Annotated in this window: 56 protein-coding genes and 1 pseudogene (2 of these 57 running past the window's edge); 40 read left to right on the plus strand and 17 right to left on the minus strand. The window is 71.5% G+C overall.

Going from position 1 to position 55848, the window contains the following annotated elements:
* From QOZ89_RS21250 to QOZ89_RS21260, 3 genes are all read left to right on the plus strand, one after another.
* A protein-coding gene (locus tag QOZ89_RS21250; RefSeq protein ID WP_071052041.1) for an isopenicillin N synthase family dioxygenase crosses the window boundary here: on the plus strand, positions 1 to 924 show its 3' portion. The gene continues 120 nt to the left of window position 1, outside the view; only the last 924 of its 1044 coding nucleotides appear in the window; its start codon lies off the left edge, out of view; its stop codon occupies positions 922 to 924.
* 192 nt (positions 925 to 1116) lie between these two features.
* A complete protein-coding gene (locus QOZ89_RS21255; RefSeq protein WP_312624761.1) occupies positions 1117 to 1815 on the plus strand; it encodes a hypothetical protein in 699 nt (232 codons plus the stop codon).
* Positions 1812 to 2069: a hypothetical protein gene (locus QOZ89_RS21260; protein ID WP_312624763.1), complete on the plus strand. Its 258-nt coding sequence runs from the start codon at positions 1812 to 1814 to the stop codon at positions 2067 to 2069. Before QOZ89_RS21255 ends, QOZ89_RS21260 begins: the two co-directional genes overlap by 4 nt.
* 126 nt (positions 2070 to 2195) lie before the next feature.
* Here the strand turns inward: QOZ89_RS21260 and QOZ89_RS21265 are convergent, their stop codons facing one another.
* From QOZ89_RS21265 to QOZ89_RS21285, 5 genes are all read right to left on the minus strand, one after another.
* On the minus strand, positions 2196 to 3005 hold the full coding sequence (locus QOZ89_RS21265) for an SDR family NAD(P)-dependent oxidoreductase (protein ID WP_071052040.1): 810 nt from the start codon (positions 3003 to 3005) through the stop codon (positions 2196 to 2198).
* A 279-nt stretch (positions 3006 to 3284) separates the two neighbouring features.
* Positions 3285 to 3629 carry a hypothetical protein gene (locus QOZ89_RS21270; RefSeq protein ID WP_312624765.1) on the minus strand — a complete coding sequence of 115 codons (345 nt, stop codon included), beginning with the start codon at positions 3627 to 3629 and terminating at the stop codon, positions 3285 to 3287.
* Positions 3630 to 3683: 54 nt separating this feature from the next.
* Positions 3684 to 5564, minus strand: a complete 1881-nt coding sequence (locus tag QOZ89_RS21275) for a class I SAM-dependent methyltransferase (RefSeq protein ID WP_071052038.1) — start codon at positions 5562 to 5564, stop codon at positions 3684 to 3686.
* 101 nt (positions 5565 to 5665) lie between these two features.
* The gene (locus tag QOZ89_RS21280) at positions 5666 to 7351 is read right to left on the minus strand and encodes a FadD3 family acyl-CoA ligase (protein WP_241842147.1); all 1686 of its coding nucleotides are present in this window, start codon (positions 7349 to 7351) and stop codon (positions 5666 to 5668) included.
* A 525-nt stretch (positions 7352 to 7876) separates the two neighbouring features.
* Positions 7877 to 8824, minus strand: coding sequence for a TetR/AcrR family transcriptional regulator (locus QOZ89_RS21285; RefSeq protein ID WP_071052037.1), 948 nt, complete (start codon positions 8822 to 8824; stop codon positions 7877 to 7879).
* Between the two features lie 954 nt (positions 8825 to 9778).
* Here QOZ89_RS21285 and QOZ89_RS21290 point away from each other — a divergent pair.
* The 16 genes from QOZ89_RS21290 to QOZ89_RS21365 all read left to right on the plus strand — a co-directional run bounded on the left by QOZ89_RS21290 (position 9779) and on the right by QOZ89_RS21365 (position 25437).
* Entirely contained in the window at positions 9779 to 12751 is a 2973-nt protein-coding gene (locus QOZ89_RS21290) for a sensor histidine kinase (RefSeq protein WP_071052036.1), read from the plus strand.
* Positions 12751 to 13170 (plus strand): roadblock/LC7 domain-containing protein, encoded by a 420-nt coding sequence (locus tag QOZ89_RS21295; RefSeq protein ID WP_071052035.1) that lies wholly within the window; start codon positions 12751 to 12753, stop codon positions 13168 to 13170. Before QOZ89_RS21290 ends, QOZ89_RS21295 begins: the two co-directional genes overlap by 1 nt.
* Positions 13171 to 13302: 132 nt before the next feature.
* On the plus strand, positions 13303 to 13674 hold the full coding sequence (locus tag QOZ89_RS21300; protein ID WP_071052034.1) for a DUF742 domain-containing protein: 372 nt from the start codon (positions 13303 to 13305) through the stop codon (positions 13672 to 13674).
* The gene (locus QOZ89_RS21305) at positions 13655 to 14281 is read left to right on the plus strand and encodes a GTP-binding protein (RefSeq protein ID WP_071052033.1); all 627 of its coding nucleotides are present in this window, start codon (positions 13655 to 13657) and stop codon (positions 14279 to 14281) included. Before QOZ89_RS21300 ends, QOZ89_RS21305 begins: the two co-directional genes overlap by 20 nt.
* A 6-nt stretch (positions 14282 to 14287) precedes the next feature.
* The gene (locus tag QOZ89_RS21310; RefSeq protein WP_241842146.1) at positions 14288 to 15733 is read left to right on the plus strand and encodes a LuxR C-terminal-related transcriptional regulator; all 1446 of its coding nucleotides are present in this window, start codon (positions 14288 to 14290) and stop codon (positions 15731 to 15733) included.
* Positions 15734 to 16182: 449 nt separating this feature from the next.
* Positions 16183 to 16518 (plus strand): TcmI family type II polyketide cyclase, encoded by a 336-nt coding sequence (locus QOZ89_RS21315; protein ID WP_198543473.1) that lies wholly within the window; start codon positions 16183 to 16185, stop codon positions 16516 to 16518.
* A 651-nt stretch (positions 16519 to 17169) separates the two neighbouring features.
* Positions 17170 to 17418: an acyl carrier protein gene (locus QOZ89_RS21320; RefSeq protein ID WP_071052030.1), complete on the plus strand. Its 249-nt coding sequence runs from the start codon at positions 17170 to 17172 to the stop codon at positions 17416 to 17418.
* A gap of 134 nt (positions 17419 to 17552) precedes the next feature.
* Positions 17553 to 18038 carry an SRPBCC family protein gene (locus QOZ89_RS21325; RefSeq protein ID WP_071052029.1) on the plus strand — a complete coding sequence of 162 codons (486 nt, stop codon included), beginning with the start codon at positions 17553 to 17555 and terminating at the stop codon, positions 18036 to 18038.
* A complete protein-coding gene (locus tag QOZ89_RS21330) occupies positions 18035 to 18478 on the plus strand; it encodes a cupin domain-containing protein (RefSeq protein WP_071052028.1) in 444 nt (147 codons plus the stop codon). The genes QOZ89_RS21325 and QOZ89_RS21330 overlap by 4 nt, the downstream gene beginning before the upstream one ends.
* Complete coding sequence (locus tag QOZ89_RS21335; protein ID WP_071052027.1) at positions 18475 to 19767, plus strand: beta-ketoacyl-[acyl-carrier-protein] synthase family protein; 1293 nt, start codon at positions 18475 to 18477, stop codon at positions 19765 to 19767. The genes QOZ89_RS21330 and QOZ89_RS21335 overlap by 4 nt, the downstream gene beginning before the upstream one ends.
* Entirely contained in the window at positions 19764 to 21050 is a 1287-nt protein-coding gene (locus tag QOZ89_RS21340) for a beta-ketoacyl synthase N-terminal-like domain-containing protein (protein ID WP_071052026.1), read from the plus strand. Before QOZ89_RS21335 ends, QOZ89_RS21340 begins: the two co-directional genes overlap by 4 nt.
* A gap of 122 nt (positions 21051 to 21172) precedes the next feature.
* Complete coding sequence (locus QOZ89_RS21345; RefSeq protein WP_312624772.1) at positions 21173 to 21910, plus strand: SDR family NAD(P)-dependent oxidoreductase; 738 nt, start codon at positions 21173 to 21175, stop codon at positions 21908 to 21910.
* Positions 21910 to 22365: an antibiotic biosynthesis monooxygenase gene (locus QOZ89_RS21350; RefSeq protein WP_083419489.1), complete on the plus strand. Its 456-nt coding sequence runs from the start codon at positions 21910 to 21912 to the stop codon at positions 22363 to 22365. Before QOZ89_RS21345 ends, QOZ89_RS21350 begins: the two co-directional genes overlap by 1 nt.
* Positions 22362 to 22712, plus strand: coding sequence for an antibiotic biosynthesis monooxygenase family protein (locus QOZ89_RS21355; protein WP_071052024.1), 351 nt, complete (start codon positions 22362 to 22364; stop codon positions 22710 to 22712). Before QOZ89_RS21350 ends, QOZ89_RS21355 begins: the two co-directional genes overlap by 4 nt.
* 220 nt (positions 22713 to 22932) lie before the next feature.
* Positions 22933 to 24081, plus strand: coding sequence for a nucleotide disphospho-sugar-binding domain-containing protein (locus tag QOZ89_RS21360; RefSeq protein WP_071052023.1), 1149 nt, complete (start codon positions 22933 to 22935; stop codon positions 24079 to 24081).
* Between the two features lie 321 nt (positions 24082 to 24402).
* Positions 24403 to 25437, plus strand: a complete 1035-nt coding sequence (locus QOZ89_RS21365) for an SDR family NAD(P)-dependent oxidoreductase (RefSeq protein WP_312624775.1) — start codon at positions 24403 to 24405, stop codon at positions 25435 to 25437.
* A 229-nt stretch (positions 25438 to 25666) separates the two neighbouring features.
* Here QOZ89_RS21365 and QOZ89_RS21370 read toward each other — a convergent pair whose 3' ends face one another.
* A complete protein-coding gene (locus QOZ89_RS21370) occupies positions 25667 to 26050 on the minus strand; it encodes a VOC family protein (protein WP_071052022.1) in 384 nt (127 codons plus the stop codon).
* Entirely contained in the window at positions 26047 to 27663 is a 1617-nt protein-coding gene (locus QOZ89_RS21375) for an MDR family MFS transporter (protein WP_312624780.1), read from the minus strand. The genes QOZ89_RS21370 and QOZ89_RS21375 overlap by 4 nt, the downstream gene beginning before the upstream one ends.
* 86 nt (positions 27664 to 27749) lie before the next feature.
* On the opposite strand from QOZ89_RS21375, the gene QOZ89_RS21380 reads away from it, so the two are divergent.
* Complete coding sequence (locus tag QOZ89_RS21380; protein ID WP_312624782.1) at positions 27750 to 28376, plus strand: TetR/AcrR family transcriptional regulator; 627 nt, start codon at positions 27750 to 27752, stop codon at positions 28374 to 28376.
* A gap of 511 nt (positions 28377 to 28887) precedes the next feature.
* A complete protein-coding gene (locus tag QOZ89_RS21385) occupies positions 28888 to 29583 on the plus strand; it encodes a hypothetical protein (protein WP_312624784.1) in 696 nt (231 codons plus the stop codon).
* Between the two features lie 561 nt (positions 29584 to 30144).
* Here QOZ89_RS21385 and QOZ89_RS21390 read toward each other — a convergent pair.
* Entirely contained in the window at positions 30145 to 31260 is a 1116-nt protein-coding gene (locus QOZ89_RS21390) for an endonuclease/exonuclease/phosphatase family protein (protein ID WP_312624786.1), read from the minus strand.
* Between the two features lie 62 nt (positions 31261 to 31322).
* Here QOZ89_RS21390 and QOZ89_RS21395 point away from each other — a divergent pair, with 62 nt between their 5' ends.
* Both QOZ89_RS21395 and QOZ89_RS21400 read left to right on the plus strand, forming a co-directional pair.
* Positions 31323 to 31700, plus strand: a complete 378-nt coding sequence (locus QOZ89_RS21395; protein ID WP_312624788.1) for a DNA methyltransferase — start codon at positions 31323 to 31325, stop codon at positions 31698 to 31700.
* A gap of 255 nt (positions 31701 to 31955) precedes the next feature.
* Positions 31956 to 33029, plus strand: a complete 1074-nt coding sequence (locus tag QOZ89_RS21400; protein ID WP_071052019.1) for a serine hydrolase domain-containing protein — start codon at positions 31956 to 31958, stop codon at positions 33027 to 33029.
* Positions 33030 to 33280: 251 nt separating this feature from the next.
* Here the strand turns inward: QOZ89_RS21400 and QOZ89_RS47455 are convergent, their stop codons facing one another.
* The 3 genes from QOZ89_RS47455 to QOZ89_RS21410 form a co-directional block, all read right to left on the minus strand.
* On the minus strand, positions 33281 to 33493 hold the full coding sequence (locus QOZ89_RS47455; protein WP_349308062.1) for an alpha/beta fold hydrolase: 213 nt from the start codon (positions 33491 to 33493) through the stop codon (positions 33281 to 33283).
* Positions 33490 to 34095 (minus strand): TetR family transcriptional regulator, encoded by a 606-nt coding sequence (locus QOZ89_RS21405; protein ID WP_071052018.1) that lies wholly within the window; start codon positions 34093 to 34095, stop codon positions 33490 to 33492. Before QOZ89_RS21405 ends, QOZ89_RS47455 begins: the two co-directional genes overlap by 4 nt.
* A gap of 418 nt (positions 34096 to 34513) precedes the next feature.
* On the minus strand, positions 34514 to 35488 hold the full coding sequence (locus QOZ89_RS21410) for an aldo/keto reductase (RefSeq protein ID WP_071052017.1): 975 nt from the start codon (positions 35486 to 35488) through the stop codon (positions 34514 to 34516).
* A gap of 286 nt (positions 35489 to 35774) precedes the next feature.
* Between QOZ89_RS21410 and QOZ89_RS21415 the strand changes: the two genes are divergently transcribed.
* The 4 genes from QOZ89_RS21415 (at position 35775) to QOZ89_RS21430 (ending at position 39351) form a co-directional block, all read left to right on the plus strand.
* The gene (locus tag QOZ89_RS21415) at positions 35775 to 36431 is read left to right on the plus strand and encodes a DedA family protein (protein WP_071052016.1); all 657 of its coding nucleotides are present in this window, start codon (positions 35775 to 35777) and stop codon (positions 36429 to 36431) included.
* 514 nt (positions 36432 to 36945) lie between these two features.
* Positions 36946 to 37419: a nuclear transport factor 2 family protein gene (locus tag QOZ89_RS21420; protein WP_071052015.1), complete on the plus strand. Its 474-nt coding sequence runs from the start codon at positions 36946 to 36948 to the stop codon at positions 37417 to 37419.
* A 90-nt stretch (positions 37420 to 37509) separates the two neighbouring features.
* Entirely contained in the window at positions 37510 to 38730 is a 1221-nt protein-coding gene (locus QOZ89_RS21425; RefSeq protein ID WP_071052014.1) for a cytochrome P450, read from the plus strand.
* A gap of 153 nt (positions 38731 to 38883) precedes the next feature.
* Positions 38884 to 39351 (plus strand): nuclear transport factor 2 family protein, encoded by a 468-nt coding sequence (locus QOZ89_RS21430; protein WP_071052013.1) that lies wholly within the window; start codon positions 38884 to 38886, stop codon positions 39349 to 39351.
* A gap of 195 nt (positions 39352 to 39546) precedes the next feature.
* Here QOZ89_RS21430 and QOZ89_RS21435 read toward each other — a convergent pair whose 3' ends face one another.
* Positions 39547 to 39816, minus strand: a complete 270-nt coding sequence (locus QOZ89_RS21435) for a GlsB/YeaQ/YmgE family stress response membrane protein (RefSeq protein ID WP_071052012.1) — start codon at positions 39814 to 39816, stop codon at positions 39547 to 39549.
* Positions 39817 to 40375: 559 nt separating this feature from the next.
* Between QOZ89_RS21435 and QOZ89_RS21440 the strand changes: the two genes are divergently transcribed.
* The 3 genes from QOZ89_RS21440 to pabB all read left to right on the plus strand — a co-directional run bounded on the left by QOZ89_RS21440 (position 40376) and on the right by pabB (position 42999).
* Complete coding sequence (locus tag QOZ89_RS21440) at positions 40376 to 40750, plus strand: nuclear transport factor 2 family protein (RefSeq protein ID WP_071052011.1); 375 nt, start codon at positions 40376 to 40378, stop codon at positions 40748 to 40750.
* Between the two features lie 143 nt (positions 40751 to 40893).
* Entirely contained in the window at positions 40894 to 41289 is a 396-nt protein-coding gene (locus QOZ89_RS21445; protein ID WP_071052010.1) for a DoxX family protein, read from the plus strand.
* A 552-nt stretch (positions 41290 to 41841) separates the two neighbouring features.
* Positions 41842 to 42999: an aminodeoxychorismate synthase component I gene (gene pabB / locus QOZ89_RS21450; RefSeq protein WP_071052009.1), complete on the plus strand. Its 1158-nt coding sequence runs from the start codon at positions 41842 to 41844 to the stop codon at positions 42997 to 42999.
* Between the two features lie 235 nt (positions 43000 to 43234).
* On the opposite strand, the gene QOZ89_RS21455 is transcribed toward pabB, so the two are convergent.
* Both QOZ89_RS21455 and QOZ89_RS21460 read right to left on the minus strand, forming a co-directional pair.
* Entirely contained in the window at positions 43235 to 43633 is a 399-nt protein-coding gene (locus QOZ89_RS21455; RefSeq protein ID WP_071052008.1) for a type II toxin-antitoxin system VapC family toxin, read from the minus strand.
* The gene (locus tag QOZ89_RS21460) at positions 43618 to 43875 is read right to left on the minus strand and encodes a type II toxin-antitoxin system Phd/YefM family antitoxin (RefSeq protein ID WP_071052100.1); all 258 of its coding nucleotides are present in this window, start codon (positions 43873 to 43875) and stop codon (positions 43618 to 43620) included. Before QOZ89_RS21460 ends, QOZ89_RS21455 begins: the two co-directional genes overlap by 16 nt.
* A gap of 397 nt (positions 43876 to 44272) precedes the next feature.
* On the opposite strand from QOZ89_RS21460, the gene QOZ89_RS21465 reads away from it, so the two are divergent.
* Both QOZ89_RS21465 and QOZ89_RS21470 read left to right on the plus strand, forming a co-directional pair.
* Entirely contained in the window at positions 44273 to 44575 is a 303-nt protein-coding gene (locus tag QOZ89_RS21465) for a 2-oxoglutarate and iron-dependent oxygenase domain-containing protein (RefSeq protein ID WP_312624797.1), read from the plus strand.
* 579 nt (positions 44576 to 45154) lie between these two features.
* The gene (locus QOZ89_RS21470) at positions 45155 to 46339 is read left to right on the plus strand and encodes an acyltransferase family protein (protein WP_241842144.1); all 1185 of its coding nucleotides are present in this window, start codon (positions 45155 to 45157) and stop codon (positions 46337 to 46339) included.
* A 282-nt stretch (positions 46340 to 46621) separates the two neighbouring features.
* Here QOZ89_RS21470 and QOZ89_RS21475 read toward each other — a convergent pair.
* Positions 46622 to 46870 (minus strand): annotated as a pseudogene (locus QOZ89_RS21475) (helix-turn-helix domain-containing protein); the annotation flags it as partial.
* Positions 46871 to 47244: 374 nt separating this feature from the next.
* Here QOZ89_RS21475 and QOZ89_RS21480 point away from each other — a divergent pair.
* From QOZ89_RS21480 to QOZ89_RS21500, 5 genes are all read left to right on the plus strand, one after another.
* Positions 47245 to 47370, plus strand: coding sequence for a hypothetical protein (locus tag QOZ89_RS21480; RefSeq protein ID WP_274536600.1), 126 nt, complete (start codon positions 47245 to 47247; stop codon positions 47368 to 47370).
* 42 nt (positions 47371 to 47412) lie between these two features.
* On the plus strand, positions 47413 to 48384 hold the full coding sequence (locus tag QOZ89_RS21485; protein WP_071052004.1) for an aldo/keto reductase: 972 nt from the start codon (positions 47413 to 47415) through the stop codon (positions 48382 to 48384).
* 162 nt (positions 48385 to 48546) lie between these two features.
* Positions 48547 to 49569 (plus strand): zinc-binding dehydrogenase, encoded by a 1023-nt coding sequence (locus QOZ89_RS21490; RefSeq protein WP_071052003.1) that lies wholly within the window; start codon positions 48547 to 48549, stop codon positions 49567 to 49569.
* Positions 49570 to 49758: 189 nt separating this feature from the next.
* Positions 49759 to 50523, plus strand: a complete 765-nt coding sequence (locus QOZ89_RS21495; protein ID WP_312624800.1) for a carboxymuconolactone decarboxylase family protein — start codon at positions 49759 to 49761, stop codon at positions 50521 to 50523.
* Positions 50524 to 50993: 470 nt separating this feature from the next.
* Positions 50994 to 51875: a bifunctional 5,10-methylenetetrahydrofolate dehydrogenase/5,10-methenyltetrahydrofolate cyclohydrolase gene (locus QOZ89_RS21500; RefSeq protein ID WP_071052001.1), complete on the plus strand. Its 882-nt coding sequence runs from the start codon at positions 50994 to 50996 to the stop codon at positions 51873 to 51875.
* Positions 51876 to 52023: 148 nt separating this feature from the next.
* Here the strand turns inward: QOZ89_RS21500 and QOZ89_RS21505 are convergent, their stop codons facing one another.
* On the minus strand, positions 52024 to 52470 hold the full coding sequence (locus QOZ89_RS21505) for an SDR family oxidoreductase (RefSeq protein WP_312624802.1): 447 nt from the start codon (positions 52468 to 52470) through the stop codon (positions 52024 to 52026).
* A gap of 426 nt (positions 52471 to 52896) precedes the next feature.
* Between QOZ89_RS21505 and QOZ89_RS21510 the strand changes: the two genes are divergently transcribed.
* From QOZ89_RS21510 to QOZ89_RS21520, 3 genes are read left to right on the plus strand one after another with little or no spacing between them, the layout of a single operon-like run.
* A complete protein-coding gene (locus QOZ89_RS21510; protein WP_312624804.1) occupies positions 52897 to 53199 on the plus strand; it encodes a hypothetical protein in 303 nt (100 codons plus the stop codon).
* A 20-nt stretch (positions 53200 to 53219) separates the two neighbouring features.
* Positions 53220 to 53732, plus strand: a complete 513-nt coding sequence (locus QOZ89_RS21515) for a hypothetical protein (RefSeq protein ID WP_312624806.1) — start codon at positions 53220 to 53222, stop codon at positions 53730 to 53732.
* The gene (locus QOZ89_RS21520; RefSeq protein ID WP_312624808.1) at positions 53729 to 54256 is read left to right on the plus strand and encodes a GNAT family N-acetyltransferase; all 528 of its coding nucleotides are present in this window, start codon (positions 53729 to 53731) and stop codon (positions 54254 to 54256) included. The genes QOZ89_RS21515 and QOZ89_RS21520 overlap by 4 nt, the downstream gene beginning before the upstream one ends.
* A 143-nt stretch (positions 54257 to 54399) precedes the next feature.
* Here the strand turns inward: QOZ89_RS21520 and QOZ89_RS21525 are convergent, their stop codons facing one another.
* On the minus strand, positions 54400 to 55848 hold the 3' portion of the coding sequence (locus QOZ89_RS21525; RefSeq protein WP_312624809.1) for a tetratricopeptide repeat protein. It continues 933 nt past the right edge of the window; the window shows 1449 of its 2382 coding nt (coding positions 934–2382); the start codon falls outside the window, past its right edge; the stop codon is at positions 54400 to 54402.

The following is a 55848-nucleotide window of genomic DNA, read 5'->3' on the forward strand; positions in this document are numbered from 1 at the left end:
GGGCATGGCGTCGAGCCGGCCACGATCGGCGCGGCGCTTGCCGCGCTCGACACCCTGTGGTCGTTGCCCGCCAGCGCCAAGCTGCGCCACGTCCCCACCGACCTCATGACCAACCGTGGCTACAGCCCGCCGCGTGCCGAGTCGCTGGCCTACAGCCTCGGCGTCGACGCCGGCCCGGACACGTTCGAGGCGTTCAACATCGGCCCGGAGGGCTGGCCGGCCGGCGACCCGGTGTACGAGCGCGAGCGCGACGGCGTCTTCGCCGCGAACCTGTGGCCGGGCGAGGTCCAGGCGCTGCGGCCGGCGCTGACCGCCTACTTCGGCGCCGTCGCCGGGCTCGCCCGCCGGCTGGCCGAGATCTTCGCCGTCGCGCTCGGGCTGCCGGAGGGCTACTTCGCCCCGTTCACCGACCACTCGACCGAGACGCTGCGCGCGCTGAGCTACGTGACCGCCGCCCGCCCCGACGCCAGCGACTCGGGGGAGCCGGCCCGGATGGGCGCGCACACCGACTACGGCATCCTCACCGTTCTCTACGGCGACCGGGTGCCCGGCCTGGAGATCGTCGGTCCTGACGGCGCCTGGCACTCGGTCGTCCCGGGGCCGGGCGGGCTGCTGGTGAACCTGGGGGACCTGCTCGCCCAGTGGACTAACGACCACTGGCGCTCGACCGTGCACCGGGTGGTGCTGCCCGCGCCAGTGGCCGGCCGCGAGGCCCGGCGCCGCTCGATCGCGTTCTTCCATGACGGCAACTACGACGCCGTCGTCGAATGCCTGCCCACGTGCACCGGGCCGGACGACCCGCCGCGCTACCCGCCGGTCGTCGCGGGCGAACACCTGACCGCGAAGCTCGCCGCGCCACGCCTGCATCGCCCGACCACGGCCACCTCGACGCTGGGTGACCGGGCCGACGCGGTCCATCCGTGACCTGACCAATGCCGCTTGCGACGGCGACATCCCGGGTTTGGCCGGAAGCCGCCTCTTTCCGCTCCCCTGACGATGCGGCGTCGCTGAGACCGCCAACCTGGCTCCTTCGTGGTGAAAGCTCGTTGGGGGCTCTTCTGGCGGTTTTCTGGCCAGGGAAAGAATGCGCGAGTGCAAGTCGGCTTGAAAGGTAGAGTGGGTTTAACCAGCGTCTTCCGGATTTGCTATTTCCTGTCCGTGTTCTTTATGGTTGACGGCATGCCGAGTGGGGAACACGAGTCGCCGCTGGAGCTGGCCGAGCAGAATCCGGAGGTCCTGGTCTGGCTGTTGGATAAACTTTTTGACGTCAAGGTCTCCGACTTTCACCATGCCCGGCCGCAGCCGACGGAGGTCCGGAAGCTGGTGCCCAGCACCTACCGCGCCGACGGGATGACACTGTTGTGCGACGCGACCGACAGGTCGTTGCTGTCTGTGGTGCTGGAGGTTCAGCGTGCCTGGGATCCGGGCAAGCGCTGGACCTGGAAGACCTACGTGGCGCACCTGGAAGCGGAGCTGGAGGTCAATGCCGCGCTGCTGGTCTACTGCCCTGGTGCGGCGGTCGCCCGCAGATACCGGGCCATGTTCGAGTCGGAGGGTGTGAGCCTGCACCTGCGCCCGCTCGTCTTCACGCCGGGCGACGTTCCTCTGGTCGTCGACGTCGAGCGGGCACAGGCCGAACCGGCGTTGGCCCTGTTCTCTGTACTCTGCCATGGCGGGGATGCTGACATCGAGGCCGCTTTTCCCGCACTGTTGGAGGCGCTGCGGGCGCTCGGCCCGAAGAAGAAACCCCTGTATCATGAGATCGTTCTAGCTGGGCTGCCAGAGCGCTCTGGAAGCGTTGGGAGACGTATATGACCAGCACCGTCGGCCGTCGGTACCGCAGTGAACTTCTCAACGAGACCGACGCTCGTGCCCACGCCGAGGGCAAGGCCGAGGGTGAGGCCCTCGGCGCGGGGCGGATGTTGCTGACCGTGCTTGAGGCACGCGGAATCCTCGTTTCCGAGGACGTCCGCGAGCGGATCCATACCTGCACAGACCTGGACCAACTCGACACGTGGTTCCGCCGCGCGATGATTGCCAGCACCATCGACGACGTCATCCGCGAATAGACCAGGCCCTGGCTGGCAAGAATGTGCGTCGCAGCGCAGAACCGCCTCGGTCCGCGCGACGTGTCGAGGTGCACCTGACCGGCGGTGCCGGCGGTGCCGTCTGGCTGGTTCCGTGTCGGTAGGTAGTCAGGCCAGGAGAGTGCCGCCCTCGACAGCGAGGATCTGGCCGGTGACGAAAGCCGCTGCGTCGGAGGCCAGGTAGACGACCGCGGCGGCGATCTCCCGTGGCGTCGCGGTCTGGCGTTCGAGGACTGTGCGGCGCCCGATGCTGGGCGAGTCGCCGCCGTGTGCCCGCTTCGCGATGACGCCGTCGGCATGCCAGCGGCTGCCCGCGCTCACGTCGTTCGCCCAGTCGTCGGGGAGCGTGCCGTAAGGGGCGACGGCGTTGACCGTGATCCCATGCGGCCCGACCTCCTTGGCGAGGATCTTGGTGAACGTGTGCACCGCGCCCTTCATCGCCGAGTACACGGCGAGCGTCGGGTCACCGATCAGTCCCGCCGTCGACCCGATGTTGATGATGCGCCCGGAGGCTCGGTGGATCATGCCGGGCAGCACGGCGTGCGCACAGTTGAGCGTGCTGGTGAAGTTCAGGTCGACGTCGCGGCGCCAGGTGTCCGGGTCGGACTCGGCGAAGTAGGCGAACGCGACGTTGCCGCCGACGTTGTTCACCAGTAGGTCGACCGCGCCGAAACGCTCCTCGACCGTGGCCACCATCCTGCCTACCTGCGCGCGGTCGAGGACGTCGACGGAGTGGAACACAGCGTTCTTCGCGCCCGCGGCGAGCGCCTGCTCACGCACCCTTTCACCCGCGGCCTCGTCCCTCGCGGCGATTACGACGTTCGCGCCCTCGGCCGCCAGCGCCAGCACGATGCCCCGGCCGATGTTGGAGTTCCCGCCGGTGACAACAGCCGTCCGCCCCGTAAGACCCGTGTCCACGCCGAACCTCGTCTCCGTGATGCGCCGTGGCCCTCGCCGCGAGCGTCCTCATACCAGCACGGACCGCGGTCACCCGCACCCGTTGCGACCGCCATCCGATCCCGGGACGTCCGCCGCGCGTCACCGCAACCGTCTCGCGGACCACACGCATCGAGCGTCGGTTGGGTTTCCTTGCCGACCCCCAGGGCCCTGACGCCAGCGCCAGTGTCGGCGCCTGAGCCTGTGGGCCGGTCCGGCGGGCCAGATCACCGGACCGGCACACGGGTCGGGCCGCCGCGGTCAGGCCGCCGTGAGCTCGGTCCGCAGCCGCAGTGCCCGCTGGGTGACCTCGGCGAGGACATGCTTGGCGGCCGCCAGCTCGGCCGCCAGCTCGGCCGCCAGCTCGGCCGCCAGCTCGGCCGGATCGAAGCCGCTGAAGACCTGTCCGCCGACCCGCTGCACCGACGCGAACACGGCCGCGTGCAGCTCCGCCCCCCGCGTGGTCACGCTCACCGGGCCGGCACCGTCGAGCCCGGTGAGCAGACCCGCGTCGTCCAGGCGGCGCAGCATCGCGTCGACCTGCTCCTCGTCGCGGCGCAGCTGGCGCTGGCTCGTCAGGAAGGCCCGCAGCTCCGGGAAGGTCATCGGCGGGCGCAGCGATCTGGGAGGTCAGCGATCTGGGAGGTGAGGCTCAGCGCCTCAGGCGGCCTGGGCCGAGGGGCGTCGCGGGCGGTGGCCGGCGACCTGGTGGATACGCGCGGTGTCGATCGTGGCGGTGAGGGCCGTCCGCGGGAGGGCGAGCAGCGCGGCGCGCAGGTCGTCGAGGTGGGTGGCGGAGGCGAGGCCCGCGGCCAGAGTCGCGTCCCGGGTCGCGTCCAGAGCCTCGGCCAGCAGGAGCGGCGAGTCCAACGGCAGGGGAGCGGCGCTCAGGCCGGCCGAGATGTCGGTCAGGCCGGCGGCCGTGAACAGCGCGGGCAGCCGCGGGCCGATCTGTGGGTCACCGCCCTGGGCGCGGATCGTCATGGTCAGAAGCTCGATGAACTCGGCCAGGGCCCCTGGAAGCGGGTCGTCCGGCGTCGCCGTCGTCGACGGGACGGTGAAGTAGACGTCCTCGACGGCTACCACGCCGCCGGGACGGACCGCGGTGGCCATGGCGCGCAGCGTCTCCATCGGGTCCGCGAGATGCCCAAGCAGCAGCCGGCAGTAGGCCAGGTCGAACCGGCCGCGCGCGGCGGGCAGCCAGCCGGCTTCGGCGTTCAGGAACGCGACCCGCGCGCCCACCCGGGCCGCGTTGTGGCGGGCGACCCGCAGCGACGCCGGGTCGCCGTCGACGCCCACGATCCGCCCGCCGGGCCGGACCTGGCTTGCCAGCAGCACGCTGACCTGGCCGTGCCCGCACCCGACGTCCAGGCAGCGCCAGCCCGGTCCCAGGCCCAGCCCGGTCAGGAACGCCTCCGTGCCCGGTTCCAGCGCCCTGGACTGCCTGGCCAGCCGATGCGCGTCGGCCTCCCCGCCGTGCAGCGCGTAGCCGACCGTCGGCCGCACAGCCCGCGCACCGGCGGGTGTCTCGGCCGGCGGAGCGACGGCCCGCGCCGACGGTGCCGCGGCCGCACGCGTGGATGGCGCCGCTGCGGTCCGGTCCGACGGTGTCCCGGTGGACGGGGACGTCGCCCCGCCCGCCGCCTCGGCCGGTGGGGCGCCAGCCGGCGCCCGCGCGGGTGATGGCTCCGGGCCTGGCGGCCACGCGGCTGAGGACGAGGACGGCGGCTCGGCCGCTGGGACCTCGCCCGGTGGGAGGACCGGCGGCACGGGAGGCGGGAACCGGTGGACGGTGATCTCCTGGGGCTGGTCATGGCTGACGTGCTGGCCCGCGCGGAGGCCCGGGGCCGTGCCTGGCGGGGCGGTGGCGGGCGGGGCGACAGCGCCGGGTGAGGCAGCAGCGTCGGGTGAGGCAGCAGCGCCGGGCGGGGCGGTGGCGGCGGGCGGGACGGTGGTGCCGGGCCGCGCCGTGACCGGCGCCTGGTGCGCGGTACCTGCCGGTACTTCAGGTGCCGGCTCCTGCGTCTCCCGCGGGCCGGCGCTGCCCGGTGGGTGGGCGGGCAGCCGGGCCGCCGCCTGGTCGGCGAGCCTGCCGAACCAGGACCAGGCGCGCTCGGCGGCGCGGTCGGCCCGCTCCGCCCATTCGGCCAGGTGCGGATGCTCCGCGTGCCCCCCGGCCCCGGCGCTCCAGATGTGTCGCTCGACGACGTCGTGACCGTTGCGGCCGTGGTCATGGCCGGCGCCGGCGCCGGCGCCGTGGTCGGGATCGTGGCCGTGGCCAGCGTCGTCGTTGTGGCGGTCGTCGTGGTCATCGACGTCGTGTTCGCCGCGTTCATCAAAGTCTTCGTCGGCGACGCCGCTGTCCAAGGGGGAAGGCCCGTCCCGGCGCCGGGCGCCGAACTGGGCGTAGGGGTCGGGAGCGTACGGGCTGGACAGGCCGGAGCCGTACGGCCCCGGGCCGGCCGCGGGCCAGACGAGCCGGGTGGCGGAATCGGTGCCGTCGCCGTGGTCGTCGCTGTCGGCGTGAGCCTGGTCCGCCATGCGTCACCCCCCGGACCGTTGCCACCCCATCGTGCGCGCGGGAGCCGACCGCCCGCCACCCGGAGGGATGGCGGGGCACGACCGGTGCTCGGCAGGGCCGCTCAGGAGCGGCGGACCAGGGTGGCGGCGCGGTCGCGCAGCTCGTAGCGGACGACCTTCCCGGTGGCGTTGAGTGGGAGCGCGTCGACGATCTCGACGTAGCGCGGCGCCTTGTAGTTCGCCATGCGCTGCCGGGCCCAGGCGATGATCTCCGCCGGTTCGGGCGCCGGCTGGCCGGCCCGCGGGACGACGTACGCCATGCCGACCTCGCCGAGCCGCTCGTCGGGGACGCCGACGACGGCGACCTGGGCGATCACCGGGTGCTCGGCCAGCATGCCCTCGATCTCCGCCGGGTAGGCGTTGAAGCCGCCGACGATGAACATGTCCTTCTTCCGGTCGGTGATGGCGATGTTGCCACCGTCGTCCATCACCCCGATGTCACCGGTCCTGAGCCAGCCGTCGGCGTCGATGGTCTCGGCGGTCGCCTCGGGGCTGTCGAGATAGCCCTTCATGATGTTGAACCCGCGGGCCAGGATCTCGCCGGGCTCGCCGCGCGGCACCTCCTTGCCCGCGTCGTCGACGACGCGGATCTCGATGCCCTCGAGGGCGCGGCCGGAAGTGCGCGCGACCAGCTCCGGGTCGTCGGTGTGCCGGCACATGGCGACCGTTCCCGTGGTCTCGGTCAGGCCGTAGCCAGTGACGACGGTGCGCAGGCCCAGGTCGGCGCGCAGCCGGCGGACCAGCTCGACCGGCACCGCCGCGGCGCCGGTGACGGCGAGCCGCCAGCTCGACAGATCGTAGCCGGTCAGGTCGCTGTTGAGGATCGTCTGGTATACGGCCGGCGGGCCGGGCAGCATGGTGATCTTCTCTTCGCTGACGAGCCGCATCACGGCGGGCACGTCGAAGACCGGGTACGGGACGAGCGTCGTGCCGACCAGGATGGTCGCGAGCAGGCCCGCCTTGAGGCCGGCGGTGTGGAAGAACGGGTAGACGAGCAGGTAGCGGTCGCCGTGGCCGAGCCCGATGACGTCGGCCCAGGCCTTGTAGAGCCGGGTTGACGGGCCGTGGGCGAGCATCGCGCCCTTCGGCTTTCCGGTGGTGCCCGAGGTGAAGATGATGTCGCTGAGGCTGTCGCCGGTGAGCGCGGCCGCGCGGGCGGCGGTCGTCTCGGCGGGAACCGAGGCGGCGCGGGCGGTGAGGTCGTCCCAGGGGATGGTGCCGGGGCTGACCGGTCCGTCGAGCACGACGACCTCGCCGAGGTCCGGCAGGTCCGGCTCGGCGAGGATCGCGGCCGCGTAGTCCGTCTCGAGGAAGTCGGTGACGGTGAACAGGATCCTCGCCCGGGTCGCGCGCAGGAGATCCGCGGCCTCGCCCGCCTTGAACCGGCTGTTCACCGGGACGAGGACCGCGCCGGCCCGGTAGATCCCGAGCGCGGCGACCATCCAGCGGTAGCCGTTCGGCGCCCAGATCGAGACTCTGTCGCCGGCCTCGACACCGCTGCCGACCAGGGCCCGCGCCACCTCGTCGGCGGCGGCCGCGAGCCCGGCGAACGTCAGCCGGACGTCGCCGTCGACGACGGCCTCGTCTTCGGGCCACCGCCGGGCGGCCCGCTCCAGCACGGCCGGGATCGTGGCCGGCGGCACGTCCTCGACGGCTGACGCCCCCGCGCCCGGGCCGCCGTCCGCGCGGGCCCCGCCATGATCGCCCGGCTTTGCGCCTAAGTCGTCGTCGCTGTCTCTGGTGGTCATCCGGCGCTCCGCTCCCTGTGGCTCGATGGTTCGGTGGCCGGCGCGAGGGCCGCCCTGTCCGGGTGCCCTCCCGTGGGCCGCCCGAGGCTGTCTCGGCGGTGGCGAGAAGAAGCTGACGTGGGCCCGCGGCTGGACTCCCGCGCGCGGCTCATGACGATATGCGTTCTTCGAACGTGGGCCAATCGGATCGTGGATCGTCGCGAAGCGACGGCCTACGGCCGACGTGTGGGAATGCGGCGGATGTTTCGCGCCCAGATTCGTCCGCTTTGCGCCATAGCCGGTCCGTGGCCGTCCGGGAACGGCTATGGCGACGGGTGAAGATCACTTCTTGGGTATGCGGGCCGGGACTGCCTGTCCCGGTCGGACGACCTAAAAATGTCCGTCCGGCTAGAGGGTCAAAGGGTGTGCGAAAATGATCTTCCTTCGCACACCCGGCGGCCGTTGTCCCCAGGATCACTAGAGGGTCAAAGGGTGTGCGAAAATGATCTTCCTTCGCACACCCGGCGGCCGTTGTCCCCAGGATCACTAACGGGCCGGCGAGCCGTCCGGAGGCGGCGCGAAGGCGGCGGCGACAGTGGACAGGAAGATGTCGTCAGGAAGTGCCGCGCTGTCCGCGGAGACCTCCGGGTCCATTGCGTGATACGCGGTGACCATCGCCGAGTACAGCCGGGCAAGGCAGCCTGGGTCGCCGGGGCGCAGCGTGCCGTCGCGCTGACCCCTGACGAACAGCTCGGCCTCCAGCTCGATTGCCGCGTCGTAGCCACGGGCGAAGCCCTCGCGGAAGCCGGGTGTGCCGGGTACGCCGGGCGCGGACATGAGCTGGATCGAGAGCCGGCCGAACTCCGGGTAGCGCCGGTGGAAATCGACCTGTGTGCGGGCCAGCCGCGCCAGCAGCTCGGCGCCGGTGCCCTCGGCCGCCAGGCAGGAGGCCATCAGCTCCATCAGCTCGACGGTGCGCCGGTTGAGCACTGCCTGCAGCAGTTCTTCTTTGCTGTCGATGAACAGGTACAGGGCGCCGATCGAGAACTCGCACCGTTTCGCGACCTGCTGCAGGCTGGTGCCGCGGTAGCCCTGCCGGCCGAACAGCTCCTCGGCCGCATCCAGGATCTGCTCCCTGCCGACGCGCAGCCGCTCCTGTCGGCGCAGCTCGCGTGGGCTGAGGACCGCGGGCCCGCCCGCGTCGTCCTTCGCCGTGCCCGTGCCGTGCCTGGCCGTGCCCGTGGCGCTCTTCCCCGTGCCGCCGTCAGTCCCGGCCGCGCCCGTGCCCGCGCCGTCGGCCACGACGGCTTCGCCCCGCGCCGTGCCCGTGGCCCCGTCGCTCGCCGTCGCCGTCGCCGTCGCGTCCGCCGGCCGCGCGGTGCGCGCCTGCGCGCCGCGGGCGCCGGCGGCGGCCGCGTGGGTGGCGGCCGGGCGGGCCTCGGCGGGGGCGGCCGGGGCGGGACGGGAGGTCCTCCCCGGCGACGTGGTGGCCATGTCCCCCAGTGTCGCACCGGACGCGACCAGCGGCGCCGGTCAGGCCGAGGGGCGTCGCACGTCGCCCGCCCGCTGGCCACTGCCCAGGACTCGTCCGGTACTCGGCGGGACTCCCGGCGCCCAGCGGTGCTCTTTCAACCATTACAGGGAAGATTCTGTTCCCCCGCCGGCTCCACAACGAACCGACGGATGGCCCGCAACATCGGATGAGGCAGTGCCCTGGCCGCTCCGCGACGGTGATCCACTCAGGGTCTCCGCCGGACGCCGCGGGCCGTGACGAGAGGTCCGCCGACCTTGCTACCGCGGGCCCGTGCGGCGGCGCCTGTCGCCACGGGTCGGCGGCCCCGCATCCGGCGCGGAGCGGGAAGCCGCGGGCCAGTGGGAGGTGACTGCTGTCACGTTGATAGCCGCCAGTGCGCCCCCAGGCGGGCCACACCCATTACTCCGTGTACGGATCGGAGGGGGTGGGGAACACGGCGGCCGAACCAGGCGCGAACCCGCGGCGCGCGTCATTCCACTCCGTTGTTCGACCTGCGGGTTTGTTTCGTTCTCGCCGTCGGCGGGCGGTCCGGACGGACTCGGCGGCGAGAGGGTTGACCGCGCATGAGAACTACTGTGTGTGACGGGAGGTCACCGCTGCCAAAACGGCGGCCGTGCCCCGTTGTTCTGGCGATGCGATTCCGCTCGCCACGATGCTCGCGGTGGCTGTTCGCCGATGCCCCGTCATCCTGCGGATGCAGGGGGTCAGTACAGTTGCCCATACCTTCCAGGCAATGGGACGCGGCCAGGGGGACCACCCGGGAATCGGTGGTCCGCCAGTGCGCTCGCATCGTCTGGTGGGGGCAGTTGGCAGTTACGCGGACGGCGTGGCCCGCCGTTCACCCTACATAGTCGCCCCACACGTGGCCCGCACCCAAGGCGCCCTGCTGGCCGGGCGTCGGACGAGAGGACCGGATGCTCCAGAACTGGCCCATCCGCTCGAAGCTGGTGGTAATTCTCATCGTCCCCTTGGTGGCCCTCGCCGTGCTCAGCGCTATACAGGTGCGCGGCAACGTCGAGAGCGTGTCGTCCGCGAACCGGACCAAGGCACTCGCCGGCTTCGCCATCAGGGCGAACGCCCTGATCGCGGCCCTGCAGACCGAGCGCAACGGCTCGCACACGGTGATCGGTACGGGCTACGGGGCGCCGGCGGTCATCGTCAAACAGATCCTCACCGATGTCCGGCCGCTCGTGGACCGGGCGGCCGGTGACTACAACACCGCCGCGCGGGACCTGCCGGGGAGCGCGCGTAACAGCCTGGGCGACACCCTGGCCAGCATCGACGACCGGCTGTCCAAGCTGCCGGCCTACCGCCAGACGGTCGACCGCAGGCAGGCCACCCTGCCGCAGGACATCCTCTACTACGACGGCCTGATCACCGACCTCCTGGAGCTGGACGCCCGGGTGGCGTCCGGCAGCCGCAACGCCGACCTGATCTCGGGTGCCGCCACGCTGACGGCGATCTCGCGGGAGAAGGAAGCCGCCGCCCAGGTGCGCGGCAACATCGCCCGGATCTTCTTCCTGCAGCAGTCCGACCCGGACCTGGTCCTGCAGATTCAGGGCCAGGCAGGCGCCGAGGACGGCTGGCAGGCGCAGCTGAGGATCACCGCGACCCCGGAGGAGCGCCAGCTCTACGAGGCGACCGTCACCCCGCTGGCCAGGAACGTCGCGACCATGCGTGACGCGGTGCTCAAGTCGCTGATGATGGGCGGGCGGCAGACGACCGAGCGCGAGACCTGGCTGACCGTCTCGGCGCAGAAGATCTCCAAGATGGAGGACGTCGAGCGCCGGATCGCCACCGACCTCGCCGCCACCGCCGACCGGATCGCGACCCAGGCGACCCGCCAGGCCGCGATCAACTCCCTGGCTGTCGCGCTCGTCCTCGCGCTGTCGGTGCTCATCGCGCTGCTCGTCGCGAGCCCCATGATCCGCCAGCTGCGCCGGCTACGGGAGGGCGCGCTCGAGGTCGCCGACCACAGCCTGCCCGATGTCGTCGAGCGGTTGCACCGCGGCGAGCCCGTCGACCTCGCGGCCGAGACGTTCCCCGTCCCGGCGACCACCCGGGACGAGATCGGGCAGATGGCCGACGCGTTCGGCACCGTGCACGAGGTCGCCGTGCGCACCGCCGTCGAACAGGCCGCGATGCGCAAGAGCATCGGGGACACGTTCCTCAACCTCGCGCGCCGCAGCCAGGCGCTGATCCACCGCCAGCTGAAGATCATCGACGCGCTGGAGCGTAAGGAGACCGACCCGGACGAGCTCGAGGAGCTGTTCCGCCTCGACCATCTCGCGACCCGTATGCGTCGCCACGCCGAGGACCTCATCGTCCTCTCCGGCTCCAAGCCGGCCCGTGGCTGGCGCCGGCCGGTCCCGATCAAGGACGTCATCCGCGGTGCCGTCGCCGAGGTCGAGGACTACACCCGGGTCAAGGTCCTGCCGGTCGGCGGCGGCGCGATCAGCGGCCATGCCGTCGGTGACGTGATCCACATGCTCGCCGAGTTCATCGAGAACGCCACCTCGTTCTCCCCGCCGCACACCCCGGTGCACGTCACCGGCCACGAGGTCTCCAACGGCTTCGCCATCGAGATCGAGGACCGCGGCCTGGGCATGAACCCGGCCGAGTTCAAGTCCCTGAACGACCGGCTGGAGAACCCGCCGCCGTTCGACCTGACGACCTCCGAGCGCCTGGGCCTGTTCGTCGTCGGCCGGCTGGCCGAGCGGCACGGCATCAAGGTCCGCCTGCGCACCTCGCCCTACGGCGGCACGATGGCGATCGTCCTGATCCCCGGCACGCTGCTGCGGCCGAACGAAGGCGTCGTGGACGAGCTCACGCCCGCCGGTGCCGGCGGCGGGCGGGATGACGCTCGTGAGCTCGCGGCCGTCGGCGCGGGCGGCGCCCGGCCCGCGGGCGGTGCTGACGCGGAGCCGCTGGAGCTCGGCGCGCCCAACGGGCGCGGCGCCGGGGTCCCCGGTGGGATGCTCGCCCTGCCGCCGGCCGACGGCGGCCCCGCCGCCGTCGGCCGCGCGGGCGACCGGGGGCTGGCGGCCGACGAGCCGGGGTCGATGACGACGGACCTGGCGGTGCCGCCCGGACCGTTGTCCGGGGCGCTGGCGCTGCCGGCCCCGGCCGGCACGCTCGACCCGGGAGAGCTTCCCGCCCCGCCGCCGCTGACCAGCCCGGTGCCACCGGTGCCGCCGGAGCTGCCGGGCGACGAGTCCGGCCCGCGCGCGATGTTCGGCGGCCTGCCGGCCCGCGGCGACGACGAGCCGCTGCTCGACGACCTCCCTGTGTTCGCCACCGTGCGGTCGAGCTGGTTCATCGCCGACCGGCCGCGCCGCAACGCCGCACCGCCACCGCCCGACGACCCGCTGCTCGGCGTGCCGTCCGGGCCCGTGACGGCACCGTCGGCGCGGCCGGCGTACCCCACTGCCTACTCGGCGCCCGTGACCCCGACGCAGCACCCCGCCGATGACGCGCCTGACCCGCGCTTCGGTGCCCTGCCGAACCGGACCTCGCCGCGGCACTTCCAGCCCGGCGGCGCGCAGCCCGGTGGCCCGTCGTACTCGGCTCCCGAGGATCCGCACGGTCAGGCTACGCCCGGCGGCGGGATCGCCGGGGGCGGCCGGACCCGCGGGCAGCGGGGAAGCCAGGCGACTCCACAGCCGACCACCGAGGTCGGGCTGCCCCGCCGGATGCGACGGGCGAACCTGGCTCCCGAGCTGCGCCGGGACAACCCAGCGCAGAACCGCCCGCCGCAGGTGGTGGCCGGGCCACGCTCGCCGGAGGAGATCCGGTCGATGATGTCGTCCTTCCAGTCCAACTTCGGACGAGGGCTGGCGGACGCGCAGGGTTCCAGTGACGGTGACGATCAGAGGAAGGTGACCTGATGAGCCCGGTTGGGCCGTCCGAGAACATGAGCTGGCTGCTCAACAACCTCGTGAAGAAGGTGCCTGAGGTCACCTACGCGATCGCGCTTTCCTCGGACGGTCTGTTGCTCGCCACGTCGGCGGGAATGGACCGGGCAACGGCGGACCAGCTTGCCGCCGTTGCGTCGGGCTTCAACAGCCTGGCCCGGGGCGCGGGGCGGTTCTTCGGTGGGGGGAGCGTCCGGCAGACCATCGTGGAGATGGAGCAGGGCTTCCTGTTCGTCACCGCCGTCGGCGACGGCGCCTGCCTGGCGATCCTTTCGAGCCCGGGCGCGGATATCGGCCTGATCGCCTACGAGATGGCTCTCCTGGTCGCCCGGGTGGGAGAGTTCCTTACCCCAGAGCTACGCGCCGAGATGCAGGCGGCACTGCCGATCTGAATCGCAAGTGAACCTTTTCCCGCTCAGCTGGGCTTGAGATGGCCACCACGGCGCCCCAGGTGACGACGGAAAATGTTTCAAGTCAGCACGGACATCCTGAGGATCGGCACGGACATCCCGAGGAGAGTCGGAGTGTCGCGAGAAGAGGAGTGGTTCGACGACGAGGCCGGTCCGGTCGTGCGTCCCTATGCGGTCACAGGGGGACGCACCAGGCCGAGCAAGGGCTCGCTCGAACTGGTCGCGCTGGTCACCACCACGTCGCAAGGACGGGCGGCGGCCACGTCGCTCGACCATGAGCAGCGCGCCATCGCGGCGCTCTGCCTGCGGCTGCAGTCCATCGTGGAGATCTCTGCCCGGTTGAACATTCCGGTCGGAGTGGTCCGGGTCCTCGTGGGCGACATGCTCGACGCGGGCCTTGTCACGGTGCACCGGCCCGCACGTCCCACGAACCGACCTGACCAGGCCCTGATCGAGAAGGTGCTCAGTGGACTACAGGCCCTCTAGTGCGAGGCCGCCCAGAACCGACGCCGCACCAGCCCCGAGTCCAGTTAAGATCATTATCGCGGGCGGGTTCGGCGTCGGCAAGACGACCTTTGTGGGCTCCGTCAGCGAGATCACCCCGCTGACGACCGAGGCGGCGATGACCGCCGCCAGCATCGGCATCGACGACACGTCGGCCGTCAACGGCAAGACGACGACCACCGTGGCGATGGACTTCGGCCGGATCAGCCTGCTGGACAGCGTGATCCTCTACCTGTTCGGCACGCCCGGCCAGGACCGGTTCTGGTTCATGTGGGACGAGCTGGTGCTCGGCGCGATCGGCGCGGTGGTGCTGGTCGACACCCGCCGGCTGGCCGACTCGTTCCCCGCCATCGACTACTTCGAAGAGCGGGACATTCCGTTCCTGATCGCGCTGAACCATTTCGACGGCGCCAAGCGGTACGAGGTCGCGGACGTCCGCAAGGCGCTGGACCTCGAGTCGAACCGGCCGGTCGTGATGTGTGACGCTCGGCGGCGGGAGTCGGTTCGCCAGACCCTGGTGGCCCTCGTCCGGCACGCGCTGGACGTGGTCTCGGCGGAGAACCGCGAGCGCGACCTCGCCGGCACCTGACCGGGCGTGGACGACCCGGCGTCCCGGCCGGGTGGTGGGGCTGCCGACCCGCCAGCCGGCCCGCGGAACCTGGCCGTCCACCCAGTCGCTCCCGGCCGGCACCGGGAGCGCGGGGCGCGCGGCGCGCGGGGACACGTCGAAGGAGCGGCGTACTGGCGGGCGGAGGGGGCATTGTTGGATCTTCTCGGGCTCGATGACATCACGGCGGCGCTCTATCGGCTGTGGCTGCGCGACGAGAACCTCAGCATCGAGGGTGCCGCGGCCGCGCTGCGCCAGCCGATGGCGGTGGTGACCCGGTCGCGCGACCGGCTGGTGGCGCTGTCGCTCCTGGTCGCGTTGCCGGACCGGCCGGGCAGGCTGGTGGCGGCCCATCCCGAGGGGCCGCTGGACCAGCTCATCCAGGCCCAGCACGAGCAGCTGATCCGCCGGCACGAACACCTCGTCCGGGCGCAGTCGCAGGTGGCGGCGCTCGTCTCGGAGTTCCGCGCGAGCCGCCAGGAGGCGCCGGGCGGGGGAGGGCTGGACCGGGTCGCGAGCTCCGCCGCCGTGCGCACCGAGCTCATCGGGATGGTCGGCGCCGCGCAGCGCGAGGTGGTCTCGGTGCGAACCAGGGCGACGCTCGCCGAGCTCGCCGCGGACCTGCTGCCGCTGGAGCTCGACGCCCTGCGCCGCGGCGTGCGGATACGCGCCGTCATCGCCCGGCCGCGGGCCGGGCTGGCGTGGTCGACCGCTGTCGAGCACCTCGCCGAGGTGGTGGCCGCCGGCGCCGAGATCCGGCTGGCCGACGACCCCGCGGTCGACCTGACGATCGTCGACCGCCGGCTCGGTCTCGTGCGGCTCATCGGCGGCTCGGGTGGCGTCGGTCCGGCTGGCGGCGGCGGGCCCGGCGCGGCGGGCGCGGCGCATGGCGCCGACGTCGCCGCCATGGTCGTGCGTGGCACGGATCTCGCGAGCCTGGTGACCGCGCTGTTCGAGCAGCTGTGGGAGAACGCCGACCGGTTCGGCGTCCCGGCCGGCACCAGCGGTCCCGGCGGCGCCGGGACCGGTCCTGGCAGCGCCGGTGGCCTCCGCGTCACCCAGGAGAGCGGTGAGCTGGCACTGGCCGGCGCGCGGCCCGCCGCGGGCGCGGTGTCCGGCCGGCTCGGCGAGCCGCGGGGCGGGCCCGGGCAGGCCGGGCATGGCGGCCAGGACGACGCCGACTGGTCGGACGAGCCGGGCGAGGCGGAACCGGACAGGCGGCCGGGTGACGGCGACGACAACGCGCCCCCGTCGCCGGCGGAGCTGCTCCTGCTGCAGCTGCTCGCCGACGGCGCGAAGGACGAGTCCGCGGCCCGTTCGCTCGGTGTCTCGGTGCGCACGGTCCGCCGGATGGTCGCCGACCTGATGCGTCGCCTGGAGGCCCGCAGCCGCTTCCAGGCTGGCATCCTGGCGAAGCGCCGGGGCTGGCTGTAGCACCGGGGCTGGCTGTAGCACCGGGGCTGGCTGTGACGCCGGGGCTGGACAGGCGCCGCCGCTGGCGCGAGCGGCGTGAGACAGGACCCGGCGGGTGCCGGGCTGGAGAAAGGATGGTTGTAACACCGCTGGGTTAAGTGCACTAGTTGTGGCAACAGTGTGCCAGCGCAACTAGTTGCCATGGGGAGGCGTCCGGGAACGCCGGACGAAGCGGGGTGACTGGGCACAGACTTCCTGCGAGACACCGCATCCGGACCGGACGCGGCGCCAGGCCCAAACAGCACATCGGCCTCGTCAGCGCCGCAACGGCCGCCTCGGCCCCTGCGCCGCCGGCCACCGGAGCGGTTCTCACGGCTCGGCCTGCTCGACCGATAGATAGAGCTGTGAGGAGAGAAAGTGTCGACAACCCAACCGCGTACACCCGCGCAGTGCCCAGCGGGAGGTGCGCGGTGAGCCACCGGACGCTGATCGTCGCTCGGATGAATCCATCGGATGAACAATCCGTGGCGGAGGTCTTTACCGAGTCCGACGGCGGGGAGCTGCCGCACCTTGTCGGGGTGTCGCGCCGGGAGCTGTTCGCCTTCCACGGGCTGTACTTCCACCTCATCGAGGCGGAGGAGAGCATCCAGGCGCCGCTCGCCGACGTGCGGGACCACCCGCTGTTCGTCGACGTCAACACCAAGCTCGCGAAGTACATCACCGCGTACGACCCCGCGACGTGGCGCGGCCCGCGCGACGCGATGGCTAAGAGCTTCTACACCTGGAGGGCGGACTCCGTCCGTTGAGGGTGCCCGGCGGCGGCCATCAGCCGTCGGCCGCCGGCCCACCGCCGCCGCGCGGCGCCTGACCCGCGCCAGACCCGCCGGACGCCAGCCCCGCTGGCGCCGCGCGCGGCGCCAGCGCCGTTCTCCCGCCGCGCCCCGCGGCGACGGCGCGGCCATGTCACACGCCGAGGCCTCGTGACCCCAGGTGCCGCGCGACCTCGCGCCCGTGACAGCCGCCCTCCCACTGCGCCGCCCGCGTGTCGGAACTCACCCGCGTCACCGCCCCAGGCCCTGGCCTGACCATCCGGAGCCCGAGTGCGGGCGGGGCCGTACACGCATGCCCCGCCGCGGCCGGTGCCGACCGCCGCGGGCACCTTCTCGCCAAACGTGAGAAGTGGGCGCGCGGACCGGTCGTGACGGCTTCTCACGGGCTGGTCCCCGTGAATTCGGCATTGGCTCGGTGCTTGGCATCAAGCTGCCCATTTTCGGTCGGTGGCCACGCGGGGTGCTTTTGCGCGCGCGTTATCGTCCCACACCCGCCACGGACTCTCGCCAGGCGGCCGGCCGGTTGGCAGGAAAGTGACGGCGGCGACATTGTCCGCTAGTTCTGGTACTCATGGCCCATCGTCGGTGGTAATCCTTGGATAGTTACGCTCTAGAGGAGGGATAACTGTGCCCCAGCAGTGGGACTCCGCCGCTCTGCTCGATTTCCTGGTGACCCAGGCCGGTCTTCCCGAGTCCGACCTGCCGGCGACGCTCGACGTCACCTTCGAGGACATCGGCCTGGACTCGCTGGCCTACCTGCAGCTGCAGTCGGAGGTGTTCGGCTCCCACGGTGTGGAACTGCCCGCCGACCCCCCGCCTGGCTACACCCTGGCCGACATCCTGGATGCCGTGAACCTCGCGCTCGCGGCCCGCTAGCCCGAAAACCGCACGCTACCAGGCCTTTGCCCGCCCGCGGGCGGGCAAAGGCGCGTCGCCAGCCGACGCTCCCATGCCCCCGCGAAACCAGCCCAACAGTCCTTGAGGCAGTACCTACTCCCGAGGAGACCCCCGTGAACGGGCACACCGACAACTCGATCTGGATCGACGCGGACATCGAAACCGTCTGGGCGCTCACCAACGACCTGGAGAACTGGCCCCGCCTGTTCACCGAGTACGCGTCCGTTGAGATTCTCGAGTCCAGGGACAACACCTTCAAGTTCCGCCTGACGATGCACCCCGACGAGAACGGCCAGGTGTGGAGCTGGGTGTCCGAGCGCACCCTCGACCCGGTCAACCACCGGGTGCGCGCCTATCGCGTCGAGACCGGCCCGTTCGAGTTCATGCACATCGAGTGGACGTACTTCCCGGAGGGAACCGGTACCCGGATGCGCTGGGTCCAGGACTTCCGCATGAAGCCGGCCGCGCCCGTCGACACCGCCGGAATGGTGGTGCGCATCAACACCAACACGCCGCGCGAGCAGGCCGTCATCAAGGAGAAGGTGGAGAACGCCGCGCGCCAGGCGTCCGCCGCCGCCATCGCCGGGAGCGCCCGGTGACCCCCGCCACCGCGGTCGCGGCTCCGAAGATCAGATCGATCCACGACGTCCCGGCCAACCGCCGCCGAGGCGGTGACATCCGCACGATTCTCTCGCCGGCCACCGTCGGCTCGAAGGCCGGCTTCATGGGCACTCTGACGCTCGCGCCCGGCGAGATCGTCACCGAGCACTGGCACCCGTACTCGGAGGAGTTCCTCTTCTGCGTGCGCGGCGAGGTGACGATCCAGCTGGACGGCGAGGAGTACCTGCTGCCCGCCGAGAGCGGCGTCCACCTCCCCGTCGGGACCCGGCACCGGCTGGTCAACCACGGCGCCGAGGAGGCGTTCTTCGTCTTCTGCTCGGGGCCGCTCGCGCCCCGGCCGGACCTCGGGCACGTCGACACCGAGCAGCTGTCCGCCGCGCAGGCGGCGGCGCCCCATCCTCATGTGGGCAACGCATGACACGCAGACGCACGGCCATCACCGGCGTCGGGGTGGTGGCGCCGGGCGGCACCACCCGCAAGGAGTTCTGGGCGATGATCACCGACGGCCGCACGGCGACGCGGCGGCTGTCGCTCTTCGACCCGACGCCGTTTCGCTCCCAGGTCGCGGCCGAGTGCGACTTCGACCCGCTCGTCGCGGGCCTGAGTCCGCGTGAGGTGGCTCGTAACGACCGGTTCGTCCAGTTCGCGCTGGTCGCCGCGGCCGAGGCGGTCGCGGACTCCGGCCTGGAGTTCTCCGGCCAGGACGTGGACGGCGCCGAGCCGGGCGCCGGCCCGGTCGTCGGGGTGAGCCTCGGCAGCGCCGTCGGCGCGACCACCCGGCTGGAGAACGAGTACGTCGCGGTCAGCGACGGCGGCCGGTACTGGGAGGTCGACCCGCGCTACGGCAGCCAGTTCCTCTACCACGCGCTGGTCCCCAGCTGCCTGGCCACCGAGGTGGCGACGAGGTTCGGCGCGCACGGCCCCGCGTTCGTGGTGTCGACCGGCTGCACCTCCGGCATCGACGCGGTCGGCTACGCCCATCAGCTGATCGTCGACGGCGAGGCGGACATCATGATCGCCGGTGCCTCCGACGCCCCGCTGTCGCCGATCTCGATCGCCTGCTTCGACGCGATCCGGGCGACCTCGGCGCGCAACGACGACCCGGAGCACGCCTCCAGGCCGTTCGACGCGAGCCGGGACGGGTTCGTCATGGGCGAGGGCAGCGCCGTCCTGGTGCTGGAGGAGTACGAGCGGGCCGTGGCCCGCGGCGCGCACATCTACGCCGAGGTCGGCGGATACGCGTCCCGCTCGAACGCCTTCCACATGACGGGCCTGCGCCCGGACGGCAGGGAGATGGCCGAGGCGATCCGTCTCGCCCTCGACGAGGCCCGGGTGGACCCGAGCGCCGTCGACTACGTCAACGCGCACGGGTCGGGCACCAAGCAGAACGACCGGCACGAGACGGCCGCCTTCAAACGGTCGCTCGGGGCACACGCCTACCAGGTGCCGGTCAGCTCGCTGAAGTCGATGGTCGGGCACTCGCTCGGCGCGATCGGCTCGATCGAGCTCGCCGCGTGCGCCCTGGCGATCGAGCACGACGTCGTCCCGCCGACCGCGAACTGGGCCACCCGCGACCCGGAGTGCGACCTGGACTACGTGCCCAACATCGCCCGCGACCACCGGGTGGACGTGGCGCTCTCGGTCGGGAGCGGCTTCGGCGGCTTCCAGTCCGCGATCGTGCTCACCGCGCCGGGGCGGGCGGCATGACCGCGGGCACGGTTCTCACGCCGGGCACGGGCCGGGCCGCGGGGGAGGAGACGGCGCCGCTGGCGCGGCCGGTCATCACCGGGCTCGGTGTGATCGCCCCGGGCGGCGTCGGCGTCGAGGAGTTCTGGGCGGCGACCCTGCGCGGCGAGCTGGCGATCACCCAGATCACCCGGTTCGACGCGTCCGCCTATCCTGCCCGGCTCGCCGGCCAGGTGCCGGACTTCGACCCGGTCGACCACCTGGACAACCGGTTCATCGTGCAGACCGACCGGTGGACGTGGTTCGGCATGGCGGCGAGCCGGCTCGCGCTCGCCGACGCCGGCTACGACCCGGCGACGCGGGACCCCTACGAGACGTCGGTGATCTTCGGGGCCGGCTCGGGGGGCAACGACTTCGGCCAGAAGGAGCTGTCCCGCCTGCACACCCGGGGCCGCACCGCGGTGTCGGTCTACCAGTCGATCGCCTGGTTCTACGCGGCGACCACCGGCCAGACCTCGATCCGCCACGGCCTGAAGGGCCCCAGCGGGGTCGTCGTCGCCGACGGCACCGGCGGCATCGACAGCCTGGCGCAGGCCAGGCGCACGATCCGTCGCGGCACGGCGAGCGTGCTCGCCGGCGCCGCCGAGTCGGGCCTGACGCCGTACGCGCTGACCTGCCACCTCTCCAGCGGCCGTGTCAGTGCCGCCCGCGACCCGCGGGCGGCGTACAAGCCGTTCGACGTGCGCGCCAACGGCTACCTGCCCGGCGAGGGCGGGGCGACGCTGCTCGTCGAGCACCCGGCCGCCGCCGCCGAGCGGGGCGCGCCGAAGGTCTACGGCGAGATCGCGGGCTACGCCGCCACGCACGACGCCCACCATCACAGCCGCCCGGCCGACAGCCCGGCGTGGCTCGCGACGGCGATGCGCCGGGCGCTCGCGGACGCGGGCGTCGAGCCGGGCGAGGTCGACGTCGTCTTCGCCGACGGCGCCGGCTCGCGCGACCTCGACGCGCTGGAGGCGGCGGCGCTGCGCGACGTGTTCGGCGCGGGCGCGGTCGCGGTGACCGCCCCGCAGGGGCTGATCGGGCGGCTGTGCGCCGGCGGCTCGGCGCTCGCCGTGGCGACGGCGCTGCTCGCGCTGCGCGACGGGGTGCTGCCCGCCGTCGGCAACCTCGACGAGCCGGACCCGGCCTACGGGCTGGACCTGGTCCGCGAGCCGAGGCCCTGCGCGGCCCGGGTGGCGATGGTCGTCGCCCGCGGCTTCGGCGGCTTCAACAGCGTCCTCGTCCTGCGCCGTCCCACCTGATGACCCTGCGGAAAGGGGCCGCCGGGTGTGCGAGGAGCACATTTTCGCGCACCCTTTGGCCAGCTGGAGATCACGATCCCGGAGCACTCTCCATGACTTCAGACCCCGAGACAAGGAGCCCGATGTTCGCCGACCTGGCTGGCAAGCGCGCGCTGGTGACCGGTGGGACCCGTGGCATAGGCCGCGCGGTCGCCCTCGGCTTGGCCCGCGCCGGCGCCCACGTCGTCGTGAGCCACCAGCAGGAGAGTGAGGCCGCGGAGAGCCTGCGCCGCGAGCTGAAGGAGACCAGCGGCAACCACCTGGTGATGATCGCCGACGCGGCCGACCCGGCCGCGATCACCGCGCTGCTCGACGCCACCGGCGCCCACCTGGGCGGGCTGGACATCGTCGTGAACAACGTCGGCACGATCAGCCATGTCCCCTACGACCAGCTGTCCCTCGAGGACTGGAACGCCGTCCTCACCACCAACCTGACCGCCACCCACCTCGTCACCCAGGGCGCGCTGCCGCTGTTGGGCGGCTCGGGCGCGGTCGTCAACGTCGGCTCGGGCGCCGGCGTCGTGGGGGTGCCGCTGCGTGCGCACTACACCGCCGCCAAGGCGGGACTGATCGGCCTGACCCGGTCGCTGTCCAAGGAACTCGGCGCCAAGGGCATCCGGGTCAACCTCGTCACCCCCGGCCTGACCGAGACCGACCACGCGAACGGCATGCCCGACGCGGTTCGCGCGGCCTACACCAACCGGATCCCGCTCGGCCGCCTCGGCACCTCCGAGGAGGTCGCCGCGGTCGTGCTGTTCCTGGCCAGCGACGTCTCCAGCTACGTCAACGGCGCCAACTACTCAGTCGACGGAGGTATCTGATGGCCCGTAGCGACTACGACGCCGAGATGACCGAAGGCACCGGCGCCGGGACACCGGCCGCCGACCTGCCCTTCCGGGTCATGCTCACCATGCACGTGCACCCGGGGCGCGAGGAGGAGTTCGAGCAGACCTGGCTGCGCATCGGCGACGGGGTCACCGGCCACCCGGCGAACCTCGGGCAGTGGCTCGTCCGCTCGGCCGACGAGCCGAGCACCTACTACATCGTGAGCGACTGGGTGAACGAGCGGCTGTTCCGCGAGTTCGAGGCCACCCCGGGCCACCTGGAGCACCGGAAGATCCTGCACCCGCTGCGGGCCCGCGGCTCCATGGCCACCGGTGCCCTGCTGGCCTTCCTGCCCGGCGCCGCGAGCGCCGGCCCGGCCGCCGCCCCGGCGATGGCCGCCATCATGACTCCCTCGGCTGAGCCGGCGCGCACCCCGGTGGCCGCGGGATGAAGATACGTGTGATGATCTGGGCCGCCGCGCCGGAAGGCAGGCCGGATGCCGTCGAGGAGACCTACCACCAGATCAGCGAGGCGCTGGTCGGCACCCCGGGCCTGCTGGGCAACCACCTGATGCGCTCGATCCACGACCCGAGCCGTTTCGTCGTGGTCAGCGAGTGGACCAACATGGCCGACTTCGTCGCCTGGGAGCAGGACGCGAGTCACAAGCCCACCACGTCGCCGCTGCGCTCCCTGCACGACCCCGAGCGCCGGCCGGTGATCTACGAGGAGGTCGCCGCCTACGGCGAGACCGGCCCCCTCTACGAGAAGACCGGCCCCCTCAAGGAGACCGCCCCCTGACGCCAGCGCTGGCCCTCCGACCGTTCTCTCCGTTCCGTCCTTCCGCTCTTCCGTCCGATCCGTCCTTCTACGCTGACTTGTCCACGGGTCCCCGCCGACTGGCTGCCGCGTGCTCCGGGCGCCGAGCGCGCCGACGGGCGCCGACGGGCGCCGAGCCGTCCACTGGCCAATCGGTGGGGGAGGCCAGCTGACCACCACCGAGATCAACTAGGGGAACCCGATGCGGGTGCTGTTCACCACCGTTCCGATGCACGGCCACTTCTATCCGATGGTCCCGCTCGCGCACGCCTTCCGCTCCGCCGGGCACGAGGTCCTGGTCGCCACGCCGGCGAGCCTCGTCGACGCGGTCACCTCCGCCGGTCTCCCCGTCGCCGTCACCGGGCCACCGCTCGGCCTCACCGAGATCATGATGGTGGACCGCGAGGGCCGCCCCGTGCCGCCGCCCGCGACCCCGGACGAGCTGATGGTCTCCGGCGGCAAGGCGTGGGGCCGGCTCGCGGCCCGCACCCTGCCGGCGACCGAGGCGCTCATCGACGGCTGGCGTCCCGACCTGGTCGTCGCCGAGCCGAGCGAGATCGCCGGCCCGCTGGTCGCCGCCCTGCGCGGCATCCCCTGGGTGCGCCACAACTGGGGTATCACCTCGCTGCCGCGCAGCCTGCCGTTCACCGCGCAGGAGCTGGCCGGCGAGCTCGCCGAGCTCGGCCTCGACGGCCTGCCGGAACCGGACGCGGTGGTGAAGGTCGTCCCGGCGAGCATCGCCGGCGAGGAGGACCCCGACGGCCTGCCCGCCCGCTACGTGCCGTACAACGGACCGGGCGTGCTGCCCGACTGGGCGCTGGCCAAGCGGAGCGGGCCGCGCATCCTGCTCACCTTCGGCAGCCTGGTGCCGCACATGCGGTTCCGCGACTTCGTCGCCGTGCTCGGCGAGCTCGCCGCCGGGCTGCCCGCACTCGGCGCGGAGGTCGTCGTCGGGGTGGAACCCGCGTTCGCCGAACGGCTCGGCACGCTGCCGGACGGAGTGGTCGACGTCGGCTGGCAGCCGCTGTCGCTCGTGCTGCCCGCCTGCGACCTGCTCATCCACCACGGCGGGTCGGGCTCGCTGCTGACCGCGCTGGCCCACGGTGTGCCGCAGCTCGCGCTGCCGCAGAGCTCCGACCAGTTCATCAACTCGTTCACCCTGGCCGGGATCGGCGCCGGCCGGATGCTGATGCCCGACCGGCTGGGCGTCGAGTCCGTGCTCGCCGAGGCTCGCGAGCTGCTTGACGACGCCGGCTACGCCGAGAAGTCGAAGGGCGTGGCCGAGCAGATCGCCGAGATGCCCACCCCGACGCAGGTCGCGGCGACCCTGGCCGAGCTCGCCACCGGTTGACTCTGAGCCAGTTCCCACGCCGACAGGTCCCCTGGACGTGATCTCCTAGGTTCCACGCCGTTCCAGGCCGGGGCGGAAACGCCCCGCCTGGCCGCTTCCGTCGGGCTCCCGCCGGCTCCCGCCGGCTCCGTCGGGCCGCTGGCCTCCGGCCACGAGAGCATCGCTCTCATTAAATGAATAGTGCCTACCAGGCTATGAGAGCGAGTTGCGCCGAGCTGGTGGGCGCGTCTAGGGTCGTCGCCCGGGCGGGGGATCCCGCCGCGGGCCTGTCCCGTGCCGGCCCCGCCCGTCGGAGCGCACACGAGACGGATGGGATCGGCGATGACGGGAACGAGGATTGTGACCCCCTTCGGCGCGAGGTCGACCGCGGCCGAGGTGGCGGCCGGGGTCGATCTCGCCGGCCGGCACGCCGTCGTCACGGGTGCCTCCTCCGGCATCGGCACCGAGACCGCGCGCGTGCTCGCCGGCGCGGGCGCCGCCGTCACCCTCGCGGTGCGCGACACCGCGGCGGGGGAGCGCATCGCCGCCGACATCGTCGCGGCCACCGGGAACAAGGACGTCGCCGTCGCCCCGCTCGACCTGACCGAGCAGGCGTCCGTGCGCGCGTTCGTCGCCGCCTGGGACGGCCCGCTGCACATCCTGGTCAACAACGCCGGGATCATGGCCTCGCCGCTCGTGCGCACCGCGGAGGGCTGGGAGCGGCAGTTCGCCACCAACCACCTGGGCCACTTCACGCTCACCACCGGCCTGCGCGGCGCGCTCGCGGCGGCCGGCGGCGCCCGGGTCGTGGCCGTGAGCTCCGCCGCGCACCTGCGCTCGCCGGTGCTCTTCGACGACATCCACTTCACGGCCAGCGAGTACAACCCCTGGGTCGCCTACGGCCAGTCGAAGACGGCGAACGTGCTGTTCGCCGTCGAGGCGAACCGTCGCTGGGCCGACGACGGCATCACCGCCAACGCCGTGCACCCCGGCACCATCGCCACCAACCTCGGCCGCTACCTCTCCCGGGAGGAGCTGAAGCGGATCAGTATCGGCTCGGCCGCCGCCGTGGCCGCCAAGGAAGCTCAGGAGTCCGGCGGCTCCACCGCCGCGGATCCCGCCGGTGCCGGTGGCGCGGGTGGCGGCGACGCCGTGCGTAAGCCGGGAGCTCCCAAGAGCGTCGCGCAGGGCGCGGCGACCTCCGTCCTGGTCGCCTCCTCCCCGCTGCTCGAGGGTGTCGGCGGCCGGTACTTCGAGGACTGCGACGAGGCCACGGTCGCCGGTCCCGGCGACCGCTTCGGCGTCGCCCCCCACGCCCTCGACCAGGAGTCCGCCGCCCGCCTCTGGGACGTCTCGGTCGCGATGGTCGGCTCCTAACCGCTTCTCGCGGCCCAGCGGCCCCGGCCACGGGGTCTCTCCTGCACCGTGGAAGCCTCGGCGTCCGTTGGGTGCTGGGCCAGGCCGACGGCTTCATTCCTGGAGCCGCTGGTCGTGTCGACCGGGACCAGGGAGATGTACGACGGGTCGCCTGGAACCAGTCCGGCGACGAGGGAAGGGGCCCGCGAAGATCGCGGACCCCGTCCGGGTGACCGGTTCGCCGTTCGGCTCACGCGGCCGGGCCGCCGTAGGGGACGGTGATGATCTCCAGGATGTGCCGGTCGGGGCTTTCCCAGTAGACGCCGCGGCCGCCGTCGTGGTGGTTGATCTCGCCGGGGCGGGTGCGCATCGGGTCGGCCCACCAGGTCAGGCCGCGGTCGCGGACGCGGCCGAAGATCTCGTCGAACTCCCGGTCGCCCACGAGGAAGGCGTAGTGCTGCGGGTGGACCTCGCCGGTGGCCTGGCCGACGTCCAGGCTGACGCCGGCGACCTGTACGACGCGGAACGGCCCGTAGATCGGCGCGTCCGGCAGGCCGAGGATCTCGGTGAGGAAGGTGGCGGTGGCGTCCCGGTCGGACGACCAGACGATCGTGTGGTTGAGTTCGATGCTCACTTCCGCGCTCCCTTCGGCCTCGCCGCGGGGGCCTTCAGCCCCAGGGCCGGGACCAGGGCGACGGCGGCCAGCACGGCTGGCCACCAGAACGTGACGCTGAACGCATGGGCGCGGTCGGCTGTTCCCGACAGCTGGTGCTGCAGGGCGACGGCGAACACGGCGGTGGCGACGACGCCGCCGGTCCGCTGGAGGATGCTCAGCAGGGTGGTCGCGCGGGCGATCGCGGCCCGGTCGAGCGTGGCGTACGCGGCCGCGCTCGTCGGGGCGAACAGGCAGCCGGCGCCGAGGCCGAGCATGACCTGCGCGGGCAGCAGGACCAGGTCGTTCCCCGCGCTCCCGGCCAGGGCGTAGCCGACGAATCCGAGCGTCAGCAGCGTGGTCCCGGCGAGGACCACGAGACGGCCGCGGCCCCGGTCGACCAGGCGGCCGGTGAGCGCCTGCGACACGGCCGCGCCCACGCCCTGCGGAGCGAGCAGCAGGCCGGTCTCCAGCGCCGAGGCGCCGCGGACCTGCAGGTAGTACAGCGGCAGCAGGAACATCGCGCCGGTCAGCGCGCCGACGCTGACGACCTGGACCAGGGCGGCGAGAGTGAAGCCGCGGGCGGTGAAGTGGCGCAGGTCCAGTAGCGGCGCCGCGACGCGAGGCGCGCGGACCGCGAACGCCACCAGCAGGGCGACGCCGGCGCCGATCCAGGCCAGCGCGGCGGCGCCGATCCCGTCCGTGTCGCCGGCGATCGAGGTGACACCGTAGACCAGCGCGACCAGTCCTGGGGAGAGCAGGCCGAGGCCGACGGCGTCCAGGCGCTGGGCGCGGCTGCCCGGCTGCGGCTCAAGCGCGCGGGCGGACCACAGCAGGCAGGCGACGCCGATCGGCAGGTTCAGGAAGAAGATCCACCGCCAGTCGGCGGCCGAGACGAGCACACCGCCGACGACCGGGCCCAGGATCGGCCCGAGCATCATCGGGATGCCCACGACCGCCATCGCCCGGCCCATCCGCTCGTGCCCCACGGCCCTGGCGACCATCGTCATCCCGACGGGGAACACCATCCCGCCGCCGACGCCCTGCAGCACCCGGAACGCGATCAGGCTGGGCGCCGACCAGGCGAGGCCGCATGCCAGCGAGCCGGCGGTGAACGTCCCGACGGCGACCAGCCAGACCGGCTTCGCGCCGAACCGGTCGACCGCCCAGCCGGTGACCGGGATGACCGCGGCGAGCGCCAGCAGGTAGCCGGTCATCACCCACTGGACGGTGGTCAGCCCGACGGCGAAGTCGCCCGCCAGCCGGTCGAGGGCGACGCTGACGATCGTCGCGTCCAGAACCGTGGTGATGGCGCCGAGCACGACGAGCGCGACGACGGTGCGCGCGCCTCGGTCCAGCGGCGCGGGCCGCTCCCGCCGCCGAGCCTTCGTCGTCAGGTCGATGGCCGGGTCGGCGGCCGGGTCGGTCGTCGCGCCCCGCGCGGTGGGGGCCGTCAGCTCGGCGGTGGCCTTTCCCCCGTTCGCGGCCGCGGCCGCGGGAGCGGGAGCGGGGGTTGTCGAGTCGGGAGGGGCCGGAGCCGTCGCGTCGTGCGCGGGCCGTGGCCCGGCCGGACGGGACGTGATCTTTGTCAGCATGGTGTCAGTGTCTCCTTGGTGTCGAACTAACTTTATCGTGACTCTAAATTTTGTGCGACGCCAAAGCAAGGGGGTAGGGTGATCCCATGACCGAGGTGGGCCTCCGCGAGCGCCAGAAGCTGGCGAGGCGGCAGCGGATCGTCGAGGCCGCGGTGGCGCTGTTCGCCGAGCGGGGCTTCGAGGCGGTGCCCGTCACCGAGATCGCGCAGCGGGCCGAGGTGTCGCCGGCGACGGTCTTCAACTACTTCCCGACCAAGGAAGACCTGATCTACGACGGCATGGCGGCCTTCCACGCCGCTCTGCTGGGGGCGGTCCGCGACCGCCGCCCGGGGGTCTCCGTGCCGGCGGCGTTCCGGGAGTTCCTGCTCCAGCCGCGCGGCCTGCTCGTCGCCCCCGACCCGGGCGCGCGAGAGCAACTGGCCGTCGTGGCCCGGGTGATCCGCGAGAGTCCTGCGCTGCAGGCGCGGGAGCGCCAGGAGGCGGAGCGGTCCACCGCCGCCCTCGCCGAACTCGTCGCGGCCGAACTCGTCGTGGGGCCTCTCGACCTGCGCCCCTGGGTGCTCGCGACCGCGCTGGTCGGCGTCAGCCGCGCCATGTCGCGCGCCGTCCAGCAGGCCGCGATCGACGGCCGGCTAGGCCCGGAGTTCACCGCCGAGCTGATGACCGCCGGCACCGCCGCCCTCATCATGATCGAGCAGGGCTGCACCGCCTGACCGCGTAGCGCTGTTCGATGGTGCCAACAGCGCCCGAACTCGCACTCCGCCTGAATGCGCTCCAACGGCAGGACACCACCGCCCGCTGGCACTTCCCAGCCGACAAACCCGACTGACGGGGCCGACGGCTGGCCCTCGCGGGAAGACGCTCCCGGGGCGTGGAGCCGCCGCGGCCAGGTGAGTTGGAGCGGAGCGGCGGCCGTTGCTGAGATCGTCGCCTCGCACATCGCGCGTAATGCGACATCCGTGATGTCCTCCCGGCCTGGCATCTGGCATCCGGGGGTGTGGCCGTCGGGCCGGTGTCGTGTCGATGTGGGCTTTGGCCAGCTCTCGGCGTCGATCGCTGCCCGCCCGGGCCATCCTGGGTCTGAGTCACCTTTAGCGCATACATCGTTACTTGGCGCGAGATCGATCGGCGCGGCCTGGAGGTTGGCGTACACAGCGCACGCGACGTGTGCCCAGGCCGTCCCCGCCGGCGCGCGGCACGCCAGACACGTCCCTGGTCCCGGGCATGACCAGCAGCAGACTGAACGTGGCGGAGGCCACGGTGGACGACTCCCCATTGCTGTCACCCGACGAGGACCGTCTCGTCCGAGGCAGATTCGACGCGGCCGTCCGGGGCCTCGACCCGGCACGCCTTTCCGTCCTGTCCTGGTACCTCGCCGAGCGGCTCCTGCGATTGACGGATCCGGTGGCGGTCGAGCGGCGCGGACCCCGCGTGCGTCGGACACCCCGGCGCAGGCAGCACCGCGCCCCCGGCGATCGGGAGGGGACCTGGGCCTGGTGGGGCTTGGCCGCCCTCACGTTCCTGTTCGCCGGCCTGCTGCTGCTGGCCTCGACCCTGCTACCCCCGACTGACCGCTGCCCACTCGTGATTGTCGGCGCCAGTGCGCTGGCGGCCGTCCTGCTCTTCTTCTGGATCGGGTGGCTGCGCGTCGACGACGGTCTGGTCACCGCCGTCCTGCTGGCGCCCTACGTGCTGGCGCGCGAAATCCTCGCCGCGGTCCAGCAACCGGTGGACATCATCGCCCGCGCCGTCGACGACGCCCAGGGCCTTGTCCGCTGGGTGAGGCGATGGTTGGACGACGAACGCCTGCGCGCCCGGGCACGGCGCACCGCGCGCCGCCTGGGCGCACGGCAACTGCGGGTCCTGGTTGCACGTCTCGACGACCACCTGGCCGCATGCGCCGACGGCGCTGACCACTGAGGAGAGGGCCGGTTCCCTTGCGCCGACGTCCTACGCGGTTGCGCAGCCAGATCGCGTTGTCGGCGGGCCGCCGGGGCCGCGCGCGGAACTTGGCCTGGACGACCGTGTATCCCGACCACTGCGTCCCGTCAGGCAGCGTCAGGCGCTGCCCGGTCGTCGCCTCCCGGCCCCCATCCCGACCCGCGCCGTGGATCCGGATGCCGGGCAGCAGCCGGGCAGCCAGCGCCTGCGCCATGTGCTCGAATTCGGCCGCGCCCAGCCGAGTGAGATCATAGTCAGCCACGAACCCAGTCTCACCAGGCATCATTACAATGCGTACAGATATTGAGCGAACCGTAGCTGGCGGTAAGGTTACCGAGAGTGAACTTGGTGTGCATTGCCAGGGCTCTTGATCCTGGCGGTAGGCCGGGTTCGGAAGGCACTCACAAGGTGGCGGGTCGACGCCGCCCGCTGTCGGTCGCTCCGCGCAGTGAGAGCGCCTGGAGTCGACGAGACCCGGGGACGGCCTGCAAGGTGGACCGCTTCAGAACGTCGGCCACGGTTGGCGGCCACGGCGGCGGGTCAGCTGGAAAGATCGATGTCTGCGTAGACGGCGGCGTGGTCGGAGCCGGCGTGCACCTCTTTGGTCATCGTGTCGTAAATCGGCCAGAGCGTGCCCCGCCGACCGCCCCATACGCCTTTGCGGAAGATGCCGCCGCCGGTCGCCCTCGCGTACAAGGTCGGGGAAAGCAGGACATAGTCAATCTTGTTCCGGGCGGTGCAGTAGCCGTAGGTGCCGGGTCTGCCGCCGTCGTCGAAGGCGGGATGCGAGGAGATGTCGCGCAGGTCGGTGTTCCGCAGCAGCGGCGTCAGCGAGTCGCTGTCCGGTGTGTCGTTGAGGTCCCCGACCACCGCCACGTCGGGTAAGCCGTCGGCGACCAGGTCGCGGTAGATCTCCGCGATCCGCTGGGCCTGCCGGCGGCGGAGGGCGTCGGAGGCGACCTTGCCGCCGTACCCCTTGCTCTTGAGGTGGTTGACCAGCACTGCCAGCCGCTGCCCGGCCGGCGCGCGGAAGTGATACTCCGGACAGTCCCGACTGAAGATCCGCCCCGCCGGGTCGACGTCGTCGACATGACTGTGCTGCCCTACTAATGGATACTCCGCGGTAGCCAAAATCCCGACGTTGATGCCCCGCTCGTCATTGCCGTCGACCACCATCACCTGCGGGTACCTGGGCCGGCCGGCAACAAGCAGGCTCGCGTCCGTGAACCGTTTGAGCGCGATCCGGTTCTCTGCTTCGATCACGCCGAGGATGTCAGCGGCCACGTCGTGAATCACCCGGGAAGTGTTCAGCATCGCCTGCTCGTCGACCCGGTCGGTGGTCAACTCGACCCAGCCGATCCAGTCACCGCGGCCGCCGGCGACAATCGTGACCCGGCCGTCGCGCGACCGCTTCAGCAGCCGGCCACGATTCTGTCGCAGCCGAGCAAACCGCGCGCTGTCACTACCGGACAGACCGAGCCGACGCAGCAACCGCAAAATGCCGGCCTTGATCTCGGCCGTGTACTCCGGCTCCTCCAACAGCTTGCAGATCTGCTCGTACGCCTCCAACGCCGGCCGACCGGCCGACCAGGATGGCTGCTCCAGTACCCTGGCCCGATTGAACAGGTTCTCGACGTTGTAGCTCGCGATCCGCACTCAACCTCCCTCGGGCTGCCTACGGCAGCGCGCCGACCGGATCAGCGCAACGGACGGACATCATGGCCGGTTCGTGCCCATTACACCGCCCGCTCCGAGATGGCGCGGCGGTGCGTTGCCCGCCTTGCCCACCCTGGGCACGACGTGATCATCGTCGGTCACGGAAGGACGCCCGCGCGATCGCGGCGGGTCGTCCGCCCGGCGGCGTGGTCCTTGACCCGCTCGCTGGCACTTCCACGACGCGCCTCGCTGCCAGCCGCGTCGGCCGGACCTACATCGGCATTGCCCCAGGCTCCTCCAGCTACCAGCCGTATCTGACGCATTCCGGCGGGAGTCGCCCGAAGAGACGGGCTGGGGGTGAAGCTGACGGTCAACGCGTCCCAGTGCTGGGACGCAAGGCGGGCGGAGAAGCGGTCCGAGCATCCCGGTATCAGCGTTGACCTCTGGGATGCGACCGCGCTGACCGACATGTTGATCAAGGGGTCGATGGAAGACGTCCGTAGACATTTCCATCTCGGTGTGCCGCGCCGCGGGGATGATTTTCAGGTTTCCTACCGTCTGCGTTGGGTGGGAGAACAACATAGGGGCGTCAGCGTCCGTCGCACCATGTGCCCGGCATGGCGCTGACGGCCCATGGTGGTGGCGGTTCGCTCTACACTGCCGGGATGTCGAGACGCTCCTCGCCGAGCGGGGCGATGCGACCTCGAGCCGAACGCGGCAGCGCCATCCCCGCGTCTCTGGACGACGTCATCAGCCTGGTCCGGGCTCGTGGCGCGGCGGCGCAGCTGTGCGTCATCAGGAACGGGCGGGTGATCCTCGACCAGTCGTTCGGCTGCCGGCCGGACGCGTTGTTCTTGCTGTTCTCCGCTGGGAAGCCGTTCACGGCCATGCTGGTGCACCTGCTTGCCGACCGTGGCCTGGTCAATCTGGACGACCCGGTCGCGCAGTACTGGCCGGAATTCGGCCACAACGGCAAGCAGGCGATCACGGTAAGGCATGTGCTGCAGCACCGCTCCGGCATACCGGTGGCACGCAACCTGGTGGCCGACGCCCTGTCGGCCACCAGCTGGCACCGCTCGGTGCGGGCGGTCGAACGCGCCCGGCCTGCCTTCCCACCCGGACAGGTTCCCGCCTACCACATCCTCAGTTACGGATTCATCCTCGGCGAGCTCGTGCAACGGGTCACCGGAGCAGAGTTGCGCTCCGTGCTACGCACGGAACTGCTTGACCCGTACGGGTTGGCTGACACCCATCTTGGGCTGCCCGCCCCGCTGTGGCAGCGGCACGTCCCCGTGCGCGCGGCCGGCCCCGGCGGAAGGCAGCTCCTGTTCAACCGTCGCCACGTCCGGCAGGCGGTCATCCCTGCCGCCACGATCTCCAGCACTGCCCGGGACCTCGCCCGCTTCTACCAGATGCTCATCCGCGGCGGCGAACTCGACGGCGTCCGCGTGCTCACCCCCGCCGCTATCGCGACCGCTCGCCAGCCTTCCTCCGATGGCCAGATCGACCAGTTCCTGCACAGGCCGATCCGCTGGTCGCAGGGTCTCCAGCTCGGCGGCCCAGCGCCCGGCGCGGCCCGCCCGCAGCCGATGGGCTCACGCAGCAACCCGGACACCTTCGGCCACAACGGCTCCAACTGCTGCATCGGCTGGGCCGACCCCGCCCGCGACCTCGTGTTCGCCTACCTGACCAACCAACTCACCGCCAGCATCGAAGGCTCACCCCATCAAAGCCAGGTAAGCGACGCCCTGCTCGCAGCCTGCCCGTGACAACCAACTACCAGCCGGACCGAGGCACAGTTGGGCTGACAGGTTCCGCCGGAGGGACGCACCTGGTCAACGTCACGGATGGTAGTGGGACCGAGGTCGCCGGAAGCGCCCGAACAGGCCGCTGAGCGCAGCTTCAGGGCGGTCGTTCCGAACGATCTGGCGGAGAAGAGGTCCGTCGAGTTGCCAGCCGACCAGTACATCGCGACATAGTCGCGATGTACTGGTCGGACCTGGAGCAGGTCCGCGGGTGGTTACTCTCCGATGGAGGCAACCGCGGCCAAGATCGCGTCGATAGCGACCTGTGGATGCGACACCATCGAGACGTGCGAGCCGGCCACTTCGGTGATCGTGGCGCCTGCGCGCTCGGCCATCGTGCGCTGCGTACCCGGCGGGATGACCCGATCCTCTGTTCCCACGACCGCCCAACTTGGCCGCGTCTTCCACGCCGGGGCGGCGGTGGTCAGTGCAGGTCAGGGAGGGTGGCGAGGGCGTCCAGGAGGGTCACGGACAGGGAGTCGGTACCGCCGTGGGCGACCCAGCGCTCGAAGGCGTAGCTGACGACGCCAGACAGGGCGCCGGCGTAGGCACCGGCGCGGGGGTCGTCGGCCCCGACGCCGAGGCGCGCGGTGACCGCCGCCTGGAACGCCGCCGCGGTGCTGACGGCGCCGCGGGCGAGCGCCAGCATCACGGTCTCCGGCGAGCGGTGCACCGCGAGGCCCCAGGAGAGCAGCAGCTCACGGTCCCCCTCGTGTTCGTGGTTCGTCTCCCGGACGGCGGCCGAGAACGCCTCGACCAGGGACTCGTGCGGCGGGCGGGCGCGGACCCGGGCGCACAGCAGTTCGATCAGGCTGCGCGGGAGCGAGGCGAGCACCTCGTCGCGGCTCGCGAAGTACCGGAAGAACGTGCGCATCGAGATCCCGGCGGCCGCGGCGATCCGCTCGACCGTCACGTCCTGCGGCGCCTCGTTCGCGAAGAGCGTCAGCGCGGTGCGTTCCAGCTGCCGGGCGACGCGCTCGCGACGAAGCTCCCATCCGTTCGGACGGTGCTCGATGGTCTCGGCGCTCATGGCACTGCATAATGCCGCACCGGACCCCGACGCTTCCGCCCAAAAAGGCCAGTACCCGGCCCCGGCGGCGGCCTTCGCGTCCGCAGCCGTCGCGCCAGCGGCCGCCACGCTCGCGGCCGCCGGGCAGCGGGCCGCGGCGGCCACGCGTCGGCGCGCGCGCGTGCGCGCTCCGCTCACGGTTCCGCGCGTGCGCGCTCCGCTCAGGGTTCCGTTGGTTCCGGCTCGGTCGAGAAGCGCCCTGCCCCATGACGCGTGTCATCTGACTGACCCGTGGCCGGTCGGCCCCACCTGAACGGCGCACCGGGCACCTGGCGTACCAGCGCCGGGCGCCCGGCCTGGCGCCCCCTGGCGACCGATCCGAGCGGGAAGCCCGCCCGCTGGTCTCGCGCCGGCACCGGCACCGGCATTCGCGCAAGGGCTACCAGCGGTGGTGGACGAGGGCGCGGATGCGGCGGTCGTAGAGGTCACGGATGGAGGCGGCCGTAGCGGTGCCGAGCGGCGGGGCGGCGGCGGCCGCGACGTTGTCCGTGACCTGCGCCCGGTTGCGGGCGCCGGGGATGACGGTGGTGACGCCCGGCTGGTCGATCACCCAGCGCAGCGCCAGGCGGGCCGGGTGGTCGGACAGCGCCGCGAACTCACGCGCCGCCTCGACGCCGGCCTTGTAGTCCACGCCGGCGAACGTCTCGCCGACGTCGAACGCCTCGCCGTGCCGGTTGAAGGCGCGGTGGTCGGACGGGTCGAAGACGGTGTTCTCGTCGTAACGCCCGGACAGCAGGCCGGAGGCGAGCGGGACGCGGGCGAGCACGCCGACGCCCGCGGCGAGCGCCGCGGGCAGGAACGCCTCCAGCGGCTTCTGCCGGAAGGCGTTGAGGATGATCTGGACGCTGGCCACACCCGGCCGGCGCAGCGCGGCGAGCCCCTCCTCGACCGTCTCGACGCTGACGCCGTAGTTCGCGATGCGCCCTTCGTCGACCATCGTGTCGAGCGCGTCGTACACCTCGGCCCCGATGATCACCGAGGTCGGCGGGCAGTGCAGCTGGACCAGGTCGAGCCGGTCGACGCCGAGGTTGCGCCGGGACCGGTCGTTCCACTCGCGGAAGTTCGCGAGCACGTAGTTCTCCGGCACCTGCGCGACCCGGCGGCCCATCTTCGTGGCCACCGTGACCCCCGAGCCGGGATGCTCCCGCAGGAACCGGCCGATGAGCTGTTCGCTGCGCCCGTCGCCGTAGACGTCAGCGGTGTCGAACAGGGTGACGCCGGCCTCGGTCGCCGCCGCCAGCACGTCGATCGCCGCGGCCTCGTCGACGTTGCCCCAGTCGGCTCCCAGCTGCCAGGTGCCCAGCCCGACGACCGACACCGGCCGCCCTGTCCGTCCCAGAACTCGTCGCTCCATGCGGCGATCCTAGGATCCGGCGGCGGCGGCTTCGAGGCGCCGGCCCGGCGGGTGCCCGGTGCCCGGTGCCCGGGGCCCGGCGGCGTCCCGGGCTCGCCGCCGCCGCCCTGTCCACCCGGTTTCTCGTTTGTTGTTTCGAGACCCGTACGCTGACCCCGTTCGCGGTCCGCTGCCCGCTCGTCGGCGAGGCCTGCCTCGGCCCCGTGGGCTCCGGCCCGTGCTGCCCCGGCCCGCGGGCGGCGACGCCAGTTCTCGACCACTGCTCTGCGGAGAGGCCAAAACGCCGGTGCAACACTTCATCGCCAGCCACGGGGTCCTCGCGGTGTTCCTGCTGATGGCCCTCGAGTCCGCCTGCATCCCGATCCCCTCCGAGGTGATCATGCTGATGGGCGGCGCGCTGGCGGCCGGGGCGATCGAGGGCTCGCACCCCAGCCTGGTGCTGGTCATCGTCGCGGGCGTCGTCGGCAACGTCGTCGGCAGCTACGTCGCCTGGGGGGTCGGCCGCTACGGTGGCCCGGCCGTGATCCGCCGCTTCGGCCGTTACGTCTTCCTGCGTGAGCACGACCTGGACAAGGCCGAGCGGTGGTTCGAGCGGCGCGGCGCGGTCTCGGTACTGGTCGGCCGCCTGCTGCCGGTCATCCGCACCTTCATCTCCCTGCCGGCCGGCATCGCGGCGATGCCCCCGCTTCGCTTCGGCGTCTACACGACCCTGGGCTGCATCCCGTGGACCGCCGTTCTCGGCATCGCCGGCTACGCCGTCGGCGACCACTGGGAGAAGATCGCCAACGCCTTCCACGGCCCGTCCTACATCATCGCCGGGATAGTCGCGGTCATCCTGATCGTCCTCGCCGCCCGCCACGTCAAGCGCCGCCGCGCGTCCACCGCCGCCGAGCCCGTGGCCGCCGACACCACCGACGCGCCCATCTCGGACCGGATGGCATAAGCCGGATGGCATAGGAAGTTCGGGCGGCTTCGCGCGGCCGCCTCGTTGGCCTCGCGGAGGCCCGACACACCTGCCCGGCCGGTGACCTTCGGTGCTCCGGAGGCGCCGAGATGTGTTCATCGCCGGGCCAACGATGTATAAAGATGTATAAAATAGACAAAGTCGAGACAGGCGGCTGGGGCGCAAACCGGCCCGGCGCGCCCCGCATGCCGCGACCGCATGCGCCGCGTCGGCTGGGATGTTAGCTTCTGAAAACTGACGGGCCGTCAGGTCTGGTCGGGGTCGTCCGTTGAACGCCCATGTCGCGGCGCGCGCAGCCTGCGTCAGGACCGTGAGCTGGGGCCGTGCCGGTCGCGAGGCCGGAGGCCCACATCAGGTTGTCCGGTCGAGGGCCGTGCGACGACGGCTGTGCGGCGCGCGGCCGGAAGCCCTCATCGAGCCGGAGGCCAAAGGCGGCGTGATGACGGCGAGCCTCACGCGGCCGGAGGCCGGCATTGAGCCATAGGGAGACGGAATGGGCGACTCGGCGGCGGGTGTCGTGACGGCGGCTCCTCGGGAGGTCGCGGCGGCGTTCTGGGATGCGTTGTACGCGCGGGACTGGCCGCGTATCCAGAGCTTTTTCGGGCCCGAGTCGATCTACTACGACGTGCCGACGACGCCCGCGGCGGCGGCGCGCGGTCCGGAGAGCATCGCGGCCCGGCTCAGGCTGGCACTGGCCGGGCTGTCCGAGTACAGCCATGGCGACTCCCGGGTCGTGGCCGAGGGGGACCTCGTCGTCACCGAGCACGAGGAGCACTGGGGCTGGCCGACCGGCGAGAAGGTCACCCTGCCGTTCGTGTCCATCCAGCGGGTCGTCGACGGCCTGATCGTCCTCTGGCGTGACTACTGGGACCTGAACACGCTGATGGCGGCGGCACCGCCCGGCTGGCAGGAGAGCATGGCCGCCGGCGACCTGTCCTGGGTCTTCGACGCCACCGGCCTGGCCTGACCACTCCCACCTGCCTGGCCTGACCGCTCCCCACCTGCCTGGCCGTCGGGCGCGCGGCGCCCGATTCGGCCCGAACCCGAAGGGCGCCCGATGACAGCTCCGGCCGTGCGGCCCGACCTCAACCTGCTCGACGGCCATTTCTACGCCGGCGACCACGGCGACCCGCATGCCGTGTACGCCTGGTTACGGGCCAACGAGCCGGTCTTCTTCGACGAGCACAGCGGCCTGTGGGGGGTGGCCAGCTACGCGGCCGTGCTGGAGGCCGAGAGGAACCCGCGCCGGTTCTCCAGCGCGGGCGGCTCCCGGCCGCGCACCGGCGCCATCCCGCACATGATCGACATGGACGACCCGGAGCACACCAAGCGCCGCAAGCTGGTGAACAAGGGCTTCACCCCGCGCCGGGTCGGCTCGCGGCACGACTATCTCACCGGGGTCTGCGACCTGCTGATCGACCAGGTCTGCGAGGCGGGGGAGTGCGACTTCGTCCGCGACCTCGCCGCCCCGCTGCCGATGATCGTGATCGGCGACATGCTCGGTGTCGCTCCCGAGGACCGGGCGACACTGCTGCGCTGGTCGGACGACATGCTGAGCGCGCTCGACGCCCACGTGTCCGCCGAGCAGCTCACCCGGTCGGGGGAGGCGTTCGCCGGCTGGACCGAGCACATCACCCGCGTCGTCCACCAGCGCAGGACCGAGCCGACGGACGACCTGGTCAGCGTCCTGGTGCACGCCGAGATCGACGGCGACCGGCTGGACGACCAGGAGGTCTACAGCGAGTCGCTGCTGATCCTCATCGGCGGCGACGAGACCACCCGCCACGTGCTCTCCGGTGGGATGGAGGCCCTGCTGCTGCATCCCGACCAGCGGGACCTGCTCGCCGCCGAACCGGAGCGGATCCCGGCCGCGGTCGAGGAGATGCTGCGCTGGGTCTCGCCAGTGAAGAACATGTGCCGCACCGTCGTCGCCGACGAGACCTGGTACGGCGCCGAGCTCAAGGCCGGCCAGCAGATGCTGCTGCTCTACGAGTCGGCCAACTTCGACGACAGGATCTTCGAGGATCCGGAGCGTTTCGACGTCACCCGCGCGTCGAACGACCACCTGGCGTTCGGTTTCGGCACGCACTTCTGCCTCGGCAACCAGCTTGCCCGCCATGAGCTGACGACCATGTTCACCCGCCTGCTCGCCCGGCTGCCCGACCAGGAGCTCGCCGCTCCCGCCCCCCTGCCCCGCCGCGCCGCCAACTTCGTCTCCGGCATCGAGTCCATGCCCGTCCGCTTCACTCCCTCCGCCCCGCTCGGCGGCCCGCGGTAGGCCGGCCACGACAGCCCGAGGCCGGCCACCCGTATGAGGTTTCGGCGTGGAAAGGCGGGGCGAGGGGTACCAGGCGGTCTACACTGACGTGACGCAGCTCACAGATGGGTGGAGTGTCGGCGCGCCGGCGACACCTCGTGGACGGGAGCGAATGTGGCGGACTCTCCTGAGGAGCCGTTAGCGGCGGACCAGCTGGCCATCACCGGCCTGCTCGCGCGTTACTGCGTGTTGCTCGACATCGTGGACGTCGAGGGCTGGGTGGGCCTGTTCACGCCGGACGCCGTCTACGACGTGGACGGGCGTACATACCGCGGCCACAACGACCTGCGCCGGCTGTTCAAGGGGACCCAGCGCGGTCTGCACATGGCCGGGCCGCCGGTCATCGAGGCCGACGGGCCGGATCGGATACGCACCACGCGCAACGCCTTGTTCGTCAATCGGCACAACGGCGCGCTGCGCCATACCTTCTACCGCGACGAGCTGGTCCGGACCGCCGACGGGTGGCGGATAGCGGGCTGTGTCTGCCGGTTCGTCACCGGCGACGGGATCGTCGCCTGGCCCGACCATGGTCTCGAGTCGCCCGTCCACGGCATCGACAGCCCCGACTGGGCGGACGCGTAAGCCGAGGTTCCGCCGCCGGAATCCGGATGCGAACGGCGCGCGTCCCCGGCCGTAGACACGACAGCGGCGTCCTCCTCAGGGGAGGACGCCGCCACGGCGGCCAACGGTTCTCGGGCGACCAACGGTTCCCGGCCGGTTCCTGGTGTCGATCACCGCCCGATCAATGCCCGTTCCTCGACCGGTTTCCCAGGTCGGCTACCTGCGGCTGGAGCGGGACCTCCAGATGGGCTGCAGGATGACGATCGCGCCGGCCGCCACGGCGATCTGGAGGACGTGACGGACCCAGTCGACGCCGCCGGTGTGCCGGACGCCGGCGGCACTGGCGATGACGTTGCCGATCAGCGCGCCGATGATGCCGGCGACGATGGTCAGCCAGAGCGGCAGCTGCTGCCGCCCGCGCAGCACCGCGCGCGCCAGAGCGCCGATGATCAGACCGGAGATCACGATCCAGATGATTTGGAACACGGTGGTGCCCTCGTTTCGTGCGTAGCCCCGAACACCCTGGAAGGCAAGGTGTGAAGCGGGAGAGTACCGCCTCCGCCCGGTGCATTGGGAGGCATCGGCATCAACCTGGCGGACAATCGAGGTTTACGGGCGTCTGATGGCACCTTCGGGAGACGAGGAACCGTCTGGTATCGCCGGCGTGTTCTCGGCGAGCAGCGGCGCAACCGCTCGGTGGTGATGCTCCGTATGCGCGCGATCCTGATGGGCGACCATCTGTAGTCGGTGACGTCACACCCGATCCCGATCACGGCCAATCCGCCCGCGCCCGCCGCGACGCTCAGCGGCCTCGCCACCCGCCCACGACGACGCCCGGCGACCCCACTGCGCGATCCCTGGCGAGCCAGGGTGATCCGGCGGCGGGCCCGTCCGACCGCCCACGCTCCCGGCTCCGGCCCTGGCCATTACCCGTGCGGTAATCGACCCGTTTCCCGAACCGCGACATGGTTGCCATGCCGGAACGTCCGGCCAGGAACCCGGGAGATTTCCGGTGGCATTTCCTGGAAGCCGCGAGGAGACCGCCATGAGTGTGCACGAGACAGCCGTCGAGCGATACCTCGCCGCCTGGAACGCGGCCGAGCCGTCGGGAACCGCGGCGGCCGTCGCCGCGGCGTGGGCCGAGGACGGCGGTTACACCGACCCACTCGCGAGCGTCACCGGCCATCAGGAGATCTTCGGTCTCATCGGCGCCGTCCAGGCGCAGTTCCCAGGACACCGGTTCCGCTTGTCCGGCACCGTCGACGGCCACCACGACGTCGCCCGCTTCGGCTGGGAGCTGGTCGCCGCGGACGGCTCGGCGCCCGTCGCCGGCTTCGATGTGCTCACCCTCGACCCCGACGGCCGCATCCGCTCCGTCATCGGCTTCCTCGACCGCGTCCCCGCGCCCGCCCCCACCTGAGGGCCAAAGCGGGTGAGGCGCCGTCGGCAGGGCCGGGAAGCCGTCGAGTCCGGTGTCAGTAGCCGCATACGGCCAGCGGCGTCCCCACGTAGGCGGCGGAGCGGTCGGGAGCGTGCGGCCGCTCGTGATGGTTCGATATGCCCATGGATCGCAAGCGGTTCACCCGACCGAGCCCCCGGGTGGTGACCGGGGCGTTCCTGGTCAGCGGAATGGTTCACCTGGCGCGCCCCTCCTTCTTCGAGCCCCTGATACCGCGGGCGCTGCCGCGTCCTCGCGAGATCGTCTACGTCAGCGGCGTCGCCGAACTGGTCTGCGCGGCCGGGCTGCTGGCGAAGGCCCCCTGGGCGGGACCCGCCAGCGCCGCCGTGCTCGTGGGCGTGTGGCCGGGCAACCTGCAGATGGCGCTGGACGCCACGGCCCGGGTCCGCCGGAGCGGCGGCCAGCCGCGTGACGTCGCGCTGGCCGCGCTGGCCTGGGCCCGCATGCCGCTGCAGATCCCGATGCTGCGCGCCGCGCTGTCCGCTCGCCGGGCCTCGTAGGCCGCCCCGGCCGCGGTCAGCCGTCGCCGAGGCCGGTGTCCTCCAGGTCGAGGTCGCGCTGACGCCGCGGCGGGCGGCGTCGCTGATCTCGCCCGCGTCGTACAGCCGGTTGAGCTCGGTGTTCTCGACGGCGATGAGGTCGCGGCACAGATCCCGGTAGGCCTCGGCGGCCGGGTCGGGCCGGCCTTCCCACGCGCCGTAGGCGAAACCGATGGTCGGCGTGTGCGAGGCGGCGACGCCGCCGATGATCCTGGTCGCTGTCCTTTTCCGCTCATCCGGTCGGCTGGGCGCCGCCGTCGACGACCAGGCCCGTCAGGTTCGTCCCGGTGATCAGACGGCCCGAACTGGCCCAAACGGGGCGGCGTCGTCCGACGGTGGTCGGGCGTGGTGGCGATGGTGAGAGAGAACGCGTCATCCGGCCGCGCCAGGTGGCGCGACGGGTCCTTAGCCTGGACCTCGTACCTTCTGAGCACGCGGGACCAGAACCGAGGACCAGAACCGAGGACCAGAACGCGGGGCAGAGAGCACAGGACGCGGGACGCAGGAGAGACGATGTCGTCCGGTTACGCCAGGTTCGACGATCTGCGCGCCGGTGTGGCCTGGGAGTTCTCCCGGACAGCCTCCACCCTGGAGGCGGCGAGCCCCGGCGACGTCGCCGGGCTGCTCGCCGACGTCGAGGCGGCCGCCGCCGGCGGCTGGTGGGCCTACGGCTACGTCGCCTACGAGGCGGCGGCGGGGCTCGACGCCACGCTCGCCGTCGACGCGCCGCTGCCCGGGCTGCCGCTGGCCTGGTTCGGCGTCTGCCCTCCGCCGCGGTTGGTCCCCACGGTGCGCGAGAGCGACCCCGCCTCCTACCGGGTCGGCGAGTGGGCCGCCGCGTGGGACGAGGACGCGCACACCGCGCGGGTCGCGGCCGTGCGCCGTGCCATCGCCGCCGGCGAGACCTACCAGTGCAACCTGACCACTCGGCTGACCGCCGAGACCGAGGGCGACGACCGCGCCCTGTACGCCGACCTCGCGCTCGGTCAACGCGGCTCCTACAACGCATATCTCGATCTCGGCCGCTTCGCCGTCGCGAGCGCCAGCCCGGAGCTGTTCTTCGAGACGAGCGGCCGCGCCGTGCGGATGCGGCCGATGAAGGGCACCGCGCGCCGGGGGGACACCCCCGCCCAGGACGCCGCGATGGTGGCCGCGTTACGCGCCAGCGAGAAGGAACGCGCTGAGAACATCATGATCGTCGACCTGGTTCGCAACGACCTCGCCCGGGTCGCGACGACCGGCAGCGTCCGGGTCACCTCGCTGTGCCGCGCGGAACGCTACGAGACCGTGCACCAGCTGACCTCGGGCGTCTCCGCGGTGCTGCGCCCTGACGCCGGGCTCACCGACGTGTTCCGCGCGCTGTTCCCCTGTGGCTCGGTAACCGGCGCGCCCAAGGTGCGCACCATGGAACTGATCCGCGACCTGGAGGACGGCCCCCGCGGCGTCTACTGCGGCGCGATCGGCATGGTCGCGCCACCGGGTGCGGCCCCGTTCGAGGCGCGCTTCAGCGTCCCCATCCGTACCGCCCTCATCGACCGGGCCGCCGGCCTCGCGACCTACGGCGCCGGCGGCGGCATCACCTGGAGCTCCGACCCGGCCGCCGAGTACGCCGAGCTGCGCGCCAAGGCCGAGATCCTCACCCGCCTCGCCAGCCCGGCGGTCCGCCGTTAGTGATCAGGGCCGGCCTGGCCGGGCCACCTGCGGCGACGGAAAGCCGCCGGCGGCCGGTGGCGCGAGAGGCCGCCGGTGATCCGGTGGGATTTTCGGCGCCCTGACCCCGACGATCCCACCAGATCACGGACGCCACCGTGTGGCAGCCGACCATCACCATGACCTCCGTAGCGCTGGCCTCATGGCCAATCGCACGGCGCCGCTGACGCACGGCCGCGCCCGTAGGCCTCCGTGCCTACAGCTCGGTCGCGAGTACACCGGGAAGATCGGCGAATCGCGCCTTCGCGTCGAGGCTGACGATGACCCGGCCGGTCTCCACGGCGTGCGCGGCGATGATCAGGTCATGCGCGCCGCGCGGTCGACCGCTCCGGCGAGCCCAGGCGATCAGCTGGGCGTGATGAACGGCTGTGCCCTCCGTGTATGCCAACACATCCAACACGGACATCATGGCGGCCAGCGATCGGGCACGTTCAGCCGCCCGGTTCGCGCTGTCAGCCATTTCGATTCCCACGCGATACTCGGCGACAGTGATCGCCGCGACGGCGAGTTCGTCATCATCCAAGGCGGACCGGTCGATCTTGCCGCGCTCGTACGCGATCAGCAGGTTGGTGTCGAGGATCAGGCGTCGGCCCACGGATCACCTTCATAGGACTCAAGGTCACCTACCGCGGCGGCGATGCTCTCCTCGAACGCGTCGTCGGGCGGCGCCGTCCCAGCCAAGACGGCCCGAAGATCCGCACCTGTTCGCCGATGCGTCGGGCCGATCTGAGCGATCGGCCGGTTGCCGCGGGTGATGGTGATGATCTCACCGGCCGCGACGGCGTCCAGCAGATCCGAGAACCTGCGCGAGGCCTCGGTCGCCGTGATGACCCTCATGACCATCAGTCTAATCTGAGAATCAGATTTCGCCACCCCATCGGGGCCTCTGCCACGAACAGTGGCGCCCGGCCGCGGACCGTACGCCCCTTCGGCGGCAGGCCAGGGCACAGGATCCGCGAGTCGGCCCCGGAGCCCGTGGGGAAGCTGGAGCCAGCCGGCATGCGGCTGATCATCTGGGTCGGCCTAGACCGTTGAGTCCATGCGGGTGCTCATCTGCCGCCGGCTGCCAGTATCGACCCTGCCTCGCCGGTCTGGTCCCGGACCCGAGTAATTTCGTTTCCTCGCTCTGGCTCCGACGAGCCCACCGGATCACGACCTTCGCCGGCACGGTCGCGGGGGAGGGCCGTCGATGACCCGCGAACAGGGACCGGATGGCGGCCGGCGGGCCGCGTCCGTGCATGACGCGCCGGTGGACCTGAGCGGCTGGTGGTCCGGCGACCCGGCCGCGCCTGAGGCCATCGCCGCCGCCGTCGACCGGGCCTGCCACGAGACCGATTTCCTGCTTCTGGAGGGCCACGGGGTCCCGGACGACGCGATGGACCGCTTTGTGGCGTGCTGCGACGAGTTCTTCGCGCTTCCCGAGGCTGACAAGCTGGCCTGCCGGCTTCCCAAGGTCCCCGATGGCAACAACATCGGCTATACCGCCTTCGGCGAGGAGGCGTCGGCAGCCCGAACAGCAGTCGATCATGGATGGTGACCGCCGGCGTATGGGCGCCCCTGGCGGGCTCCCCCGCCATCTTCCGAACCACGGGCTGACGTCGCACCCCCGGGCCGCCCGGCGCATGCGACATCCAGCTGGTGCGCGTCCCTTGCGGCCGCAGGCTCCCGCGTCGAGTAATCATCTACTCGGCTGTAGTAGCATCGCGACCGTCCAGGCGAACCTGACATTAACGTATGAGTAGGGTTAGTCCATGTCGGCCAGGAAGGTCCCGGATCGGGCGGTCGTAAGCCGAAGGGAAGGGCTGGGGTGAGTCGGAGACGCGACCTCCTGGTGGCCTCTGCCTCGGCCGCCGCGGTTGGTTCCGACTGCCCAGGGGTCAGCGTCGTCCGACCGGCGTTCGGCCACGCCGCATGACCATGGCGACGAGTGCGATCGCGTCGGGTTGTGCCGCCAGAACCTGATCACGGCGCCGCGGCTGGTGGCTGCCTCGGTGTTCACGGTGGCATCCGGCTGCGCGCCGCGAATGGCACCAGCTCGCCCGCATGATTGGCGTGGTCATCCTCCGCATCGGCGCCGACCGCGCCCGCAGGTCTCCCGACAACTGAGAAGGGCACGGTGACCGAGAGGATGTCGCCATCGTCCGGCCGGCACCGAGCCGCGTCCAGACCCAGAGCCAACCCGCCATCTCAGGCTCGTCGCGACCTGCCGTCACTGACCGGTCTGCGAGGCGTCGCCGCCACCCTCGTGTTTATCCGCCACATCGACGCGGATGTCGAGGAAGCAATTCCCATGGTGCCACTCGGCAACATCGGATATGTCGGTGTCATGTTCTTCTTCATGCTCTCAGGATTCGTACTCACCTGGTCCGCCCGTCCGGGAACCCGTGCCCAGTTCTACTGGCGTCGGTTCGCCAGGATCTACCCGCTGTACCTTGTCGCGATCGTGTTGTGGCTCGTCGTCGCCTGGTCGTTTGGGCTGATCGGCGAATTCGGATCGAAACCCGCCTCCATTCTTCCGAGCTTGCTGCTTATTCAGGCCTGGATTCCCACCCAGTCGATCTACTTCGGCTGGGGCGGCGCGGTGCTGTGGTCGCTGTCGTGCGAGGCGTTCTTCTACCTCGTCTTCCCGCTTGTTTACCAGCGGCTCGCGGCCCGGACCAACGCGGACCGGATCCGCGCGGCCCTCCTCGTCGTCCTGCCGACGGCGGCCGTGGCCTGCCTGGCCGGCGCGGTGGACCCCCGCCTCGACCTCGCCCTCTACGCCAACCCGGCGGTGCGGGTCGGAGAGTTCGTCCTCGGTATCGTGCTGGGACTTCTGGCACAGGACGGCGTGCGCGGCACAGCGAGACAGCGCCGGGCACTCGCCGTCCTCGCGATCGCCTGGCTAGCCGTCCCGATCATGCTCGGTTACCGCTACAGCGACCACCCGGGCCTCATCGACACCCTCGCCCTGCCGTCGTTCGCGGCAATCATCTTCCTGGTCGGCACCCGGGAGGCGGACGGCCACAGAGTACCCATCGCGAGTGCCCGCCCTCTCGTCTATTTCGGCGTGGTCTCCTACGCCTTCTATCTCGTCCACCCCGGCGCACTCGCGGTCGTCAGTAAACTCGGCTGGTTCGACACGACCAGCGCAGCCGCGGCGGCTCTTGCCGTACTCGCGGGTTTCCTCTTCTCCATCGCGCTTGGCGCGCTCCTGCACCACACCGTGGAACGGCCAGCCCACCGATACCTGCTGCATAGATTCCGAGGCCCGCGCGATCAACGGGTCAAACTCGCCGCGCGCCCAGTCGGAACCCGGTAGGACAGCGGCCGGCGCAGGTGTTGGCCCAGCCCTCACCTCTACTTCGCGAGGGCTTCAACCTCCACGGCAGTGCTTCCTCTGTCGCTGTCCGCGGCCGGGCTCACCGGGGTGCTCGCCGCCGTGGCGGTCGCGCTCATGGCCGGCGGCTTCACCACCCTGCGCCGCGTGACGATCTGACAGACCGGCGGACCGAGCCACCGGTGGCTTCGGCGTGGCGTCCCAGCTGGCGAGGAGCTTGAGGCCGTCGGCCGTGGGGGTGCCGGCCGGCGCGGTGTAGACGAGCAGGGTGAGCGCGGTCGCGAGGCCGTCGAGGACCGCGTCGGAGGCGCCGGCGAGGTTCCCGCGCTCCATCCGGACGTAGTAGTCGATGCTCACCCCTGCCAGCAGCGCGACCTCCTCGCGACGTAGGCCCTTGACGCGGCGGTTGCCGCCGCCGTAGGCGGGCAGCCCGGCCTCCTCGGGGGTGATCCGCTCCCGCCGCGAGACGAGGAACTCGCGGGCCTGGGCCCGGTTGCCCGCGCGGCTGTCCATGCCTCACGGTAGGCGCGGCCAGCGGCAGGAAGGGGGTACTGCTGTTGCCTGGAAAGCCAGGCACTCCCCGGGATGGTCGGGCCGCGCCAGAGTCGGTGAGGTGACCGCATCGACCACCGCAACCACCCGTCACGCTGCCACGACGTCGATCCTGGCGGTAGGCCTTGCCAACTGTTTCATGATCTGTTCGACGGCCCGATCATCTTCCACGCCGTACCGAAGATCCAGGTCGCGAAGGGGTACGTCCACGCGGCCGGTCGGACGCTGCACGTCACCAAGGGCGTCGGCGCTGCGATGCCGCGAGACGGCACCGCGATCGTGAAGCGACCGGCGACACCGTCCATGCCCCGCCCGGTGGGTGGCACTGGCACGGCATGATGCGTGACCGGTTCGTGACCCACCTGGCGATCTGGGATGCCGCCGCGGAATCGGCCGCCGCGGAGACCACCTGGGAGGAGCCGGTCACCGACGACGACTACCAGCGGGCTCGACCGCGGTAACCGCGCCGCACGCGGCACGACACAGGACTGGGAGAAGTGACCATGAAGCACATCACGTTGCGGGATCTGGATGTTTCCCGGATCGGCCTGGGCGCGATGGGGATGTCGTTCGGGTACACCGGAGCGAGCAGCGACGACGACGAGTCGATACGGACCATCCACCGCGCTCTGGATCTGGGTGTCACCTTCATCGACACCGCCGAGGTCTATGGACCGTTCACCAACGAGGAGCTGGTGGGGCGGGCGCTCAAGGGACGCCGGGACGAGGTCGTGCTGGCCACGAAGTTCGGCATGATCTCCCACACCGGCCGCGGCGGCCTCGACAGCAGCCCGGCCAACATCCGTACCGCGGTCGAAGGGTCGCTGCGGCGCCTGGGCACCGACTACATCGACCTGTACTACCAACACCGCGTCGACCCGGACACCCCGATCGAGGACACCATCGGCGCCCTGGCCGGGCTGGTGTCCGAGGGGAAGATCCGCCACCTCGGGCTGTCCGAGGCCGGGGTGAACACCATCCGCCGCGCGCACGCCGTCCACCCGATCACCGCGCTCCAGTCCGAGTACTCCCTGTGGACCCGCGACCCGGAGCCGGCCGTCCTGCCGCTGCTGCGCGAGCTGCGCATCGGCTTCGTGCCCTACTCCCCGCTGGGACACGGGTTCCTCACCGGCCACATCCGCTCGCTCGACCAGCTCGACGACAGCGACTGGCGCAAGACCAACCCGCGGTTCACGGGTGGGAACTTCCAGCGCAACCTGCGCATCGCCGACGAGGTCGCGGCCGTCGCCACCGAGGCCGGCGCGACCCCGGCCCAGGTGGCGATCGCCTGGCTGCTGACCAAGGGCGACGACATCGCCCCGATCCCCGGCACCAAGCGGGTCTCGCGCGTCGAGGAGAACATCGCCGCCGAGAGCCGCACGCTCACCCCTGAGCAGATCGACAGGCTGGATCGGCTCACCCCGCCGGCCGGCGATCATCACAACGAGGAGCAGATGCGGATGATCGACCGCTGACCCACGCACGCTGTGGCTCGGCCGGAGCGCACGCGCCCGGACGCACCCGCGCGCGAGCCGTGTGGTCGCGGGTGAAGACCCGGCGCGGCCCCGGCACGCCCGTTCACTGCTTCTTGGTCTCTCGATCACAAAGGACAACCACACATCGTGCGAGCGACATTCATGTACGGAGCCGGTGACGTCCGCGTCGAGGACGTCACCGACGCGAAGCTGCACGAGTCGACGGATGCCGTCGTGCGGGTGGTACTGGCCTGCGTGTGCGGCTCTGACCTGCATCCGTATCACTCCATGCCTCCCGCCGACGAGGGCGTCCCGATGGGGCATGAGTTCCTCGGCGTGGTGGAGGAGGTCGGCTCGGAGGTGGCCGGCCTGGCGCCCGGTGACTTCGTCGTGTCCCCGTTCGCGTTCTCCGACAACACCTGCGCGTTCTGCCACGAGGGGTTCCACACTGCCTGCGTGCACGGCGGCTGGTACGGCGCCCGTGGGATCGGCGGCGCGCAGGCCGAGGCGGTGCGGGTCCCGCAGGCCGCGGGAACGCTCGTGAAGATCCCGAGCGACGTCGACGAGGCGCTGTGGCCCTCGCTGCTGACCCTGTCGGACGTGTACCTCACCGGTTACCACGCCGCGCACATGGGCAGGGTGGCTCCGGGCAGGACCGTCACCGTCATCGGCGACGGCGCGGTCGGCCTGTCCGCGGTCCTCGCCTCGAAGCGGCTCGGAGCCGAGCGGATCATCCTCATGGGCCGGCACACCGACCGCACCGACCTGGGACGCGAGTTCGGAGCCACCGACGTCGTCGCCGAACGAGGCGAAGAGGGCATCGCGAAGGTCCTGGAACTCACCGGCGGCGAGGGCAGCCACATCGTGCTCGAAGCCGTCGGACACATGCCCGCCTACGAGCAGGCGTACGGCATCGTGCGGCCCGGCGGCACCATCTCCCGGGTCGGCGTGCCCCAGTACGAGCAGGCACCGGTCGGGTTCGGGTCGCTGTTCGGCAAGAACGCCACCCTCACCGGCGGACCCGCCCCCGTACGGGCATACATCGAGCAGGCCCTGCCCGACGTGCTCGAAGGCCGGATCGAGCCCGGCAAGGTCTTCGACCGCACCGTCGACCTCGACCACGTCGCCGACGCCTACCAGGCCATGGACTCCCGGCAGGCCCTGAAGGTCGTCGTCCGTCCCTGACCCGGCGGCCCCTGACCCGGCGGCCCCTGACCCGGCGGCCCCTGACCCGGCGGCCCCTGACCCGGCGGCCCCTGACCCGGCGGCCCCTGACCCGGCGGCCCCTGACCCGGCGGCCCCTGACCCGGCGGTCCCAGACCCGGCGGCGCAGGTCGCCCCATCGCTTCAGCCCGGATGAGAAGGAGGCCGACGATGGCACCCACCGACCAGGCCCGCCGCAACCATGACGCGCTGTTTCCCGGTCACGTGTCCACGCTGGCGGTGACCGACCCCGAGCTCATCGAGTACTTCGACGACTTCGCCTTCGACGAGGTCCTCGCCGAGAGCCGTCTCGATGTCCGCACCCGGCTCATGGTCCAGCTCGCGGCGATGATCGCCTGCCAGGCCCTGGCCGAGTACCGGGTCATGCTCGGCGCGGCGCTCACCGCCGGCGTGAGCCCCGTCCAGGTCAAGGAGATCGTCTACCAGGCCGTGCCCTACGTCGGGATGGCGAAGGTGTTCGGCTTCCTGCACGCCACCAACGACGTCCTGACCGAACGCGGCGTCAGGCTACCACTGCCTGGCCAGTCCACCACGACCTCGGAAAGCCGCGCCGCGCGTGGACTGGCGGTGCAGAAGCAGATCATCGGCAACGGTGCCGTGGACGCTCTGTACGCGGGTGCACCCGCGGACGAGCAGCCCATCCAGCGGTTCTTGTCAGCCAACTGCTTCGGTGACCACTACACCCGCACCGGCCTCGACATTCCCACCCGTGAGCTGCTCACCTTCGCCATGCTCGTCGCCCTCGGGGGCTGCGACCCGCAGGTCAAAGGCCACGTCGCGGCGAACCTGCACGTCGGCAACGACCGGGCCCGCCTGCTCGACGTCCTCACCCAGCTCATCCCCTACATCGGCTATCCCCGCACCCTCAACGGGGTGCGTGCCCTGGACGAGGTTGCCGCCGGCCCGCGGCGGTGACACACCCCTGGATCAGCGCGGAGGACGCGATGACACAACGCACCTGGCTCGTCACCGGCGTGAGCAGCCGGCGACCTCCGCCACGAGTACCGGAGCGCTGTCCTCAGGTACCGCGTGCGGTACCGGGTGGGCAGGTGGGTGACGGCGGAGGCCGGCTGAGTAGCTGCCAGGCTGGTCCTGACGACCGCCGCGGAGCAGAGGCGCCGACGCGGAGCGCCTGGCGCCCGCCCGCGCCGTAGCCTGGCACTGCGACCACCGCGTCCTCCGCGACGGCGGCTCGACCGTCGTGCCGCGACATCATCGTGCCGCGACACCGGAGGCCGTGACATCGGAGGCCGTGACATCGAAGACCGTGACACCCAAGGTCGTGACACCGCGGGCCGTGACACCGAATCGGGCGTCGGGCGCGCGAGGCTTTCGCATCGGCGCGCGTCCAGCGCCAGGACCGACTCCCAGGAGACCGAGACCGTATGACCGCGCAGATCCTTGACGGCAGGGCCCAGTCGGCGGCGATCCTTGATCGCGTCGAGCGGGAGGTGGCCGAGTTCGTCGCCGCCCACGGCCGCGTCCCGGTGCTGGCGACGGTGCTCGTCGGCGACGATCCGGCCTCCCGCACCTATGTCCGGATGAAGGCGAACCGCTGCGCCAAGGTCGGCATGCAGTCGCGCCGCCTCGAGCTGGACGCGTCGATCTCGACGGAGACCCTGATCGAGGCGATCCGGGAGCTGTCCACCGACCCGGAGGTCGACGGCATCCTGCTGCAGCACCCGGTGCCCGACCAGATCGACGAGCGGGCCGCCTTCGAGGCGATCGCCCCGTCGAAGGACGTCGACGGCGTCACGAGGACGTCGTTCGCGATGATGGCGTTCGACGAGGGCGGCTTCCGGTCGGCCACGCCGGGCGGGATCATGGCGTTGATCGACGCCTACGACATTCCGCTGGCCGGTAAGCATGCCGTCGTAATCGGGCGCAGCCCCATCCTCGGCAAGCCGGTCGGCATGCTCCTGCTCGCGCGCAACGCCACCGTCACCTACTGCCACTCCCGCACCGCGGACCTGGCCGGCCACGTCGCCCGCGCCGACGTCGTCGTCGCCGCCGTCGGCCGTCCGGCCCTGATCAAGGGTGACTGGATCAAGCCCGGCGCCGTGGTCGTCGACGCCGGCTACGCCGACAACCAGGGCGATGTCGAGTACGAACCGGCTGCCGAGCGCGCCTCCTACATCACCCCGGTTCCCGGTGGCGTCGGCCCCATGACCATCGCCGTCCTCATCGACCAGACCATGCAGGCCGCCCGCGCCCGCGAGTCCGCCCGCGCCGGCGACCTCACCCCCGCCGGCACCCCGGAGAAGTAGGCGGGCCCACGTCGCGGCGGACGCATCCGCCGTTGTGATCATCCGAATCGGGACTGGATCCGGATCCGTGCTGGTGCCGCCGGCGCCCGCCGCGGCCAGCGGCGCCCGCGGCTCGCGGCGCTGGCGGGCCACGACGTTGGCGGCCTGGTCAGAGGTGCCTGGGGCGGTTGACGAAACGGCCTTCCCTGGGTGAGTAGAACCAGCCGCCGCCGGCCTTCGTGCCGCCGTCGACGGGGATGTTGTGGCCGGTGACGAACGACGAGAGGTCGCTGGCGAGGAAGAGCGCGACGCGGGCCTGGTCCTCTGGCCAGCCGAGCCGGCCGACGGGCGCCCACGAGCCCCACAGGTCGTCGTGGTCCTCGTAGCCCGTGAGGTAGTCGACCTGCGGCGTCTGGGTCAGGTCGGGACCGATCCCGTTGACCCGAATGCCGTGGCGGCCCATGGTCACCGCGAGGCTGGTCGTGAAATGAGCGGCGCCGGCCTTCATGGCGCCGTACACCTGCCGGGACGATCGATGTCCCGGCAGGAACTCGCCGACCTCGTCAACGCCGCTGTCTTTCATGCCACCGGAGAAGCCAGCCCGCTCGACGCGCATTACATCGGCAAGCTCGAACGCGGCGCGGTCCGCTGGCCCCGCGCCACCTACCGGGGCGCGCTCCGAAACATCCTGCGTGCAGACACGGACGCGGCACTCGGCTTCCGTCCCCGACCCACTGCGGCGACCCGTCGTGGAACAGACCTCATTCCCCACGGAGCCGCCGAACCCCCAGCGCTACCTGCAGCGCTCACCGCCGCGTAACCTCACCCGCAGGCCGTGCAGGTCGAGTCGGCATCGACCTACAGTGAGACCATCCGAGAGGAGGAGCCGACGGACCGACGCGACTTCCTCGGACTGACCGCGCTGTCACTGACAGCAGCGGAAATCCTGTGCCGGACCCCAGACGGGTAAGACGCCCTCACCATCGCCGACCTAGAGTCGGACGCCGACACGATCGCGACGAGCTACGGCTCTGCCCCCCACATGGAACTCATGCCTCACGTCGCCGACCGCTGGCGCAAGGTCGAGGCGATCCGCCACGGTGGTGTCTCGCCGCAGAAACGCCCACGGGTAAACCTGCTTGCTGGTCAGTACGCTTACTTCCTTGGACGGTTGGCGTTCAACGCATACGACTTTCAGGCCGCCCGCCGGTTCGCGGAACTCGCCGGCGCCTACGCCGAAGACGCCCGCGAACCGGTTCTTCTTCTGTCAGTTGCTGCGTTGCATTCAGCATCGCCTATCACACCCACCGTTACCACGCGGCGGTCGCAGCTCTCAGGACGGTAGACTCCGTACACCACCCCTACATGAACGCGCGGATCGCCGCCTACCTTGCCCGCGCCTACGCCAAGCAAGGCGATCACGACAACGCTCTCGCCGCGATGGATCGCATGGAAGCCAGCGCTTGCAGCATGGCGCCGGTACCCGGAGAGACGCCCGTCGGCCCCGCCGCTGTCGCTATGTTCAGATCCTCCATCAGTCTCATGATCGGCCGCGCCGACCTTGCCCGCGAATGGGCACCATTGGCGGTCGCGGGCTACCAGTCAGATGGAGGGGACTTCACGACGGAGGAGGCCCAGCATGCAGACGTGACGACGGCGCTCCTCCTCCTGACCCATCGCGCTCCCGAGCCCGAGGAAGCGGCCAGGATCGCGCTTCGCCTCGTCACTGCCGCTCCCGGCTCCGTCACGCACACGGTGGCCGCCAGGCTTCGTCAGTGCATAGAGACTTTCTCCCCAGCGCACCGACGCCTTCCCGACGTCGCCGCTCTCATCACGGAGTACCGCGCACTCCCAGCAGCCAGCAGCCAGGGACGATGACCATACCCACGCTCACCACACCAAGGCTCATCCTCCGGCCTATCCACAACCGTGATGTTGCTGGATACGCCACCATCTGGGCTGACCCCGAGTTCACCCGCCACGTCGGCGGCCGGTCCGACCACGACAGCATCTGGCACGCCATGGCAGGCAACATCGGATGCTGGGCACTAACCGGCGTCGGCCCCTGGTCCGTCGTCGAACGCGCCACGGGAGACCTGGTCGGCCGCTCCGGGCTCTGGGACGAACCTGGATGGCCAGGCGTCGAAGCAGTCTGGTTCATCGGCCGCCCCTGGTGGGGACGCGGCTACGCCACCGAAGCCGCCACCGCAGCAATCACCTGGGTTTTCGCCCAACGTCCCGACCTCCGACAGATCGTCTCCACGATCCTCCCGAGCAACGACCGGTCCATACAGGTCGCCGAGCGCCTAGGGATGTCGCTTCTACGTGTCGAGCATCTACACGGCGCGGACCACCACGTTTATGCCATCGAGCGGGCTACCTGGACCGAGGCCCACCCTTAGCCTGGTTGTCGAAGCGACCGCAGGGGCACGCCGAGCGTTGCCCGAACCTGCCATTTCGGATTCAAGGCTATGGATGAACGCGAACATCGGCGGACGGACGCGGGGGAATTTACGAGGCAGCGGTCATTGTCGATCAATGTGTTTCATGAACTTTCGTTACCGGACAGTCCCGCCTCGCTCTGCCAGTAGGCCAGGTCGCTCTGTGTGATCAAAGTGTGGGGGTGGTCGGGGCCGAGCAATCGTAGTCGGTCGGTCAGCAGTTCGTCGAACGCTTCGGCGGCGCCGGCCGCATTCCCTGCCTCACCCCGCCACCGGGCCAGGTTACTCCGGGCGGTCAGGGTTTCGGGGTGGTCGGGGCCGAGTATTCGTAGTCGGTCGGTCAGTAGTTTCTCGAACGCTTCAAACGCCTCGGCCGCGCCGGCTGCATTCCCTGCCTCACCCCGCCACCGAGTCAGGTAGCTCCGGGTGGTCAGGGTGTCGGGGTGGTCGGGGCCTAGCACCTCCACACAGTCGGGCAGCAGTTCCTCAAACGCTTCGACCGCGCCGACCGCATCTCCCGCTTCACCCCGCCAATAGGCTAGATGGCCCCGGTTGACGAGGATGTCGGGGTGCTTGGGATCGAGCAACCGTAGCCGGTCGGTCAGCAATTTCTTGAATGCTTTGGCCGCGCCGACTGCATCCCCAGCCATCCCCCGCCACCGCGCCAGGTCGCTCCGGGTAGCCAGGGTGCCGGAATGGTAGGGGCCGAGCACAAACAGGAGGTCGGGTAGGAGCGCCTTGAGCGCGGTGGCTGCGCCGGCTGCATTCCCTGCCTCTCCCTGCCAATTGGCCAGGTAGCCCCGGGTGGTCAGCGTGCCGGGGTGGCTCGGGCCGAGCACCCGCAGGAAGTCGGCCAGAAGCGCCTCGAACGACGTGGCTGCGCCGGCTGCATCCCCAGTCATCCCCTGCCACCGCGCGAGGTTTCCCCGTGCAATCAGACTGGAGGAGTGGTCCGAGCCAGAGCGATGGGCGGCGATGTCGGCCAGGCGACGGTACTGGTCGGTGGCCGCGGTAACGAGGCCGACGTTGCCAAGGCTGGTGGCGGCGCGGAACAGCACCGAGTGGCCCTCGGCCTGCCACAGGGCGTCGGGGGCTGTGGCGTGGAGGGCGTCGGTGTTGGCGCGTAGCACCTGGGCAAGCACCGTATCGCCATCCAGCGTGGGCCACACGGCGAGCAGCGCGTCAGCCGCAGCCTTGGCCAGGGCTTCCTGACCGTCGGGCTGGGCTTCCCGGGCAGCGCGGGCGGTCAGGGCGTGGATGCGTACGGCACGGGCGCCGTCGGTGGGGGTGTGGGTCAGAAGGCCGTAGCGGTCCAGCAGCCGCAGGGCCTTGCGGGCCTGGCCTGCCGTGATGGGCTGGCCAGCGCCGTCGGTGCGGTGAGCGGCCAGGTAGTCGGTGATCGCGGTGGTGGTCCAGAGTGTGTCGGGATGGCCGGCGGGGTCGTAGACGGCGGCCAGTGCCAGGGCGGGGCGCGCGAGCCCGGCAGGCTCGGCGGTGTTGGCGGCCTCGAGCGTTAGAAGGAGAGCGACCGCCACAGGTCGGCCATAGGCGTC

The organism is Pseudofrankia coriaricola, assembly GCF_032027725.1.
Lineage (GTDB): Bacteria > Actinomycetota > Actinomycetes > Frankiales > Frankiaceae > Pseudofrankia.

Excerpts from the sequence above, each read along its gene's own strand:
- QOZ89_RS21425 (WP_071052014.1), top strand. The coding sequence starts at position 37,510 with ATGACAGCTCCGGCCGTGCGGCCCGACCTCAACCTGCTCGACGGCCAT.
- QOZ89_RS21295 (WP_071052035.1), top strand. The coding sequence starts at position 12,751 with ATGAGCCCGGTTGGGCCGTCCGAGAACATGAGCTGGCTGCTCAACAAC.
- QOZ89_RS21460 (WP_071052100.1), bottom strand. The coding sequence starts at position 43,875 with ATGAGGGTCATCACGGCGACCGAGGCCTCGCGCAGGTTCTCGGATCTG.
- QOZ89_RS21260 (WP_312624763.1), top strand. The coding sequence starts at position 1,812 with ATGACCAGCACCGTCGGCCGTCGGTACCGCAGTGAACTTCTCAACGAG.
- QOZ89_RS21485 (WP_071052004.1), top strand. The coding sequence starts at position 47,413 with ATGAAGCACATCACGTTGCGGGATCTGGATGTTTCCCGGATCGGCCTG.
- QOZ89_RS21355 (WP_071052024.1), top strand. The coding sequence starts at position 22,362 with ATGAAGATACGTGTGATGATCTGGGCCGCCGCGCCGGAAGGCAGGCCG.
- QOZ89_RS21380 (WP_312624782.1), top strand. The coding sequence starts at position 27,750 with ATGACCGAGGTGGGCCTCCGCGAGCGCCAGAAGCTGGCGAGGCGGCAG.
- QOZ89_RS21420 (WP_071052015.1), top strand. The coding sequence starts at position 36,946 with ATGGGCGACTCGGCGGCGGGTGTCGTGACGGCGGCTCCTCGGGAGGTC.
- QOZ89_RS21495 (WP_312624800.1), top strand. The coding sequence starts at position 49,759 with ATGGCACCCACCGACCAGGCCCGCCGCAACCATGACGCGCTGTTTCCC.
- QOZ89_RS21510 (WP_312624804.1), top strand. The coding sequence starts at position 52,897 with ATGGAACTCATGCCTCACGTCGCCGACCGCTGGCGCAAGGTCGAGGCG.
- QOZ89_RS21405 (WP_071052018.1), bottom strand. The coding sequence starts at position 34,095 with ATGAGCGCCGAGACCATCGAGCACCGTCCGAACGGATGGGAGCTTCGT.
- QOZ89_RS21360 (WP_071052023.1), top strand. The coding sequence starts at position 22,933 with ATGCGGGTGCTGTTCACCACCGTTCCGATGCACGGCCACTTCTATCCG.
- QOZ89_RS21375 (WP_312624780.1), bottom strand. The coding sequence starts at position 27,663 with ATGCTGACAAAGATCACGTCCCGTCCGGCCGGGCCACGGCCCGCGCAC.
- QOZ89_RS21490 (WP_071052003.1), top strand. The coding sequence starts at position 48,547 with ATGTACGGAGCCGGTGACGTCCGCGTCGAGGACGTCACCGACGCGAAG.
- QOZ89_RS21520 (WP_312624808.1), top strand. The coding sequence starts at position 53,729 with ATGACCATACCCACGCTCACCACACCAAGGCTCATCCTCCGGCCTATC.
- QOZ89_RS21480 (WP_274536600.1), top strand. The coding sequence starts at position 47,245 with ATGATGCGTGACCGGTTCGTGACCCACCTGGCGATCTGGGATGCCGCC.
- QOZ89_RS21290 (WP_071052036.1), top strand. The coding sequence starts at position 9,779 with ATGCTCCAGAACTGGCCCATCCGCTCGAAGCTGGTGGTAATTCTCATC.
- QOZ89_RS21345 (WP_312624772.1), top strand. The coding sequence starts at position 21,173 with ATGTTCGCCGACCTGGCTGGCAAGCGCGCGCTGGTGACCGGTGGGACC.
- QOZ89_RS21270 (WP_312624765.1), bottom strand. The coding sequence starts at position 3,629 with ATGACCTTCCCGGAGCTGCGGGCCTTCCTGACGAGCCAGCGCCAGCTG.
- QOZ89_RS21515 (WP_312624806.1), top strand. The coding sequence starts at position 53,220 with ATGAACGCGCGGATCGCCGCCTACCTTGCCCGCGCCTACGCCAAGCAA.
- QOZ89_RS21335 (WP_071052027.1), top strand. The coding sequence starts at position 18,475 with ATGACACGCAGACGCACGGCCATCACCGGCGTCGGGGTGGTGGCGCCG.
- pabB (WP_071052009.1), top strand. The coding sequence starts at position 41,842 with ATGTCGTCCGGTTACGCCAGGTTCGACGATCTGCGCGCCGGTGTGGCC.
- QOZ89_RS21350 (WP_083419489.1), top strand. The coding sequence starts at position 21,910 with ATGGCCCGTAGCGACTACGACGCCGAGATGACCGAAGGCACCGGCGCC.
- QOZ89_RS21365 (WP_312624775.1), top strand. The coding sequence starts at position 24,403 with ATGACGGGAACGAGGATTGTGACCCCCTTCGGCGCGAGGTCGACCGCG.
- QOZ89_RS21280 (WP_241842147.1), bottom strand. The coding sequence starts at position 7,351 with ATGACCACCAGAGACAGCGACGACGACTTAGGCGCAAAGCCGGGCGAT.
- QOZ89_RS21275 (WP_071052038.1), bottom strand. The coding sequence starts at position 5,564 with ATGGCGGACCAGGCTCACGCCGACAGCGACGACCACGGCGACGGCACC.
- QOZ89_RS21400 (WP_071052019.1), top strand. The coding sequence starts at position 31,956 with ATGCGACCTCGAGCCGAACGCGGCAGCGCCATCCCCGCGTCTCTGGAC.
- QOZ89_RS21440 (WP_071052011.1), top strand. The coding sequence starts at position 40,376 with ATGAGTGTGCACGAGACAGCCGTCGAGCGATACCTCGCCGCCTGGAAC.
- QOZ89_RS21285 (WP_071052037.1), bottom strand. The coding sequence starts at position 8,824 with ATGGCCACCACGTCGCCGGGGAGGACCTCCCGTCCCGCCCCGGCCGCC.
- QOZ89_RS21395 (WP_312624788.1), top strand. The coding sequence starts at position 31,323 with ATGGCCGGTTCGTGCCCATTACACCGCCCGCTCCGAGATGGCGCGGCG.
- QOZ89_RS21410 (WP_071052017.1), bottom strand. The coding sequence starts at position 35,488 with ATGGAGCGACGAGTTCTGGGACGGACAGGGCGGCCGGTGTCGGTCGTC.
- QOZ89_RS21500 (WP_071052001.1), top strand. The coding sequence starts at position 50,994 with ATGACCGCGCAGATCCTTGACGGCAGGGCCCAGTCGGCGGCGATCCTT.
- QOZ89_RS21505 (WP_312624802.1), bottom strand. The coding sequence starts at position 52,470 with ATGCGCGTCGAGCGGGCTGGCTTCTCCGGTGGCATGAAAGACAGCGGC.
- QOZ89_RS21445 (WP_071052010.1), top strand. The coding sequence starts at position 40,894 with ATGGATCGCAAGCGGTTCACCCGACCGAGCCCCCGGGTGGTGACCGGG.
- QOZ89_RS21340 (WP_071052026.1), top strand. The coding sequence starts at position 19,764 with ATGACCGCGGGCACGGTTCTCACGCCGGGCACGGGCCGGGCCGCGGGG.
- QOZ89_RS21385 (WP_312624784.1), top strand. The coding sequence starts at position 28,888 with ATGACCAGCAGCAGACTGAACGTGGCGGAGGCCACGGTGGACGACTCC.